Source organism: Neobacillus soli NBRC 102451 (assembly GCF_001591665.1).
Lineage (GTDB): Bacteria > Bacillota > Bacilli > Bacillales > Cytobacillaceae > Neobacillus > Neobacillus soli.
Map to the genome: position 1 here is coordinate 1 of NZ_BCVI01000013.1, position 57,671 is coordinate 57,671.

59 protein-coding genes, 1 other RNA gene and 1 other annotated feature (1 of these 61 running past the window's edge) are annotated in these 57,671 nt (G+C 39.6%); of the genes, 44 read left to right on the forward strand and 16 right to left on the reverse strand.

Going from position 1 to position 57,671, the window contains the following annotated elements:
- Window positions 1–50 precede the first annotated feature (50 nt).
- Window positions 51–374, reverse strand: coding sequence for a PepSY domain-containing protein (locus BSO02S_RS04940; RefSeq protein WP_066063394.1), 324 nt, complete (start codon window positions 372–374; stop codon window positions 51–53).
- Between the two features lie 171 nt (window positions 375–545).
- Between BSO02S_RS04940 and BSO02S_RS04945 the strand changes: the two genes are divergently transcribed.
- The 6 genes from BSO02S_RS04945 to murC all read left to right on the forward strand — a co-directional run bounded on the left by BSO02S_RS04945 (window position 546) and on the right by murC (window position 7,910).
- Complete coding sequence (locus tag BSO02S_RS04945; RefSeq protein WP_066063397.1) at window positions 546–1,619, forward strand: M42 family metallopeptidase; 1,074 nt, start codon at window positions 546–548, stop codon at window positions 1,617–1,619.
- Between the two features lie 55 nt (window positions 1,620–1,674).
- Window positions 1,675–2,190 (forward strand): DUF84 family protein, encoded by a 516-nt coding sequence (locus BSO02S_RS04950; protein WP_066063400.1) that lies wholly within the window; start codon window positions 1,675–1,677, stop codon window positions 2,188–2,190.
- A gap of 154 nt (window positions 2,191–2,344) precedes the next feature.
- Window positions 2,345–2,659, forward strand: a complete 315-nt coding sequence (locus tag BSO02S_RS04955) for a thioredoxin family protein (RefSeq protein WP_066063403.1) — start codon at window positions 2,345–2,347, stop codon at window positions 2,657–2,659.
- 94 nt (window positions 2,660–2,753) lie between these two features.
- Window positions 2,754–3,542, forward strand: a complete 789-nt coding sequence (locus BSO02S_RS04960) for a DUF1444 domain-containing protein (RefSeq protein ID WP_066063564.1) — start codon at window positions 2,754–2,756, stop codon at window positions 3,540–3,542.
- Between the two features lie 531 nt (window positions 3,543–4,073).
- The gene (locus BSO02S_RS04965; RefSeq protein ID WP_425320392.1) at window positions 4,074–6,257 is read left to right on the forward strand and encodes a DNA translocase FtsK; all 2,184 of its coding nucleotides are present in this window, start codon (window positions 4,074–4,076) and stop codon (window positions 6,255–6,257) included.
- A 351-nt stretch (window positions 6,258–6,608) separates the two neighbouring features.
- On the forward strand, window positions 6,609–7,910 hold the full coding sequence (gene murC / locus BSO02S_RS04970; RefSeq protein ID WP_066063409.1) for a UDP-N-acetylmuramate--L-alanine ligase: 1,302 nt from the start codon (window positions 6,609–6,611) through the stop codon (window positions 7,908–7,910).
- A gap of 38 nt (window positions 7,911–7,948) precedes the next feature.
- Here murC and BSO02S_RS04975 read toward each other — a convergent pair whose 3' ends face one another.
- The gene (locus BSO02S_RS04975; protein WP_066063413.1) at window positions 7,949–9,064 is read right to left on the reverse strand and encodes an aminopeptidase; all 1,116 of its coding nucleotides are present in this window, start codon (window positions 9,062–9,064) and stop codon (window positions 7,949–7,951) included.
- A gap of 207 nt (window positions 9,065–9,271) precedes the next feature.
- Between BSO02S_RS04975 and BSO02S_RS04980 the strand changes: the two genes are divergently transcribed.
- From BSO02S_RS04980 to ccpA, 5 genes are all read left to right on the forward strand, one after another.
- Window positions 9,272–9,733 carry a DUF948 domain-containing protein gene (locus BSO02S_RS04980; RefSeq protein WP_066063416.1) on the forward strand — a complete coding sequence of 154 codons (462 nt, stop codon included), beginning with the start codon at window positions 9,272–9,274 and terminating at the stop codon, window positions 9,731–9,733.
- A gap of 21 nt (window positions 9,734–9,754) precedes the next feature.
- A complete protein-coding gene (locus BSO02S_RS04985; RefSeq protein WP_066063419.1) occupies window positions 9,755–10,249 on the forward strand; it encodes a YtxH domain-containing protein in 495 nt (164 codons plus the stop codon).
- An 84-nt stretch (window positions 10,250–10,333) separates the two neighbouring features.
- Window positions 10,334–10,663 (forward strand): bacillithiol system redox-active protein YtxJ, encoded by a 330-nt coding sequence (ytxJ, locus tag BSO02S_RS04990; RefSeq protein ID WP_066063421.1) that lies wholly within the window; start codon window positions 10,334–10,336, stop codon window positions 10,661–10,663.
- A 287-nt stretch (window positions 10,664–10,950) separates the two neighbouring features.
- Complete coding sequence (locus tag BSO02S_RS04995) at window positions 10,951–12,027, forward strand: bifunctional 3-deoxy-7-phosphoheptulonate synthase/chorismate mutase (RefSeq protein WP_066063424.1); 1,077 nt, start codon at window positions 10,951–10,953, stop codon at window positions 12,025–12,027.
- A gap of 235 nt (window positions 12,028–12,262) precedes the next feature.
- Window positions 12,263–13,261, forward strand: coding sequence for a catabolite control protein A (gene ccpA / locus BSO02S_RS05000; RefSeq protein WP_066063426.1), 999 nt, complete (start codon window positions 12,263–12,265; stop codon window positions 13,259–13,261).
- A 68-nt stretch (window positions 13,262–13,329) separates the two neighbouring features.
- Here the strand turns inward: ccpA and BSO02S_RS05005 are convergent, their stop codons facing one another.
- The 3 genes from BSO02S_RS05005 to BSO02S_RS05015 are packed head-to-tail and all read right to left on the reverse strand — an operon-like array spanning window position 13,330 to window position 15,821.
- Window positions 13,330–14,502, reverse strand: a complete 1,173-nt coding sequence (locus tag BSO02S_RS05005; RefSeq protein WP_066063427.1) for an acetoin utilization protein AcuC — start codon at window positions 14,500–14,502, stop codon at window positions 13,330–13,332.
- Window positions 14,499–15,146, reverse strand: coding sequence for an acetoin utilization AcuB family protein (locus tag BSO02S_RS05010; RefSeq protein WP_066063430.1), 648 nt, complete (start codon window positions 15,144–15,146; stop codon window positions 14,499–14,501). The genes BSO02S_RS05005 and BSO02S_RS05010 overlap by 4 nt, the downstream gene beginning before the upstream one ends.
- A 42-nt stretch (window positions 15,147–15,188) precedes the next feature.
- Window positions 15,189–15,821, reverse strand: a complete 633-nt coding sequence (locus tag BSO02S_RS05015; RefSeq protein WP_066063433.1) for a GNAT family N-acetyltransferase — start codon at window positions 15,819–15,821, stop codon at window positions 15,189–15,191.
- A gap of 309 nt (window positions 15,822–16,130) precedes the next feature.
- Here BSO02S_RS05015 and acsA point away from each other — a divergent pair, with 309 nt between their 5' ends.
- From acsA to BSO02S_RS05040, 6 genes are all read left to right on the forward strand, one after another.
- A complete protein-coding gene (acsA, locus tag BSO02S_RS05020; RefSeq protein WP_066063436.1) occupies window positions 16,131–17,849 on the forward strand; it encodes an acetate--CoA ligase in 1,719 nt (572 codons plus the stop codon).
- Window positions 17,850–17,952: 103 nt separating this feature from the next.
- Window positions 17,953–18,141, forward strand: coding sequence for a hypothetical protein (locus tag BSO02S_RS27725; RefSeq protein ID WP_066063438.1), 189 nt, complete (start codon window positions 17,953–17,955; stop codon window positions 18,139–18,141).
- Window positions 18,138–18,305 (forward strand): hypothetical protein, encoded by a 168-nt coding sequence (locus tag BSO02S_RS27730; RefSeq protein WP_218010596.1) that lies wholly within the window; start codon window positions 18,138–18,140, stop codon window positions 18,303–18,305. The genes BSO02S_RS27725 and BSO02S_RS27730 overlap by 4 nt, the downstream gene beginning before the upstream one ends.
- A gap of 64 nt (window positions 18,306–18,369) precedes the next feature.
- A complete protein-coding gene (locus tag BSO02S_RS05030; protein WP_066063440.1) occupies window positions 18,370–18,789 on the forward strand; it encodes a hypothetical protein in 420 nt (139 codons plus the stop codon).
- Window positions 18,790–18,848: 59 nt separating this feature from the next.
- Window positions 18,849–19,265 (forward strand): hypothetical protein, encoded by a 417-nt coding sequence (locus tag BSO02S_RS05035; protein WP_066063442.1) that lies wholly within the window; start codon window positions 18,849–18,851, stop codon window positions 19,263–19,265.
- A 122-nt stretch (window positions 19,266–19,387) separates the two neighbouring features.
- Complete coding sequence (locus BSO02S_RS05040) at window positions 19,388–19,765, forward strand: hypothetical protein (protein ID WP_066063446.1); 378 nt, start codon at window positions 19,388–19,390, stop codon at window positions 19,763–19,765.
- Between the two features lie 226 nt (window positions 19,766–19,991).
- Here the strand turns inward: BSO02S_RS05040 and BSO02S_RS05045 are convergent, their stop codons facing one another.
- Window positions 19,992–22,847 (reverse strand): transglycosylase domain-containing protein, encoded by a 2,856-nt coding sequence (locus BSO02S_RS05045; RefSeq protein ID WP_066063449.1) that lies wholly within the window; start codon window positions 22,845–22,847, stop codon window positions 19,992–19,994.
- A 146-nt stretch (window positions 22,848–22,993) separates the two neighbouring features.
- Window positions 22,994–23,211 (forward strand) — a binding site (T-box leader).
- A 41-nt stretch (window positions 23,212–23,252) separates the two neighbouring features.
- On the opposite strand from BSO02S_RS05045, the gene tyrS reads away from it, so the two are divergent.
- Window positions 23,253–24,509: a tyrosine--tRNA ligase gene (tyrS, locus tag BSO02S_RS05050; protein WP_066063453.1), complete on the forward strand. Its 1,257-nt coding sequence runs from the start codon at window positions 23,253–23,255 to the stop codon at window positions 24,507–24,509.
- Window positions 24,510–24,603: 94 nt separating this feature from the next.
- On the opposite strand, the gene rpsD is transcribed toward tyrS, so the two are convergent.
- On the reverse strand, window positions 24,604–25,206 hold the full coding sequence (rpsD, locus tag BSO02S_RS05055) for a 30S ribosomal protein S4 (RefSeq protein WP_066063455.1): 603 nt from the start codon (window positions 25,204–25,206) through the stop codon (window positions 24,604–24,606).
- Between the two features lie 379 nt (window positions 25,207–25,585).
- On the opposite strand from rpsD, the gene BSO02S_RS05060 reads away from it, so the two are divergent.
- A complete protein-coding gene (locus tag BSO02S_RS05060) occupies window positions 25,586–27,016 on the forward strand; it encodes a sensor domain-containing diguanylate cyclase (protein ID WP_066063457.1) in 1,431 nt (476 codons plus the stop codon).
- Between the two features lie 90 nt (window positions 27,017–27,106).
- On the forward strand, window positions 27,107–28,291 hold the full coding sequence (megL, locus tag BSO02S_RS05065) for a methionine gamma-lyase (RefSeq protein ID WP_066063459.1): 1,185 nt from the start codon (window positions 27,107–27,109) through the stop codon (window positions 28,289–28,291).
- A 28-nt stretch (window positions 28,292–28,319) separates the two neighbouring features.
- Here megL and msrC read toward each other — a convergent pair whose 3' ends face one another.
- Window positions 28,320–28,802 (reverse strand): free L-methionine (R)-S-oxide reductase MsrC, encoded by a 483-nt coding sequence (gene msrC / locus BSO02S_RS05070; RefSeq protein ID WP_066063461.1) that lies wholly within the window; start codon window positions 28,800–28,802, stop codon window positions 28,320–28,322.
- A gap of 156 nt (window positions 28,803–28,958) precedes the next feature.
- Here msrC and refZ point away from each other — a divergent pair, with 156 nt between their 5' ends.
- The 8 genes from refZ to rarD all read left to right on the forward strand — a co-directional run bounded on the left by refZ (window position 28,959) and on the right by rarD (window position 39,093).
- Complete coding sequence (refZ, locus tag BSO02S_RS05075; RefSeq protein ID WP_066063463.1) at window positions 28,959–29,591, forward strand: forespore capture DNA-binding protein RefZ; 633 nt, start codon at window positions 28,959–28,961, stop codon at window positions 29,589–29,591.
- 270 nt (window positions 29,592–29,861) lie between these two features.
- Complete coding sequence (gene ezrA, locus BSO02S_RS05080) at window positions 29,862–31,550, forward strand: septation ring formation regulator EzrA (protein ID WP_066063465.1); 1,689 nt, start codon at window positions 29,862–29,864, stop codon at window positions 31,548–31,550.
- Between the two features lie 121 nt (window positions 31,551–31,671).
- Window positions 31,672–32,814 (forward strand): cysteine desulfurase family protein, encoded by a 1,143-nt coding sequence (locus BSO02S_RS05085; protein WP_066063466.1) that lies wholly within the window; start codon window positions 31,672–31,674, stop codon window positions 32,812–32,814.
- Window positions 32,815–34,020, forward strand: coding sequence for a tRNA uracil 4-sulfurtransferase ThiI (gene thiI, locus BSO02S_RS05090; RefSeq protein WP_066063467.1), 1,206 nt, complete (start codon window positions 32,815–32,817; stop codon window positions 34,018–34,020).
- A gap of 100 nt (window positions 34,021–34,120) precedes the next feature.
- Window positions 34,121–34,324, forward strand: coding sequence for an alpha/beta-type small acid-soluble spore protein (locus BSO02S_RS05095; RefSeq protein ID WP_066063470.1), 204 nt, complete (start codon window positions 34,121–34,123; stop codon window positions 34,322–34,324).
- A gap of 303 nt (window positions 34,325–34,627) precedes the next feature.
- The gene (locus BSO02S_RS05100) at window positions 34,628–36,199 is read left to right on the forward strand and encodes an SSO2105 N-terminal domain-containing protein (protein WP_066063472.1); all 1,572 of its coding nucleotides are present in this window, start codon (window positions 34,628–34,630) and stop codon (window positions 36,197–36,199) included.
- A gap of 245 nt (window positions 36,200–36,444) precedes the next feature.
- Window positions 36,445–38,025 carry an acyl-CoA synthetase MbcS gene (mbcS, locus tag BSO02S_RS05105; protein ID WP_066063474.1) on the forward strand — a complete coding sequence of 527 codons (1,581 nt, stop codon included), beginning with the start codon at window positions 36,445–36,447 and terminating at the stop codon, window positions 38,023–38,025.
- Between the two features lie 144 nt (window positions 38,026–38,169).
- Complete coding sequence (gene rarD / locus BSO02S_RS05110) at window positions 38,170–39,093, forward strand: EamA family transporter RarD (RefSeq protein WP_066063476.1); 924 nt, start codon at window positions 38,170–38,172, stop codon at window positions 39,091–39,093.
- A 131-nt stretch (window positions 39,094–39,224) separates the two neighbouring features.
- Here rarD and BSO02S_RS05115 read toward each other — a convergent pair whose 3' ends face one another.
- A complete protein-coding gene (locus BSO02S_RS05115) occupies window positions 39,225–40,028 on the reverse strand; it encodes an NAD kinase (protein ID WP_066063477.1) in 804 nt (267 codons plus the stop codon).
- Window positions 40,029–40,197: 169 nt separating this feature from the next.
- Between BSO02S_RS05115 and sppA the strand changes: the two genes are divergently transcribed.
- The 9 genes from sppA (at window position 40,198) to BSO02S_RS05160 (ending at window position 47,864) form a co-directional block, all read left to right on the forward strand.
- Window positions 40,198–41,208, forward strand: a complete 1,011-nt coding sequence (gene sppA / locus BSO02S_RS05120; protein ID WP_066063479.1) for a signal peptide peptidase SppA — start codon at window positions 40,198–40,200, stop codon at window positions 41,206–41,208.
- A gap of 123 nt (window positions 41,209–41,331) precedes the next feature.
- Window positions 41,332–41,760 (forward strand): RDD family protein, encoded by a 429-nt coding sequence (locus BSO02S_RS05125; RefSeq protein ID WP_235846870.1) that lies wholly within the window; start codon window positions 41,332–41,334, stop codon window positions 41,758–41,760.
- 83 nt (window positions 41,761–41,843) lie between these two features.
- On the forward strand, window positions 41,844–42,545 hold the full coding sequence (locus BSO02S_RS05130) for a DUF2953 domain-containing protein (protein ID WP_369691303.1): 702 nt from the start codon (window positions 41,844–41,846) through the stop codon (window positions 42,543–42,545).
- 17 nt (window positions 42,546–42,562) lie between these two features.
- Window positions 42,563–43,024, forward strand: a complete 462-nt coding sequence (gene ytfJ, locus BSO02S_RS05135) for a GerW family sporulation protein (protein WP_066063485.1) — start codon at window positions 42,563–42,565, stop codon at window positions 43,022–43,024.
- Between the two features lie 187 nt (window positions 43,025–43,211).
- Window positions 43,212–43,712, forward strand: a complete 501-nt coding sequence (gene tpx / locus BSO02S_RS05140; protein ID WP_066063489.1) for a thiol peroxidase — start codon at window positions 43,212–43,214, stop codon at window positions 43,710–43,712.
- A gap of 115 nt (window positions 43,713–43,827) precedes the next feature.
- Window positions 43,828–44,811, forward strand: a complete 984-nt coding sequence (locus BSO02S_RS05145) for a class I SAM-dependent methyltransferase (RefSeq protein WP_066063492.1) — start codon at window positions 43,828–43,830, stop codon at window positions 44,809–44,811.
- 413 nt (window positions 44,812–45,224) lie between these two features.
- Window positions 45,225–46,418: an acetate kinase gene (locus tag BSO02S_RS05150; RefSeq protein ID WP_066063496.1), complete on the forward strand. Its 1,194-nt coding sequence runs from the start codon at window positions 45,225–45,227 to the stop codon at window positions 46,416–46,418.
- A gap of 94 nt (window positions 46,419–46,512) precedes the next feature.
- Window positions 46,513–47,355, forward strand: a complete 843-nt coding sequence (locus tag BSO02S_RS05155; protein ID WP_066063498.1) for an EcsC family protein — start codon at window positions 46,513–46,515, stop codon at window positions 47,353–47,355.
- Entirely contained in the window at window positions 47,352–47,864 is a 513-nt protein-coding gene (locus tag BSO02S_RS05160; RefSeq protein WP_066063500.1) for a MogA/MoaB family molybdenum cofactor biosynthesis protein, read from the forward strand. The genes BSO02S_RS05155 and BSO02S_RS05160 overlap by 4 nt, the downstream gene beginning before the upstream one ends.
- A 41-nt stretch (window positions 47,865–47,905) precedes the next feature.
- On the opposite strand, the gene BSO02S_RS05165 is transcribed toward BSO02S_RS05160, so the two are convergent.
- Window positions 47,906–48,220 carry a hypothetical protein gene (locus tag BSO02S_RS05165; protein ID WP_066063502.1) on the reverse strand — a complete coding sequence of 105 codons (315 nt, stop codon included), beginning with the start codon at window positions 48,218–48,220 and terminating at the stop codon, window positions 47,906–47,908.
- A gap of 124 nt (window positions 48,221–48,344) precedes the next feature.
- Window positions 48,345–48,794 (reverse strand): universal stress protein, encoded by a 450-nt coding sequence (locus BSO02S_RS05170; RefSeq protein WP_066063504.1) that lies wholly within the window; start codon window positions 48,792–48,794, stop codon window positions 48,345–48,347.
- A 106-nt stretch (window positions 48,795–48,900) separates the two neighbouring features.
- Here BSO02S_RS05170 and BSO02S_RS27460 point away from each other — a divergent pair, with 106 nt between their 5' ends.
- Both BSO02S_RS27460 and ald read left to right on the forward strand, forming a co-directional pair.
- A complete protein-coding gene (locus BSO02S_RS27460) occupies window positions 48,901–49,059 on the forward strand; it encodes a hypothetical protein (protein ID WP_169802719.1) in 159 nt (52 codons plus the stop codon).
- Between the two features lie 338 nt (window positions 49,060–49,397).
- The gene (gene ald / locus BSO02S_RS05175) at window positions 49,398–50,516 is read left to right on the forward strand and encodes an alanine dehydrogenase (protein ID WP_066063507.1); all 1,119 of its coding nucleotides are present in this window, start codon (window positions 49,398–49,400) and stop codon (window positions 50,514–50,516) included.
- Window positions 50,517–50,569: 53 nt separating this feature from the next.
- Here the strand turns inward: ald and ssrS are convergent.
- Window positions 50,570–50,765: non-coding RNA, 6S RNA (gene ssrS / locus BSO02S_RS05180), on the reverse strand.
- Between the two features lie 56 nt (window positions 50,766–50,821).
- Window positions 50,822–51,919 carry a M24 family metallopeptidase gene (locus tag BSO02S_RS05185; RefSeq protein ID WP_066063509.1) on the reverse strand — a complete coding sequence of 366 codons (1,098 nt, stop codon included), beginning with the start codon at window positions 51,917–51,919 and terminating at the stop codon, window positions 50,822–50,824.
- Between the two features lie 182 nt (window positions 51,920–52,101).
- Here BSO02S_RS05185 and BSO02S_RS05190 point away from each other — a divergent pair, with 182 nt between their 5' ends.
- From BSO02S_RS05190 to BSO02S_RS05200, 3 genes are all read left to right on the forward strand, one after another.
- On the forward strand, window positions 52,102–52,782 hold the full coding sequence (locus BSO02S_RS05190) for a metal-dependent hydrolase (RefSeq protein ID WP_066063512.1): 681 nt from the start codon (window positions 52,102–52,104) through the stop codon (window positions 52,780–52,782).
- 85 nt (window positions 52,783–52,867) lie between these two features.
- Window positions 52,868–53,107, forward strand: a complete 240-nt coding sequence (locus BSO02S_RS05195; RefSeq protein WP_066063515.1) for a hypothetical protein — start codon at window positions 52,868–52,870, stop codon at window positions 53,105–53,107.
- Between the two features lie 124 nt (window positions 53,108–53,231).
- Window positions 53,232–54,551: a CBS domain-containing protein gene (locus BSO02S_RS05200; protein ID WP_066063519.1), complete on the forward strand. Its 1,320-nt coding sequence runs from the start codon at window positions 53,232–53,234 to the stop codon at window positions 54,549–54,551.
- Window positions 54,552–54,615: 64 nt separating this feature from the next.
- Here BSO02S_RS05200 and BSO02S_RS05205 read toward each other — a convergent pair whose 3' ends face one another.
- On the reverse strand, window positions 54,616–54,927 hold the full coding sequence (locus BSO02S_RS05205; protein ID WP_066063522.1) for a YtpI family protein: 312 nt from the start codon (window positions 54,925–54,927) through the stop codon (window positions 54,616–54,618).
- A gap of 104 nt (window positions 54,928–55,031) precedes the next feature.
- Between BSO02S_RS05205 and BSO02S_RS05210 the strand changes: the two genes are divergently transcribed.
- Complete coding sequence (locus BSO02S_RS05210) at window positions 55,032–55,976, forward strand: DHH family phosphoesterase (protein WP_066063524.1); 945 nt, start codon at window positions 55,032–55,034, stop codon at window positions 55,974–55,976.
- 52 nt (window positions 55,977–56,028) lie between these two features.
- On the opposite strand, the gene ytrI is transcribed toward BSO02S_RS05210, so the two are convergent.
- Together ytrI and ytrH are read right to left on the reverse strand one after the other, a co-directional pair.
- Window positions 56,029–56,529 carry a sporulation membrane protein YtrI gene (gene ytrI / locus BSO02S_RS05215; RefSeq protein WP_066063526.1) on the reverse strand — a complete coding sequence of 167 codons (501 nt, stop codon included), beginning with the start codon at window positions 56,527–56,529 and terminating at the stop codon, window positions 56,029–56,031.
- Window positions 56,526–56,864 carry a sporulation membrane protein YtrH gene (ytrH, locus tag BSO02S_RS05220; RefSeq protein ID WP_066063531.1) on the reverse strand — a complete coding sequence of 113 codons (339 nt, stop codon included), beginning with the start codon at window positions 56,862–56,864 and terminating at the stop codon, window positions 56,526–56,528. The genes ytrI and ytrH overlap by 4 nt, the downstream gene beginning before the upstream one ends.
- Before the next feature lie 156 nt (window positions 56,865–57,020).
- Here ytrH and dnaE point away from each other — a divergent pair, with 156 nt between their 5' ends.
- On the forward strand, window positions 57,021–57,671 hold the start of the coding sequence (gene dnaE, locus BSO02S_RS05225; RefSeq protein ID WP_066063534.1) for a DNA polymerase III subunit alpha. The gene runs 2,712 nt beyond the window's last position; only the first 651 of its 3,363 coding nucleotides appear in the window; its start codon is at window positions 57,021–57,023; the stop codon falls past the right edge of the window.

Consider the following 57,671-nt stretch of genomic DNA (forward strand, 5'->3'; position numbering starts at 1 on the left):
TGCAAAGAAAAATCCCAAAATGGTCTTAAAGGGCAGCTCATTATGGTATTTCAAGAAACGTCTGCTAATCTTCGTAAATCCAAAATAGTTCCGGTTGAAGCATCCGCAATGAATTCAAATTGTTCAGTTACACCGTCATTATTTTTAGAGATGCCGCCCTTATAAACCCGATAATTTATTTGTTGTTTTTCATACGGCTCCACCACCATATGTATCCATGAGCCATTAATTGACCCATTCTCTTTAAATTGCTTTTTTACATGCTCCAAAACTTTTTCAGGTGACACATTTGTTTTTTGGGTAATGATCTCTTTTGTGACATAGCCACCAATTAACCCGACCGCTGCTCCAAGGAAAAATGATTTCCAGTTCACTGAATTGCACCTCCAAAATTGGAAAAGATTACTTTAATCTTCCATCAGTATATCGTATTTGATAATAGGAACATAATATTACAGATATTGAATTAAATTATTGGTATCATCTTCGAAGTTTCTGTAAAATGAAAATATACATAAAACTACAGGGAAAAAAGGAGTCTCAAAATGAACGAACAAACCTTAAATCTTTTTCAAACGCTAACAGAGCTTCCCGGTGCACCAGGAAATGAGCATTTAGTAAGAAATTTCATGAGAGAGCAACTTTCTCCATATTCGGATGAAATCATTCAAGATAAATTAGGCAGTATTTTTGGTGTGAAAAAAGGAAATGGAGCCGGCCCGACCGTTATGGTTGCTGGACATATGGATGAAGTGGGTTTCATGGTGACGGCAATTACCGATAATGGCATGCTTCGTTTTCAAACGCTGGGCGGATGGTGGAGCCAAGTTCTTCTTGCACAGCGTGTTCAAGTGATGACCAAAAATGGACCGGTTATTGGTGTCGTTGGATCGATTCCACCACATCTATTAGATGAATCGAAGAAAAACAAACCAATGGAAATGAAAAATATGCTTATTGATATTGGAGCTGATGACCGCGAGGACGCAGAAAGAATCGGAATCAAGCCTGGTCAGGCAATCCTGCCGATATGTCCCTTTACGCCAATGGCAAACCCGAAGAAGATTTTAGCGAAGGCTTGGGATAATCGCTATGGCTGCGGACTTGCGATTGAACTGCTTCAAGAGCTTAAAAATGAAACATTGCCTAACATCCTTTATTCAGGTGCAACCGTTCAAGAGGAGGTAGGATTGCGAGGGGCACAAACTGCGGCCAATATGATTAATCCTGATATCTTTTTTGCGCTTGATGCAAGCCCGGCAAATGATATGAGCGGGGATAAAAATGAATTTGGTCAATTAGGCAAAGGAACCTTGCTTCGCATTCTTGACCGGTCAATGGTGACCCATCGCGGGATGAGAGAATTTGTCCTTGATACGGCGGAAACACACAATATTCCATACCAATATTTTGTCTCCCAGGGTGGAACAGATGCCGGCCGCGTCCATTTATCCAATGAGGGTGTTCCAAGTGCCGTCATCGGGATTTGTTCACGCTATATTCATACACATGCATCGATCGTCCATATTGATGATTACGCTGCCGCAAAAGAACTGGTAGTGAAACTAGTCAAAGCTTGTGACCAAACGACGGTAGATACCATCAAATCAAATAGCTAAATTTATATCGAAGGGGGCGAACTTTTGCCTTCTTTATTTTTTAGGAGATGTTTTCATGAGAATCATCATCGGTTCAAAGAACCCAGCTAAGATTACTGCAGTAAAAAACAGCTTTTACCAGGATGAGGCAGAGTTTATTTCATTAGATATTCCTTCCGGTGTAAGCAACCAGCCATTTTCTGATGAGGAAACCATCCGGGGAGCAATCAATCGGGCGGCAGGTGCATTAAAACATGGGAATGGCGATATTGGAATAGGTCTTGAAGGCGGTGTTCATGAAACGAGCCATGGTTTGCTGCTATGTAACTGGGGAGCACTTGCTACAAATGAGGCAGAGCCAATTATTGCCGGCGGTGCAAGATTTCTTCTTCCGGTGGAAGTAGCAGCCAGACTACGAGACGGCGAAGAACTAGGCTCCGTCATGGATGATTATGCCAAAATGAAGAATGTAAGGAAACACGAAGGGGCTGTTGGGATTTTTACAAATGGAGTGATTAATCGCATGGAAATGTTTACCCACCTTATGAACCTTCTAGTCGGACAATATTCCTATTGGACAAAAAAAGAATAAAGTTAATAATCTTTCCGGATTTTAGGCACGATAGGTATAGAATGGGCCCCAGTTTTTCCATAAGGTGCATATCATTGGACTGAAAAGCAGCAGGACTGTTATGATTTGAGAAGAACGTTACAAAATGGATAAATTCAAACGGAGGCGTTGAGTTTTGAAAAACTTAGAATCAATGGAGCAATTTGAACAGCTTCGAGACAATGGAAAAACAATCCTTATGTTTTCAGCAAACTGGTGCGGAGATTGCCGCTTTATCGAACCAGTGCTGCCAGAAATAGAAGCCAAATTTAATGAATTTACTTTTATTCATGTTGACCGTGATCAATTTATTGATTTATGCCAACAAGTTGACGTATATGGAATTCCAAGTTTTATCGCTTATGAAGACGGCAAAGAACTTGGCCGCTTTGTAAGTAAAGACCGTAAAACACAGGAAGAAATCGAAGCATTTATAACAGGTTTAAAGTAAGCTTACATGTACCCTCTCTCTCCTTTTGAGATGGGGGTTTTTTATTGTACAATGAACAAAAAAGCTACTTCGAAATGGTGGGTTTAATATGAAAATGGATAGCATAAAAATGAAGCGAGAATTAGAGACGCGTTTGGCTGGAAAAGACAGAGCGATTGCTTATGATCGCGAAAAGGATCAGCTTCGGATTGAGAGTAAATTGGTCAATAAAGGAATTACCATTTCATTAGCAGGAATTGTCGCCAAATGGCATGCTGATAAGGAAAAAGCGATTGATGAGGTTGTTTATTATGTCGAAGAAGGGCTTCGTGCCATGGAAGACACAGTAAAACTAACCGATCATGAGAAAAAAATCTTTCCGGTAATTCGCTCCACATCTTTCCCAAAGGAGGCGGAAGAGGGCGTGCCGTTCTTGATTGATGAACACACGGCGGAAACAAATATTTATTATGCGTATGATATGGGCAATACATATCGGTTAATTGATTCACGTATAATGGAAAAAGAGGGATGGCAACCGAACAGAATTAAGGAAATTGCCTTATTTAATGTTAGGTCGCTTTCAACGCCATTAAAAGAAGATCAGGTTGCCGGCAATAGCTTCTACTTTCTAAATACCAATGATGGTTATGATGCAAGCCGGATCCTAAATAAGGGATTTTTACATGACGTCGAGATGAAAATTGCTGGGACAATGGTTGTAGCTGTCCCGCATCAGGACGTGTTAATTATTGCTGATATCCGTAATGACAGGGGGTATGACATCCTAGCACAAATGGCGATGAGCTTTTTTGCTAACGGGCATGTGCCGATAACCGCCTTATCATTTTTGTATGAAAATGGTGAATTTGAACCAATTTTTATCCTAGGGAAAAATAAATAACCCGAATAAGGATCACCTCAAAAAGTGATCTTTTTTCATTAATGTTTAATGGAAAAGGGGGGAGCGCTCCAAAGGCGAATCAGTATATCCAATTTAGGAGGAATATTAGGTTTTACACCTTGAATTTAGTTAGGTCTAGCTCTGCTCACTCCGCCTTTATTAGATGACAGGGTTAGTTCTCTGAATTTATTTCCATGATAGATGGTTGCTTGGAGGGCTATATTAGTTTTGGAGGTATTATCCAATCCGAATGTAATTTGACTCATTCTGAAGAATTATCTCGAAAAAATATTAAATACTGCTAAAATAGAATGATAGATGAAAGTAGAAGTAGAAAGAGTGATAGTTTTGAGTTGGTTCCATAACCTTTTTCAAAAGTTTAAAAAAGATGATGAAGAATTTGATGATTATCTTATACATAAACATGAAGGTCTTCCCTTTCAAGGTAAATATGAAGGTATAAAGGATTTAGATACGAAAGTTTCCTACCAGTATCCTAAAGGTATTGATCGTCTTTTTCAAACACGAGAGATGCCAAAAAAGACAGCTGAAGAAACATTACGCAAGAAAAGGACCGAAAGGCCTCCTGAAAAAAGAAGAGAGACGGAACCAACGGAAGTTCCGACAATCAAACAGGAATTGCCCAAGATTAAAAAAGAACCTTCCCCACGAAGGAACGGTCCCTTTCAGCCAACAGAAACTCCATCTCCTGTTTTTGGGTTTAATCGACCGCAACAAAATACAAATTTGAGTACAGTAGTGGAGCATGAATTAAGCCATTTTTTAAACGAAGCGGTTGAAATTGAGACTGACGCTTTTGCAGCACAGGAAGAAACGATAACTGAAATTGTACTGACAGCACCAACTGTTAAAAACGATGAAGTCCTCAATAATGAAACAACGAGCGTGGAAATTGATTCGCCAGAAGTGGAGGAAGTAATTGTTGAAAATGCTACCACTGAAACGGTGGCAAGTGTTCAGACAATAGATGATTACATACCACTTGAAAAAATCGATCCTGCTCAAAAGGAAGAAGTGGAAGTCCAGGCTCAAGCTGAGCCGCCGGCACCCAAGCAATCCCATTTGCCCTTTAATGTGATGATGCTCAAGCAAGACAAACAAAAATGGGAAGAAAGGAAGCGAAGAAGAGAAATTGTGCCGCAACAAGTTCTTGAAACTGAGAACAACCCTCCAGAAAAGGTGAATCAAATAATTGAACTCTTTCCTGTCAAGGAAGTGGAAGCCGAAGTCGAAGTCGAAGTCGAAGTCGAAAAAAATACCGATGATGGTTACTATATACTCCCAACATCAAGCTTATTAAATCCTCCTATTACAGAAACAGTGGATACAGAATGGTTACAACAACAAGAGGAGCTTTTAAACCAGACCCTGCAAAACTTTAATGTGGGGGCAGGTGTTGTTAATGTGGCACAAGGTCCTGCCGTTACGCGGTTTGAGGTGCAGCCGGAGCCCGGTGTTAAGGTTAACAAAATAACCAACTTAAGCGATGATATTAAATTAAGTCTTGCAGCGCGAGATATTCGGATTGAAGCCCCGATCCCGGGAAAACATACCATCGGAATAGAAGTTCCGAATCAAAAATCAAGGCCAGTGTTCATTAATGAAATTATTGAGAGTAGTGTTTTTAAAGATTCCACTTCACCATTAACGGCGGTGCTTGGCCTTGATATCGCCGGAAATCCAATTGTTACTGACCTAAAAAAGATGCCGCACGGATTAATTGCCGGCGCGACCGGGTCGGGGAAGAGTGTATGTATTAACACGATTTTAGTAAGCTTATTATATAAAGCAAGTCCGGAAGATTTAAAGCTTTTGCTGATTGATCCCAAAATGGTGGAACTCGCTCCATACAACCGGATTCCACACCTCGTCAGCCCTGTAATTACGGATGTGAAGGCGGCAACGGCAGCATTAAAATGGGCTGTCGATGAAATGGAAAGGCGTTACGAACTATTCGCCCACACTGGCGTTCGCGACATTAACCGTTTTAATGAACTGGCAATGAAGCATAAGCAGTATTCAGATAAGCTGCCGTTTATTGTCATTGTCATTGATGAGTTAGCCGATTTAATGATGATGTCACCAGCGGATGTGGAAGAGGCAATCTGCAGGATTGCTCAAAAAGCAAGGGCATGTGGCATTCATTTAATTGTTGCAACACAAAGACCATCAGTTGATGTCATCACAGGATTAATTAAAGCAAATATTCCTACACGGATTGCCTTTTCGGTTTCCTCACAGGTTGATTCGCGCACGATTATTGATATTAGCGGCGCTGAGAAATTACTTGGCCGCGGTGATATGTTATTTTTGGAAAATGGCTCTTCCAAACCAGTTCGCTTGCAGGGAACATTTGTATCTGATGAAGAAATAGATGTTGTTGTAGCCCATGTGAGAGAGCAGCGGGAGCCTGAATATTTGTTTGAGCAGGAAGAGCTATTAAAAAAGGCTCAGGTAACTGAAGACGAGGATGAACTTTTTTATGAGGCCTGCGAATTTATCATTGACCATGGAGGGGCATCAACCTCCAGCCTGCAGCGTCGCTTTAAAATTGGTTATAACCGCGCGGCTAGATTGATGGATATGCTTGAGACGAACGGATATATTACCAGCGCAAATGGCAGCAAGGCCCGTGAAGTGTTGATTACAGAGGCGGATTTAGAGTCTCTTCAAGATGCGAATGCAAATAATTAATCGAAAGTATTCTTTAAAGCCACGGACGAATAATAAATAGTAAAAGGCCGAGACGGATTCAAATCGCGATGGTCACAAATAGTTTTTATAAATAAATAAATAATGTTATAATAATTAAATGGTTTTTATTATGTTAAAAAATATTCTTTAGAATTATGTTAGTGTCTAGCTCCAGCGCCTAGGGGCTCGAGGTCATAAGCCAATCCGTCGAGAAGGTTAAAGAACAACCTTCCCGCCGGCTCGTCTTATGCTTGTCGCCCCTGACCAAGGCGCTGCCGCTTTTCTTGTTAGCAAATACAGACAAATGTCATATACTGTTTTACAGATAGACGTTGGTTGGAGGTTCTTTCAATGACTATTTACCATTTTGTAGGTATAAAAGGGTCAGGAATGAGTGCACTTGCACAAGTTCTTCACGATATGAAATTTCAGGTGCAAGGTTCAGATTATGAGAAGCACTTTTTTACTCAGATAGCCCTTGAACAATCAGGGATAACGATCCTTCCCTTTCAAAAGGAAAATATCAAGCCAGGAATGACGATTATTGCAGGAAATGCTTTTCCAGATACCCATGAGGAAATTCAAGAAGCGATGAAGCTTGGGCTTCCTATTATCCGTTACCATCGGTTTTTGGGCGATTTTATGCAAAACTTTACTAGTGTCGCGATAACAGGTGCACACGGGAAGACGTCAACAACTGGCCTCCTTGCACATGTGATTGCTGGAGCAAAACCTACTTCCTTTTTAATTGGTGACGGTACAGGTAAAGGGGAAGAAGGTGCTGAGTATTTTGTCTTCGAAGCATGTGAATATAGAAGGCACTTTTTATCCTACTTTCCTGACTACGCGATCATGACCAATATCGATTTTGATCATCCTGATTATTTTGCCAATATTGAAGATGTCTTTTCAGCTTTTCAAGAGATGGCCATCCAGGTGAAAAAAGGGATATTTGCACATGGCGATGACGACCAGCTTCAAAAAATTCAGGCCAAGGTTCCGGTCTTGTTTTACGGATTTGGCGAGGAAAATGATTATCAAGCAAAAAATCTAGTGAAAACAACGGTGGGAACAAGCTTCGATGTATTTATTCGTAATACATTCTATGATACATTTTCGATTCCGAGCTTTGGAGATCATAGTGTCTTAAATGCCCTTGCGGTGATTGGTTTGTGCCATTATGAAGAAATTAATGTGGAAACAGTCAAGGAACAATTAACGTCGTTCCAAGGCGTGAAAAGAAGATTCTCAGAGAAAAGAATCGGGACGCAAATATTAATTGATGATTATGCCCATCATCCAACCGAAATTAAAGCAACCATTGATGCAGCTAAACAAAAATATCCTGATCGAAAGATTGTTACTGTGTTCCAGCCGCATACCTTTACACGTACACAAGCATTTTTAGAAGAGTTTGCCGAAAGTTTACGTGAAGCGGATAAAGCCTATTTGTGTGAAATTTTTGGGTCTGCTCGTGAAAATCATGGAAAGCTGTCGATTAAGGACTTACAGGATAAAATTGCTGGGTCTGAAATAATCACAGAAGAAAAAACTTCTGTCTTAAATGAATATGCCAACAGCGTCATCATTTTTATGGGCGCCGGGGATATTCAAAAATTCCAAGAGTCATACGAAAAACAATTCATTCAATAAATGGAAAGGATGCCAACAAGAGTTGGCATCCTTTCCATTTATTTTAAATGATCGGGATTTAATCCTTCTAATTCTGGAATGACGAACAGTCCATCTTTGCGGATTAACACATCATCGAAGTAAATTTCCCCGCCGCCGTACTCTGGACGTTGGATATTGACCATATCCCAATGAATATTGGAATGATTTCCATTAAAAGCATCATCATAGCATTGTCCGGGAGTGAAATGGAAGCTGCCAGCAATTTTTTCATCAAACAAGATGTCCTGCATAGGATTAAGGATATATGGATTGACGCCAATCGCAAATTCTCCGACGTAACGCGCTCCTTCATCGGTATCAAAGACTTTATTAATACGGCTTGTGTCATTGGACTCGGCCTCAACAATTTTTCCATCCCTAAAGGTCAGTTTCACATTTTCGAACGTAAAGCCTTGGTATGGGGATGGCGTGTTATAGGTAATCACCCCATTAACAGAATCACGAACAGGGGCAGTATAAACCTCACCATCAGGAATATTTAAATGGCCTGCACACTTTATGGCTGGAATATCTTTAATAGAGAAGTTTAGGTCTGTTCCTGGACCTGTAATCCGAACCTTGTTGGTACGATCCATCAATGCCTTAAGACTATCCATGGCTTTGTCCATTTTTCCGTAATCCAAGTTACAAACATTAAAATAGAAGTCTTCAAATGCTTCTGTACTCATTTTTGCTAATTGTGCCATCGAGGTTGTCGGGTATCTAAGAACAACCCATTTGGTTTTCGGAACACGGATGTCGCGATGAACCTTTTTGCCAATCGTGCTGCCATGGATTTTCATTTTATCATCAGGGACATCCGCGTGTTCATTAATGTTATCCCCGGAACGCAATCCTATGTATGCATCCATTTTGCTCATCACATTTGCTTCGAAATCGGCTATCATGTTAAATTGCTCCTCCTGGGCGCCTAGTAACAGGGAGCGGTCGACTTGATGGTCCTTTAATAGCACAAATGGATAACCACCGGCTATGTAAGCTTCTTTAACAAGTGCAGTAACTAGTTCACGCTGCAGGCCGAAGTTTTCTATTAACACTTTTTCTCCCTTTTGGAGCTGAACGGAATAGTTAATTAAATTTTTCGCCAGTTTCTCAATTCGTGGATCTTTCATTTTAACGCCTCCGACTATTTAAGTATGTACGCTTATATTGTACCCGATTGAAGCATGAAAGTTGAAAGATAAAGCCCTGGATGAAATTTTTATAAACAAATGGCAGGAAAACAAGACAAAAATAGGGAAGTAGTATAAGATATTAGCGAGGTTTATATCCATAATGAATGGGTAATACATAATGATAGTTTAAGGTGGGGGTGCATAATGGAAATTATTTTATACTTAAGCGTAGCCTTGATAGCCATTGCGTTTTTAGTGCTTGTTATTTTCTTAGCAACAACACTGAAATCTCTTCAAGGTACACTTACAAGCGTTTCAAAAACATTAACCGGATTAGAAAAACAACTCGATGGAGTGACAACAGAAACCACGATTCTTTTACAAAAGACAAATGCTCTAGCTGATGATATTCAGCAGAAATCTGAAAGCTTAAATAGTGTGGTTGAAGCAGTTAAAGATGTAGGGAGTTCAGTTGCAAAATTTAATGGCACCTTACAGAACATTACAAACTCAGTGGACAGGGAAGTAGAGGAAAGCAAAGAGAAAATCTCACAAATTGTTCAGTGGAGTAATATTATCCTTGAATTAAAGGATAAGTGGCAGACCAGGAAACAAACAAAAAATGAAATAAGTTCAAACGAGGGTAAGAGGGTTCGATCACATTAGAAAACAAAGGTGGTAATGATGATGACCAATCGCGAATACGAATCGCGGGATACCAATCAAACGCGAACTGAGAAATCTTCCAGTAATTTTTTTCTTGGAGCACTAATCGGTGGGGTAGCTGGTGCCGTGGCCGCACTTCTTTTGGCTCCCAAGTCGGGAAAAGAGCTTCGGGATACGGTTAGCAATCAAGCGGGTTCCATTATGGGAAAAAGTACTGAAATGCGGGAAAATGTTATCAATAAAAGCAATGAATTAGTGTCAAAAACCTCCTCCCTATCCCAAGGAATAGTCCTAAAGTCGTCAGAGCTATTGAATAAGGTAAAGGGAAACGCAACAAATCGGGATGAAAGTGAAGAGAAATCGGATTCAACCTATATTTCACTTCATCAACCAAAGGAAACGACAAATTCGAAGAAATCAATCGAAACTGGAAATTTAGATAGCTCTGAAATTAGAAAAAAGCTAGAGGAAGCAGAAAAGGCCTTTGAAGAGGAAGAGAGTAAAGTCAAACTTTAATTAATCATAATCACAATTATTTGTTATAAAAACGGTGGAGTGGTAAAATGGCTTCACCGTTTATTTATTTCAGGAGGTTATAATATGTTAGAAAAAATTGATACAATTGAACAATTTGATGAATTAATCAAAACAGAAAATAAATTTTATTTCTTAAAGCATAGCTTAACCTGTCCAATTAGCCATGCAGCATATAAGGAATACGAAAAATATGCGAATGAAAATAGGGACATACCTACATATTACTTAGCTGTACAGGATTCACGGCCCTTGTCAAACGAAATCGCAGAGAAATTCCAAATTAAACACGAATCGCCGCAAGCATTTCTTTTTTCAAACGGAGAAGTGGTTTGGAATGTTTCTCACTGGAAAATAACCAATCGTTCGTTGGCAAGTGCATCAGCTGAAAATTAATTAACATTTCCTGCTTTTATTGCAGAAAAAATAGCACCTTTCTTGGAATAAATGCATACAATGCTTTAATATATATTTGAATGCTTTAGTGCTTAAAAGCGTTTAATTATTAAAGAAAAAATAGGTGACAAAAGAAAATATTTCCGCTATAATAAATCCTAATTATTAAAAGGTGTTAAAATATTTCAAATTCTATGATTGTTTGCATTACCTTGTGATTTTGAACACATGCACTCAGAATTTATGGTAATAAATACTGAATAGCAAAGAGAGGGCGGGGACGAAGCATGGGCAAAAATGAATTAGATCATTTAAGAACACGCGTTGATGAATTAAACTTGGAATTGTTGAGACTTATTAATGAAAGAGCCGGGCTCGTCCAAGAGATTGGAAAGGTAAAAGGAAATCAAGGGGTTTACCGTTACGATCCTGTCCGTGAAAGAACAATGCTTGACATTATTAAAGAGCATAATGATGGTCCATTTGAGAATTCAACCATTGACCATCTCTTTAAAGAGATTTTTAAAGCAGGATTAGATTTACAAAAAGATGACCATGAAAAAGCATTACTAGTTTCAAGAAAGAAAAAGCCTGAGAACACAATTGTGACATTGAAGGGTGAAAATATTGGTGATGGTAAGTCACACTTTGTCTTTGGGCCGTGTGCAGTTGAATCATATGAACAGGTGGCTACCGTTGCCAAGGCGATGAAAGAAAAAGGCTTGAAGCTATTGCGCGGCGGTGCGTATAAGCCAAGAACGTCGCCCTATGATTTCCAAGGTCTAGGGGTAGAAGGATTAAAAATATTAAAACGTGTGGCCGATGAATTTGATATGGCTGTCATCAGTGAGATTGTAAACCCAGCCGACATTGAAATGGCCATCGATTATATTGATGTCATTCAAATTGGTGCGCGTAATATGCAGAACTTCGAGCTGTTAAAAGCTGCCGGTGCTGTTAATAAACCTGTTTTGCTAAAAAGAGGGATTGCAGCTACGATAGAGGAATTCATCAATGCAGCAGAATATATTATGGCTCAAGGAAATGGTCAAATTATTCTTTGTGAGCGCGGAATTAGAACCTATGAACGAGCTACAAGAAATACACTTGATATTTCAGCAGTGCCAATTTTAAAACAAGAAACACATTTGCCAGTAATGGTAGATGTTACTCACTCGACAGGTAGAAGAGATTTACTCCTCCCTTGTGCGAAGGCTGCCATTGCCATTGGTGCGGACGGAGTCATGGCTGAAGTGCATCCAGATCCTGCTGTGGCCCTTTCAGATCAAAAGCAGCAAATGGATCTTGGCCAGTTTGATACCTTCTTTAATGAGTTGCTTGCATCAAACTTTGTTCGGATTTAATTAAAACTAGCCACTTAAAAAACCTTCTGCACCTTTCATGCAGAAGGTTTTCATTTTAAAAAGGCTGAAACTTTACGAAAAATGTTGACAAATGTAATTGCGGCTTTATTATTCTTGTCGTATCATTGAATACATACTTAAGATTGTTTATTTCATCACAAACAAATATGACTAGGTTTAATCAAAATGCAGTAAAATAAGAAAAACAATGTTCGTTTTAGGAGAGTGTATTAGAGTGAATATCACTATTTATGATGTTGCAAGGGAAGCCAATGTGTCAATGGCTACCGTTTCCCGTGTTGTTAATGGAAATCCGAACGTAAAACCGGTGACCCGAAAAAAGGTTTTAGAAGTCATTGAAAGATTAGGCTACCGTCCGAATGCTGTGGCAAGAGGATTAGCAAGCAAAAAGACCACCACGGTCGGAGTAATCATCCCAGATATCTCAAATATCTTTTTTGCTGAATTAGCTCGTGGGATCGAAGACATTGCCACGATGTATAAGTACAATATCATTTTAAGTAATTCCGATCAAAATAAAGACAAAGAGTTACATTTACTGAATAACATGCTTGGTAAACAAGTAGATGGATTAGTTTTCATGGGAGGAAATATTACGGCTGAACATGTACAGGAATTTGAAAAGTCACCTGTACCGATTGTTCTTGCAGGTTCGATTGAAGATTCCAACAAGATTCCATCCGTAAATATTGATTATGAAGAAGCTGTTTATGATTCTGTGAAGGAATTTATTGAAAAAGGTCATAAGAACATTGCCTTTGTTGTTGGACCGCTGCACGAACCGAAAAATACGCAGATGAAGCTAAAAGGGTACCAAAGAGCCCTTCAAGAAGCAGAAATCCCTTACAATGTAGAACTTGTTGTCGAGGGTGACTATACGTATGATTCAGGGATTGAGGCTTTTGAAAAATTACTTGAAGCCTCAGAAAGACCAACCGCTATATTTGTGGGGGCCGATGAAATGGCACTCGGAGTTGTCCATGGTGCAGAGGACAGGGGCTATAAAATTCCTGAAGACTTTGAGGTAATTACATCAGACAACACAAGGCTGTCCCTGATGGTGCGTCCGCAGCTTACAACCGTGATTCAACCGTTATACGATATTGGCGCTGTTGCCATGCGTTTGCTGACTAAATTAATGAACAAAGAACAAGTGGAGCAACAAATTGTCGTTCTACCGCATCGAATTGAACACCGTCAATCAACAAAATGATTGGAAAAGCTCCAGCGCCTTAGGCGCAGGAGCTGGATAGGAAAGGGCTGCCATTACGGCAGCCCTTTTTACATAGATTCCTTTTTTTGCTGATTCCGAATCGGATAGAGTGCTTTTTCCAGCGTGAGTAAATTCTTTTCTGTAATCTCCGCTTTTCTAGGGATTGGAGTATATAAGTTATCTGGATCGTCCCATTCCCGAGGCAATTTAACAGGAGATTCCTCTTGCCAGCTATCAACCCAATCAGCTGGTAATTCACCGTAACAATTAGAGTTTTCAGTCATCTCAAGCCAAATAAGCGCCCATGCCCTTGGTACAACCCGCCAAATATCATAGCCGCCGCCGCCGACTGCAATCCACTTCCCATTACAGTATTGATGAGCAATTTCATGGGCAATCCGTGGTATTTCGCGATAAATCTTCATGGTTGCTGACAGGTGTGTTAATGGATCATAATAATGCGAATCAGCACCATTTTGGGTAAGAATCACATCGGGTTTAAAAAAAGCTGCTACCTCTCTAATCGACTGTGTGTAAGCCTCAAGAAATGATTCATCTTCGGTGAAGGCATCGACTGGGATATTAAAAGAATACCCATAGCCTGCCCCTTGACCCCGCTCATTGATGTTTCCCGTACCAGGGAATAAATATCTGCCCGTTTCATGGATCGAGAGGGTGCATACATTAGGATCATCATAGAAGGACCATTGGACACCATCCCCATGGTGGGCATCTGTATCAATATATAATACACGTGCCTTGTATTTTTCCTGTAGGTATTTGATAGCGACCGAGCTATCATTGTAAATGCAAAATCCAGAGGCTTTTCCGCGAAAACCGTGGTGCAATCCGCCGCCAAGATTTAAGGCATGCAGGACCTGCCCTGACATGACTTGGTCGACTGCCGTTAATGTCCCGCCAACCAAGAGGGAACTGGCTTCATGCATGTTTGGGAAAACAGGCGTGTCCTCTGTACCCAATCCATAATTTTCAGCTATTTCCTTCGGAAGCATCCCTTGCCCTGCCTTTTTAACTGCCTCTATGTAGTTTCGGTCATGGATAAGGGCTAATTCATCTTCGGATGCCATTCTTGGTGGGAATACTTGTTCAGGATTTAAGGCGTTAATCTTATTTAGCAGGTCCACTGTTAGTTTAAGCCGGAATTGATTGAAAGGGTGATGATTGCTGAATTTATATTTCAGCAGTTCTTCTGAAAATACAAAGGCGCACCGATCACTCATAGAGAAATCCCCGGAATATTCGGCCATAATACATGATGCCCGGCAAGTCTTAGATCTTGAATAAGAGCAGTCGGATTCATTGTCTGCAACCTAATCACAAGTATTTTATACAGTGGATCCGATTTGTCTGGATAAACGAGTACGCTTAAAATATTAGCATTCCGGTTTTTAATAACAGTGGTGATATCGCTGAGTTTACCGGCAAGATTGGGAACCTTTATTTCAATCTGAGAACCAGGCTGATGAGCACCCGTTAACTCCACCATCGTTCGCAGTAAATCCGTCTCTGTTACAATGCCTACTAATTTTCGATCATTGATGATTGGCATGCAGCTGATTCTGTGTTCATAGAAAAGGCCGGCTGCCTCTTCCACAAAATCGAGAGGATGGCCTGTGATGACGTTCCTCTCCATAATCGTCTCAAGCGGCTTTTTTATAATTTCGGGATGTTCATTTGCATGAAAAATAGAAGGCGTTGCCTCCCTTATTTTCGCCACAGTGACCAAGCCAACTAGCTTCCCCTCTTTATCAATAATCGGAATATGGCGGATTTTTCTTGATTCCATAACATCCATGGCATCCGCAATCGTATTTGAAGGGAAAAGCACTGCGACGTCTGTTTTCATAATTTCTTCTACTATCATTAGGAAATCCCCCTAATCCTTAGCAAATATCAGGAAAAATAATTAATACATAAATCTGTTCATAAACCTGAGGCGGTCAAACCTTTGGATGGACTCAAGATCGACTCGCTTTCCCATCTTCGCCATCAGACAATTGGCCGGGTGCGAGCAAATTTCAGGGTCATCCGTTGCGTACCACTCAAGTCCGCCGGCACTCATCATTTTTTCCATGACCTTCCGATAATCCCAAACATTTAATTTGGTTCCTTTTAAATCCCAATGCCAATAGTACTCTGTCGTAATCGTAATATAATCCTCCATCGCATCATCCATCATCGATACAATTAGAAGGTTTTTACCGACTGCACAGCCTCTGAATTGTGGAATGACCTCAATCGCCCCTAATTCGATTAAATTATCCATTTTACCTTCTGACCATCGTTCAAGCGGATCCGGATAAAGAAAAGTAACATAACCAACGATTGTGTTCTGATTTCTAGCAATAATAATTCTGCCTTCCGGAAGCTTTGCAATCCCGATTAAGGCATGATGCTGCTGTGCAGGCGGGCGAAAAGCAATCAGGTCTTCATGAAATTCATAGCCTGCTAATTTATCTGAAGAAATAGGGCCCTCAACAATAACGTTTCCATGAGGAGTTTTCACTTGTTTTGCATTGTATGTCTTTTTATGTTCCATTTGGCCACCACCTGGAAAAATCATTCGTGTATCAATTCTATTATACATAAAATCTATCATGAGAAAGAGATTTCACAAAATTTTCAGTTTTACGGAAAAGGGGCGGAGCGCGCAAAAGCGAATTAGAATGTCCAATTGGTGCGAAAATGAATATTTTTCGAGATGAAACGAGTTAAGCATAGCTCTGCTCACACCGCCTTTATTAAGAAATCCTTTTATAAAATTTTGTAAAAAATGATTTTTTAAAATTGTGAATAGTTATTATTTGTACTATAATAATCTAAAATAAGACAAGAGGGGGAGATTGAAATGAAAGTGGAAGCGCTGCCTGTTGTACAAGGGGATCACAATCTAAATAATTATGAAGAAACGTACAGACAGTTTGACTGGAAAGAGGCCGAGAAGGAATTCTCTTGGAGTGAAACAGGCCTTGTCAATATGGCCTATGAGGCCATTGACCGTCACGCGAAAACCTTCCGAAAGAATAAGGTGGCTTTATACTATCGTGATGGTTCAAGAGACGAAAAGTATACCTTTAAGGAAATGAAGGAGCTTTCAAACAAAGCAGGAAACGTGTTAAAGAATTATGGTGATGTAGAAAAAGGCGACCGTGTATTTATTTTTATGCCGCGCTCACCAGAGCTCTACTTTACTGTTCTGGGCGCTATTAAGCTTGGAGCAATTGTAGGTCCTTTGTTTGAAGCATTTATGGAAGGGGCCGTCAGGGATCGCCTCCAAGACAGTGAGGCTAAGGTATTAGTTACGACACCTGAATTGCTAAGTCGTGTCCCTGTTGAAGAGCTGCCTGCCTTAAAACATATTTTCCTAATTGGGAAAAATGTTGACGAGAAGGGGTCTCAAATTGACTTTCTAGCTAAATTTGCTGAAGCAAGCAAGGAACTTAAGATCGAATGGGTGGATAGAACGGATGGACTTATCCTCCATTATACGTCAGGTTCTACAGGTAAACCTAAAGGCGTCTTGCATGTACATAATGCGATGCTTCAGCAATATCAAACAGCACGGTGGATTCTTGATTTAAAAGAGGATGATGTTTACTGGTGTACAGCTGACCCGGGCTGGGTGACAGGGACCTCCTACGGTATTTTCGGCCCATGGCTAACGGGAACATCCAACGTGATTATCGGCGGCCGTTTCAGCCCAGAATCCTGGTATCAAATGATTGAAGATTTTGGTGTAACGGTTTGGTATAGCGCCCCGACAGCTTTCCGGATGTTAATGGGAGCCGGAGATGAACTTGTTAAAAAATTCGATTTGAGCAGCCTCCGCCATGTGTTAAGTGTCGGCGAGCCATTGAATCCGGAAGTTGTGAAATGGGGAGCCAAGGTATTCAATAAACGAATTCATGATAACTGGTGGATGACGGAAACAGGAGCACAGCTGATCAGTAACTATCCTTGTATGACCATTAAGCCTGGCTCGATGGGTAAACCAATTCCAGGTGTCGAAGCAGCGATTGTCGATAATCAAGGGAATGAACTTCCGCCATACCGCATGGGCAACCTGGCGATTAAAAAAGGCTGGCCTTCGATGATGCAGATGATTTGGAATAATCCTGAGAAATTTGAATCGTACTTTATGCCGAATGGCTGGTACGTTTCAGGGGATTCAGCTTACATGGATGAAGATGGCTATTTCTGGTTCCAAGGCCGCGTAGATGATGTCATTATGACAGCAGGCGAGCGCGTTGGACCGTTTGAAGTGGAAAGCAAGCTTGTTGAGCATCCGGCTGTAGCTGAAGCTGGTGTAATTGGAAAACCTGACCCTGTCCGCGGTGAAATCATTAAAGCCTTCATCGCGCTCCGTGACGGCTATGAGGCCACTGATGAGTTAAAAGAGGAAATCAGGCAATTTGTAAAAAGGGGTCTAGCAGCCCACGCGGCACCAAGAGAAATTGATTTCCGCGACAAACTGCCAAAAACAAGAAGCGGTAAAATTATGCGCCGTGTCTTAAAGGCCTGGGAACTTAACCTGCCAACCGGTGATCTTTCAACTATGGAAGATTAATATAAGGTATTTTTAAAAAACTTAGACTGCACTTAATCATAATCATGTGAGGGTGCTGTCTAGGTTTTTTTGTTTTTAAACTATGGAAGTAAGGAGTGAAAGTGTGAGAATTATAACTATCGAATTTCCAACCCCATTATCACAAATTCCAGATAGTAAAGATGATAATGTAGATGTGTTTGTTGAATTAGATGATGGCTTTACATATACGCTTGTTGTCTCGACACCGAAAAACCTTGAAACGCTAATGGAAGGGAAAATCTTGAGTATCTTCCCGCAGCACCACCAATGATAATCGTGAAGGAGATTACAGAAGAAAATATTAGAAAAGCACTTGCTACCTACATAGAAAATAGTGGCTATTGGCTAAAACTATATTTCCTTGCAGGAGAATTTGAATTTAACACACTTGAAAATATGGTAAAGAAAATTAATGTTGCTAATGAAGAAGTCTAAATTTTTTTGACTAAAGGAGAGGATAAGGCTGAATTTCCAATGGTACTTATTTGAACATAGTTATTTGACGGGTATTAATTATAATCCAATTGGTTGTTTATTAACGCTAAACATAGATGCGAAAATAACATACGAGCATCCAAAAGCAAAAAGGAAAAGTAGTTTAGAAGAAAGTTTTGAAAATATTACTATTCTTTTTGAAGGAGTACAGTATTTAAGAATGATTAACAGCTTACACTTACTCGAAAATCCAAACGATGATTTGGGTAGTATTGAGCATCTCCAATTAAAGAGTTCAGATTCAATAAGTCAGGGATTTTCTATTATTGAGAATGAAAATAGAAAGATACTATCTCTTGATTTATCAGAAGGTAATGTTATTAATATGTTGTCAACTTCTAAAAATTTATCTTTTCTCAACTTTGTTTCAGAAATGATTACATTTGAAATTGGGTTCGAGAATTATTCTGTTGTTGTAGGTTGAACAAATAGAATATTATTGAAGGCTAATTGCTTAATTTCCTGAAAGTGGGGTTATTATTTATGGAGTTATTTCCAGATGAAATGATTAAAGAGTTCATTGAATATAAAAATGCTAACCCAAACAATTTTAATTGGTGGAATTATGTAAATGTAAAGGCGGATTTACAAACAGCATTAGCCTTTGCGAAATTTTTTTACCCTGAAATTGTCGAGATAGAAGGTTACTTTTTATTAAAAGATAAATACAATGAAGAACTATTTGAAAGTTGGAAACTGGAATTCAAAAATGAAAAGGTTTGTGTTGAAAAAATGATGAACCTATATGAATTAAAAGACTTCTTCCACATTAATATTAATGTGGAAGAAGAGGAGAACGAACAGACAAAGATTCTTGGTAACATCTTAAAACTGTTTTGGTCTATGAGCTTTAAAAAAAGATTTCCAGATAGAAATATTTTAGTTGAAGTCTATGAATAATGGGATTCATTATTTATTACAGTGTTTGAGATCCAATAATGCTTTTTTTGCTAACAGTATTCTCCATGATAAGTCAGGTTCTAAGGTAAACTGAAAGCCTTTTTCTCTAAGGAGGGTAATCATTGAATAAAAACATAAATAAACATATTTGGATAGAAGCTGAAGAATGGGCAGAGGGCGAATGGAATATCGAAGATGGCAACCTTGAGGTTATTGTAATTTTTTCTGACCGTTCTAAATGGATTGCAAGTTTCTTCACATATAAAAACATTCAAAGTTTGAGAGAAAAGAATGCAAAAACAGGTGAATGTATGAATGGAGCTTATTACTGGTCCAGCGATATGGTTCTAATAGATATTGTCAGCAAAAAGCGAATTTATGAAGTTATTGAATACTTAATCGAAAATGAAGAGTTTGAGTCAGTTTTTACTCAGTACCCCGATGTAGAAGTCGAAGATGACCATCTATACCCAGAAGGTTTCTTTACAAGTTGTAATTAGAAACATATTCTAATTACAACTTGTAAAACTAACACACTGTCAGGAAACCGAGTAATATTGCTTTTAATTGTTCCTGCTTTGGCATCTTTTTATTCAGTTCAAAGAGTAGTACAATTCTTAGTGGTTCAATATTTGTTGAGCACCAGCACAACTCGCAACTTATGCTAGCTGTGCAGCCAACTAGTCAAAGAAAAAACCGCACTGGAAAAGGTGCGGTTTTTAGTATTTACGGTATAGCTGGAACATTAGGGTCTTTCGGGACTTTTGGACCTTTTGGACCTTTTGGACCTTTTGGATCTTTAGGGTCTTTTGGGTCCTTTGGATCTTTAGTATCAGGTGGGGTGATTTTAGCACCGACGTCCACAAGATTTGATGGTGCGGATTCCTTACCGGCAATATCAACTGCCGTTACATAGAAGGTACCATTGCCAACAGTAAAGGATCGTTTAGAACCATTGACAATACTGCCTACTTTAGATGAGAATAACCCGCCCTGATAGATTCGATAACCGACTACATCATTATCTGGTGAGGTCGACCATGTTAGTGTATTCCCAGTAACTTTTAATTTGACGCCATCAGGAATCTTTCCGTTATCCATCATTTTTGCGTTAGGGACAAGAATTTTCCCCCAACGCTCCTTTTCTGGAATAAGCTGACTCGTATTATGAAAGTTCCTTCCCACCATTCGAGTGATAAAGTCAGGATTTAATATAAGTCCGAACTGGGCAAACTCTTTTGGTGTGGAATCTAAGGCTAAATATTTTTTGCCGCCAACCGTGACAAATTTACCTTCAATTAAACTATCATCTACCTTTGTTGGTACATTGTTCACATTAAAATAATCACTCTCAATTAATCCCGCTTTTGAACAGGCAGCGGAAGGAAGCATTCCCGAAACGGCACAATAGGATCGTCTAACGATTCCTGTTGGCATTTTAAATGACTTCTTTGGAGCAATTAGATCAGGTTTAATTTTATAGGCAGCATTCAATAACTGAGCCCAAAGGGTATTAGTCCGTTGACTATAAGACATTCCGCCGGTATTCAGAGATTTTGGTGTATCATAACCTCTCCAAAGACCAAAAGTGATGTTAGGGTTAGTAGCAACAAACCAGGAGTCAACATATTGATTCCCTGTCCCTGTTTTCCCTGCCCAGTCGGCACTGAAGTTCAGTTTGCTCCTAATTCCTGACGCAGTCCCCATTTTTATAACATCACGCATCATATCCAGCGTTAAATAGGCTGTTTGCGGCTTGAAGACGTGCACTGGCTTCACCTTATGCTGATAGACGACCTTTCCGTCTTTATCGACAATTTTATCAATCATATAAGCATCAATAAATTTTCCGCCGTTGGAAAAGGTAGTAAAAGCATTGGTGTTTTCTTCTATGGTTACCCCGTTTGTCATCGAACCGATGGCAGTAGAAGGGTTTGTATAGTCTTCTTTTGTTAAAGAGGTAAAGCCCATTTTTTCAAGATACTTAGCTGGGTTTTGGTTAAGGATCTCTGTGTAAATTTTAACAGCCGGAACGTTGTAGGATTTTGCCATAGCATACCTTGCTGAAACCAATCCGCTGTACCGATAGTCATAGTTTTGCGGCCAGGGGTCACTTCTGCCAGGTGCAAGACTTAATGCAACATTCGGCAGCGGTGTTCCCGGAGAGGCTTTCCCTAACTCAATCGCCGGCCCGTAGTCGAGAAGCGGTTTCATGGTTGAACCGTTCGGCCTGAGGGCACTTGTTGCGTGATTTAGCTGTTGCTTTTTGTAATCTCTTCCAGCGACAAAACTGATGATTTTCCCGGTCTTGTTTTCAATTAGTTCGGCCCCAACCTCGGCAGGCTCCATTACCGTTTTCATTTCTCCGGTTTCAGGATCCTTCTTTTGCTGAGCTTTATCCGGTCCATAATATGGGTAATTATTCTTTACCTTTTGCATCGCGTCATATATTTTTTTGTTAATGGTCGTATGGATCTGATATCCATTTTGACGCAAAGCATTTTTAGCGAAGATTTGGTATTTATAGTAAAGATTATCATCGTTTTTTAGCTCTTTCTCAGATATACCATCCTTTTTTGCTAAGACAGTGATAAGGGCCTCAATGGAGCGCTTTTCTATTTCAACTGTGAGCCAAGGATATTTCTCAAGTGGATTGGTAGTTGGTGGAATAAAATCCTTTGTAATGTCATAGGCAGATGCCTTGGCATACTGACTCTCATTGATATATCCACCATTATACATTCGTTTTAATACTGTTTTCATCCGTAAAAGACCTGGTTCAAGATTATTCTTTACCGTACCTTCTCTTGTAAATGGGGTATACCCAAACGGACTTTGAGGCAAGCCGGCAATGAAGGCTGCCTGTGGTAGTGTGACATCACTTGCATTTTTACCAAAGATTCCTTTAGCCGCTGCTTGAACGCCGGCAATGTTTCGTCCTGATGAATTTCTTCCGAATGTTGAAACATTCAAATATGCTTCAAGAATTTCCTTTTTATCGAAAAATTTCTCTAATCTTAGTGCAAGTAAGATTTCATTGGCTTTCCTTTGAAAAGAAACTTCATTTGTTAAGATTTGATTTTTTATTAATTGCTGTGTTAATGTACTGCCGCCTGATTGGACAGCAGAGTTTGTAACTTCCTGAAAGACAGCCCGGAAGACGGCTTTCGGAACAACACCTTTATGCTGGTAAAAATATTCGTCTTCGGTCGCGACAACAGCATTGACCAAATTTTCCGATACATGATCGAGCTTTACTTCGTCTCGTTCCAATTCGGAACGAAGTTTGCCAAGATAAACATTCTCATCAAAATATAAATCTGATGGCTCTGTGTAATTATAAATATCCTTTTTCATACTGTCGTATGAGCGGACGGGTTCATCTTTAACCAGTGAGGCAAAGTAGCCGGCACCTACACCTGTTGCAAATGATCCACCAAGAATAACTACTGTAAGAGTAAGGAGAAACAGGTTCCAAACTACTTGATATGTGATTCGTGCACTTTTTACCGTTTTTCTTTGGGTAAACAAGTTAAGTATGGATTTTGACTTTTCTATCCATGCTTGCAATTTTTCATTCATTGACCGCATCACCTCATCTAAAATCACATATATTATAGCATATCGAAGCTACAAAAAATGACAACTATCTACATTTTTCTGAAATTTCCAGTTCTGTTTGACATGTGGATTGAAATATGGTAAAAAAAGCTATACATTCATTTTAATAAAAGGCTTTGAAGGGAATCAACTGTAGTTCTTCTATCCCTGTTTTTAGAGAGTCAGCGGTGGTGTAAGCTGATACATATAGGAGAATGAATTACATCCTCGAGCTTTCTCTGTGAAAATATTATTAGTAGCGGAGAACGGTCTTAACCGTTAAATTTTTTGAGTTGGAGGAATTTTCCTCAAGCTGGGTGGTACCGCGTAATTTTACGTCCCTGCATTAGTGCAGGGGCGTTTTTATTTTTTGAAGGAGGAATTGGCATGGATTTATTACAGGATTTAGCATGGAGAGGGATTATTTACCAACAATCAGATGAAGAAGGATTAAAAGAACTGTTAAGTAACCAGAAAATTTCATTATACTGTGGGGCTGACCCAACCGCTGACAGCTTGCATATCGGTCACTTAGTCCCATTTTTAACACTAAGGAGATTTCAGCAGCATGGCCACCGACCGATCGTATTAGTTGGTGGAGCAACAGGTTTAATTGGTGACCCTAGTGGAAAAAGCGAAGAGCGAAACCTTCAAACTTTAGAGAAGGTACAGGAAAATGTTGCCGGCATCCAAAAACAATTAGCAGCTATTTTTGAATTTGATGGTGAAAATGGCGCTGAAATGGTGAATAACTATGATTGGGCCGGCTCGATGGATATTGTTACTTTTTTACGTGACATCGGCAAACATATCGGGGTTAATTATATGCTTGCAAAGGACACCATTGCATCAAGGCTTGAAACAGGTATCTCTTTTACTGAATTCACGTACACCATTTTACAGGCAATGGATTTTAATCATTTGTATGAACATCATGGTTGTAAATTGCAAATTGGAGGCAGTGATCAATGGGGGAACATTACCTCAGGGTTGGAATTAATCCGGAAAATGCAGCCTGAGGGCGCAAAAGCGTTTGGATTAACCATTCCACTTGTTACGAAAGCAGATGGAACGAAATTTGGAAAGACAGAAGGCGGCGCGGTTTGGCTTAATCCGGAGAAGACCACACCATACGAGTTCTACCAGTTCTGGATTAACACCGCGGATGCTGATGTTGTCAAATACTTAAAGTTTTTCACATTCTTATCACATGAGGAAATTGACCAATTAGCAATGTCTGTACAGGAAGAGCCGCATCTTCGCAAAGCTCAAAAGGTGTTAGCAGAAGAAATGACCCGATTGATTCATGGTGAGGGGTCATTGGAGCAGGCGATTAAAATTTCTCAAGCTTTGTTCAGCGGAGATGTTAAGAGTCTGACGGCTGCAGAGATCGAGCAGGGCTTTAAGGATGTTCCATCTTTTGATGTTAAAGATGCAGAAGGGAATTTGGTTGATTTACTTGTTGCAGCAAAGATTTCTCCATCCAAACGGCAGGCCCGTGAAGATATTGCCAATGGAGCTGTCACCATCAACGGCGAGAAAATCACAGATACGACCTATTCCTTACAAGAGAGTGACCGAATTGAAGGACAGTTTACCATCATTAGAAGAGGGAAAAAGAAGTACACATTAATTAAATACTAAAATAAAAAGGACTTTGATAAGCTTTTCAGAGTCCTTTTCTTGGTAAAAAATAAAGAAAACCCCCATACCGAATGGTATGGGGGTTTCACTCTGATTAACGTGAGTAGAACTCGACGATAAGTGTTTCGTTAATTTCAGCTGGTAATTCAGAACGCTCTGGTAAGCGAGTGAAAGTACCTTCTAATTTGTCAGCATCGAAAGTTAAGAAATCAGGAACGAAGTTATTTACTTCGATTGATTCCTTCACAACATCAAGGTTGCGAGACTTTTCACGAAGGCTGATTGTTTGGCCAGCAGCTAAACGGTATGATGGGATATCTACGCGAGAACCATCAACTAAAATGTGACCATGGTTTACTAATTGACGAGCAGCACGACGTGTACGAGCAAGACCTAAACGGTAAACAACATTGTCAAGACGTGATTCAAGTAGAATCATGAAGTTTTCGCCGTGGACTCCGCCCATTTTGCCAGCTTTGTCAAAAAGGTTGCGGAATTGACGCTCAGTAACACCATAAATGTTACGAAGTTTTTGTTTCTCTTGTAATTGCAAACCATATTCAGAAAGCTTTTTGCGTTGGTTTGGACCATGTTGTCCAGGAGCGTAAGGACGCTTTTCTAATTCTTTACCTGTGCCGCTTAGAGAGATTCCAAGACGACGGGAAATTTTCCAGCTAGAGCCAGTATAACGAGCCATGAATGACTCCTCCTTCGTGTTTTTATTTTGGTAAAATAAAAACCGTTATGAAACTCTTTGACAGCCATTTTGTTTTCATGCACCTTCGCCCTAGCAGCAGAGGGTTACAAGATGCACCATCACATGTAGGTGAGGAACAAAATGAGACGATTAAAGTGTTCACATAGGCTGCAATATTTTACACAAAGAGTATTATATAATTTTTATTCCCCTTAAGTCAAGTATATTTTTGAAGTTCTGTAAATCCTAATCCATCATTAATAAAACTATTTCAAAAAAATTTAATAAATTATTCAAAAAGTTATTCCAAAAGCATACCAATATTAACTATAATTAGGTTACGATGTATATTTTTGGGATTAGACAAGGTGAAGACTAAATGGATAATCATGATAGAAATTTACAAATGCAAGTAAATAGGTATAAGTACTTATTACAAATAACAAAAACGCTTCATTCATCCCTGGACGTGGAAGCCCTTTTGGGTGAATTATTCGTCATACTGAAAGAAGTGTATCCTGGCTTTTCATATTACATACTTCTTTCACAGGATACCCATAGTCACAGCGATCTTCCGATTATTGATCTTGAATATGATAGTGAAAATATCGCTGCAATAAATGCCTATGTATCAGGGGATGTTCAATTTGAAAATTCTTTGATTGACAATCATGCCATCATCTATGCACCACTGAAAGGTCATCAGGGCGTTTATGGTGTATTGCAGGTAATTGCAGCGAATACCCCGGAATTTCCAGGTAATGAAGTGGAGTTTATTACTTTATTAGCGGGGAGTGCAGGAAGTGCATTGGAGAATGCACAACTTTATCAACAGTCAAGACGGGAAATTTCCGATTTGCAATTAATAAACGAAACCGCCCACCGGTTAAATTCTAACCTAAGATTGACTGAAACAATGACGTTTATGTCTGAACAAATCACGGCTTCCTTCGAGGCGCAAGAAATTGGCTTTTTTCTCTTTTCACATGATCAAGCAAAAGCGAAAGCACTCCCTGGGTCAACATCCTACTTCTTCACAAAACATGCACGAATCTATGTTGAATATATAAAGGAAAAGATTCAAAAGGAAATAGAACCGCTGTTTATTGGCGATATCAACCTGCCAAACATAAACAGTATAACAAGCTATCATTCCATTATTGCCATTCCGATCATTCAAAGCGACCTTTTAATAGGTTTCACCATCGTCATGCATGAAAAACCCTATTTCTTTTCATTTGATACATTTAAGCTGCTTCAGTCGCTATTACATCATTCTTCGCTGGCGCTCACCAATTCAATGCTAAGGGAAGAATTAGAGAATATGATCATTACTGACCATCTGACAAAGCTTCATTCGCGCAAATTTTTGGATGAAAAAATCCAGTGGTCAATGAAAGAGGATGAGGAAGGTACCTTTATTCTTCTTGATATTGATAATTTTAAGGGAATAAATGATACATATGGCCATCAGGTTGGAGATGGTGTTCTTATTCAAGTAGCAAATCTAATTAAGGCAAACATTCGCGGAAATGATGTAGGGGCACGGTGGGGTGGAGAAGAACTAGCTATTTACCTTCCGAGGGTACCTTTAGACACAGGAGCGGCTATTGCTAAAAGATTAGTTGAAAAGGTATCGGAATGCTCTGTACCGCATATTACGGTTTCCTGCGGTGTTTCTTATTGGCATAAAAATCGCCTAGATTCCTATAAATACCTATTTAAACGAGCAGATGAGGCACTTTATTATGCCAAAGAGACTGGAAAGGACAAGGTGGTTACCCAGGGAGACAATATAAGGGTCAGCTAGGCAATCATTATTTTATGGGTGGTATTTAATCCATCATCATATGCTATTATCACAATTGAGAGCGTTTTCAAATAGAGAGGGGTCGCCGCAATGAAAAATAAGAATTCGCGTTTTGAAACGGAAGTTATTCATTCAGGTTATCATTCGGATGAACATCAAGGGAGTTTAGTTCCTCCACTATATCAAACATCCACCTTTACCTTTGCAAGCGCGGAACAAGGAGAAAATAGGTTTGCTGGGAAGGAAGAGGGGTTTATTTATTCTCGCTTGGGAAATCCAACGGTAAAAATACTAGAAGACAGGATGGCTGTCCTTGAGAAAGGAGAGGCAGGCTTAGCCTTTTCCTCCGGGATGGCTGCCGTTAGTGCCGTGTTGGTAGCCTTAACAAAAACGGGCGATCATATCCTTTGTTCGCAAGGAGTCTATGGCTGTACATTTGGCCTGTTGGGGTTATTAAAAGAGAAATATGGAATTGGCCACAACTTTTCGCTTATGGATTCGAAGGAAACATTAGAAAATGAAATTCTTCCAAATACCACCTGTATCTACATCGAAACACCGATAAACCCAACGATGAAGCTTGTCGATTTGGCAATGGTGGCAAGGATAGCTAATGAAAAAGGAATTCCCGTTGTTGTCGATAATACCTTTTGTTCGCCGTATTTACAAACTCCGCTCTCGCTTGGATGTGATGTCGTCATCCATAGTGCCACAAAATATATTTGCGGGCATGGAGATGTTGTCGCCGGTCTAGTAGTTGGGAAAAAGGAGTTTATGCAAGAGGTTTCCCGCACCACCCAAAAAGACATTGGCGGGATTATTTCTCCCTTTGATGCGTGGCTGTTGTTAAGAGGGTTAAAAACACTGCCAGTCCGCTTAGACCGCCACTGTGAAAACGCCGGTCAGCTGTTTGAATTTTTGAAAGCTCATCCAAAAATTGAATCTGTGTATTATCCTGGAGACCCTAAACATTCGGATTTTTCCATTATGGAGAAACAAATGAAAAAACCTGGCGGGTTAATTTCTTTTACTATTAAGGGAACAAAGGAAACAGCGGGGCGGTTTATGAATCAATTACAATTGATAAAGATCGCTGTTAGTCTTGGTGATGCTGAAACATTAATACAGCACCCAGCAACAATGACCCATGCGGTGGTTCCGGAGGAGGAACGCAGGAAAATGGGGATTGAAAATACTTTGTTGCGCCTCTCTATTGGCCTAGAAGCGTGGGAGGATATTATGCAAGATTTGGAACAGGCACTTGAAAAAATCTAAAAAACTCGCCAAAGGCGAGTTTTTTTTTTTAGATAAATTGCATTAGCACAGCGACAAATTCTTCTAGCTTTTCTTGATCTAGTTCATCAAAGCGGTTTGTTTCTGGGGAATCAATATCTAATACACCAATTAATTGCTCTCCTTTTAACAGCGGAATGACAATTTCTGATTGTGATGCAGAATCACATGCGATATGACCTGGGAATTGATTAACGTCTTCGACACGGACGGATTCCTTTTTCAAGGCGGCCGTACCGCATACACCCTTGCCCAGAGGAATGCGAATACATGCAGGAAGACCTTGGAATGGTCCTAAAACTAATTCCCCGTTCGTATCCATTAAATAAAAACCTACCCAGTTCACGCGGTCGAGAAATTGGTTCAGCAGTGCCGAAGCATTGCTAAGATTGGCTATTTGATTTTTCTCACCATGCAAAAGGGCATGTAATTGTTTTTTGACTAGCTCATAATTTTTTTCACGGTCTTTACCGTACATTTCGACGTTAAACATGTTATTTCTCCCTTTTTCATCTAGTTTTATATTCTATTTTATCAAATTTACAAGAAAATGGGCAAACTTTGTCGATATCTTCTTAAAGGAATCCTTGCTATAACAAAGAATCATTATGTAAGGGGAGAACGAAGTATAGCTGAAGGGGGAGAACAAGTGAAAATAAATGCTAAGGAAGCAATTGTTAAGGCCGCAATAGTGTTATTTAATTCCAATGGGTATTCAGGGACGTCGATTAGGGATATTGCCAGTCTAGCCAAAGTGAATACAGCAACGATTGCCTACCATTTCGGTAATAAACCAGGTCTGTTAGAATATTGCTTTACGTATTTTTTTGAGCAGTACATGTCTAAGGTGGAAGAAGCCTATGCACTAATTGACAAAGGTGCAAAAGATTGCCTCAAGCGTGTTGTCGCCGATTTACTCCATTTTCAAAGTGAAAATGATCAGCTTGCCAGTTTTGTGTATCGGGAAATGTCGATGGATTCGCAAGTGGTAAGAGAAATCATGTCGACTTATTCACTTAAAGAAAAATACTATTTTCAGAAGATATTTGAACGGGGCTTTGAATGGAATGAATTCCGTCCACATTCTATTCCCTATTTAATCATTCAACTAAAAGGGCTGCTAATGATGCCATTTATGAATACACATTATATGAGAGAAGTTTTGTACATCTTTCCAAGTGAACCATTCTTTGAGCAAAAGTATTTAAAAGATATCTATTTATGGATAGAAAAAACCCTATGTACGGATGTGCCATCTAAAAAAGAGGCAGCATTAAAATAGCGGCATTCGCTATTTTTTTTTGTTAATAAGTTTTGCCGAATTTCTGCTTTCCGATGTCGAATAAATTCAACTACGCCCCATGAACCATCCTATCAGACTCTCCAATCGACGAGTTTTCATTTATTTTACAAAAAAATTGAAAAAGATAGTCAAAAAATGTCGTTTACATGGTATCATAAGAGCATTGAATAGAACGCTAAGGGATTTTTAATATAGATATCATAAATACTTAATTGAGAATCAATGTTGTTTGAAATAGGGGGCTTACATGTGAAACTTTTCATTGGATTTTTCATCCTATTACTAGCCTTATTTGTATTGGGATATTTAATAAAGAAAAAGTATTTTAAAGAAATGGACCGATTGGAAGCGTGGAAAATCGATTTAATGAATCGGCCAATACTGGATGAAATGTCTAAGGTGAAACAGCTCAATATGACAGGCCAAACGGAAGAATTGTTCGAACGCTGGCGGAGTCAATGGGACGATGTTGTTACGGTACAGCTTCCTAATCTTGAGGAAATGCTTTTTGATGCAGAAGAGTACATAGATAAGTACAGATTCAATAAAGCCAAAGGGGTCCAGCAGGCGATCCATATAAAGTTACAGGAAACAGAGGTTCAAATAAAAAGTATTTTAGAAGAGTTGCATGAACTGGTAGGCAGCGAGGAAAAAAACAGAGTGGAAATCGAGGAACTAAAAGAGCTTTATCGAGAATCAAAAAAGATGCTTCTTGCCCACCGTCACAGCTTTGGCAGTGCGGAAAAACAACTAGAATTGCTGCTTAATGATACAGCGCAAAAGTTCCAGGAATTTGATGAAAAAACAGAACTAGGTAATTATCTTGAAGCGCGCGAAATTGTTTTATTGATGCAAAGTCAGCTTGGAACAATAAAAAAACATATGGATTTAATTCCACAGTTTTTAATTGAATGTCAATCCCTCCTGCCAAACCAACTTTCTGAGTGTTTAGCTGGTTACCAGGAAATGTCTGCACAGGCTTATTATTTGGATCATCTTAATGTAGTCAAAGAAATTAAACGGCTAGAAGAAAAGCTTGCGGAGAATTTAGTCCTTATCGAGGCAATCGAAATTGATAAAGCCGAAGAAGGAATAAAGGAAGTGAAGGAAAGGCTTGACATCCTTTTTGATCTTTTTGAAAAAGAAGTTCACGCTAAGCATTATGTGATGAAAAATGAACAGACAGCCAGTGAACTCCTTGATGCTGCCCAAGAGGAAAATATCCTTCTTTCTAGTGAAGTCGTTCACGTTCAGGAAAGCTATCAGTTGTCCGAAAGTGACTTTGAAACACAAAGGAATCTGGAAAGAGAACTTACCGCTATCTATAAACAATATGATATTCTGATTGAAAAGGTAAAAATGAACGAAACAGCCCAATCAGTGATTGGGGAGGAATTGAGTACTATTAAAGAGGCTCTCGAAATCATCCGCGAAGGGCAGCAAGATTTTGCATTAAAACTTCAAGCACTACGGAAAGATGAGCTTGAAGCACGAGAACGAGTGAATGAGCTTAAGAAAAAAGTTCGGGAGACCGTTCGTCTTGTTTATAAAAGCAATGTCCCTGGTTTGCCGGAAGACTATAAGTATTTATTAGAGGATACAAATGAGAGTATTCAAAATGTTAAATATCAGCTTGATGAAAAACCACTTAACATTTCTGCCTTAAATCAGTACTTAGAAATTGCGGTATTAACGGTTGACAAACTTGTTAATACAACGATTGAACTGTTGGAAAATGTTAAGCTGGCTGAGAAAGCGATTCAATATGGGAACCGTTATAAAAGCCAGTATCCAACTGTTGCCAAAGGATTGTCCGATGCTGAATTGGCCTTCAGACAGTATGATTACCAAGAGGCATTAGAGCAAGTGGCAGCAACACTTGAGGGGATTGACCCGGAAGCCTTGAAGAAAATTAAAGCCAGTGCTGAAGCTGAATAACAAAAGAACCGATTCACCGCCCTAAATGGCATGAATCGGTTTTTTGTTTTTCTTTTTAAAAAAACCCGTTTATGATAAGATTTATTTTTGTAAGTGTGTTGGTGGTTCGGAGGAGAGAAAGATGATTTATTTTGATAATAGTGCAACGACTAAACCATATAAAGAAGTATTGGATTCTTTTGTCACCGTTTCAAGTGAATTTTTTGGCAACCCATCTTCACTGCACAGTATGGGAGGGCAGGCTGAGAAGCTTTTATCTCAAGCAAGAGAACAGATAGCTCAGCTTATAAAAGTGAAACCAGCCGAGCTTTATTTTACATCTGGCGGTACAGAAAGTAACAATCTGGCGATAAAAGGCGCGGCTTTACTGAATAGAAATAAGGGACGCCACTTGATTACTTCCAGTGTGGAGCATGCTTCTGTTCAGGCCGCAATGGAACAGCTAGAGCGCGATGGCTTTGAAATAACCTATCTGCCAGTTGACGAAAAGGGAAGAGTTAGTGCCGGTGCGGTCGAAAAGGCGATAAAGAAGGAAACGAGCCTAATCTCGATTATGCAGGTCAACAATGAAGTAGGTACGGTTCAGCCGATTAAAGAAATAGGACAAATGTTAAAAAAATATCCAACCATTTTATTTCATGTTGATACGGTTCAAGCGATTGGAAAGGTTCCCCTTTCCTTATCCGAAAATAGAGTGGATTTTTGCTCCCTTTCCGCCCATAAATTTCATGGTTTAAAAGGTACGGGTGCCCTTTTTATTCGCGGGGGTACAAGAATTCAGCCATTATTTTCTGGCGGCAATCAAGAACGGATGGTTCGAAGTGGTACGGAAAATGTGGCCGGCGCCGTAGCAATGGCAAAAGCCTTACGAATGACATTGGCAAAAAGTGAAAGAGAAATGGAAAGAATGAAGAAAATTCAGAGCATCTTAAGAACGGGGTTAAATGGTATAGAAGGTGTTCAAATCCATACACCGATTGACAACGCTGCACCACATATCATTAATTTTTCAATAAAAGGAATTAAATCAGAGGTATTTATCCATGCGCTTGAGCAGAAAGGCATCTTTGTTTCGACAACAAGCGCTTGTTCTTCAAAGAAGAAATCACCAAGTAGGACGCTGCTTGCTATGGGTGTTCCTGAAGCGCTGGCCGAAAGTGCAATCAGGATCAGCCTATCTTTTGATAATACGGAAGATGAAGCAATGACCGCTATTAAAGCCTTTGAAGATACTGCAAACCAATTAGGAAGGGTTATGAAATAAATGGACTATGATCGTATACTAATTCGCTACGGTGAAATATCAACAAAAGGCAGGAATCGCAATCAATTTGTTGAGAAATTAAGAAAGAGTGTCAGAATCGCGCTAGCTCCCTTTCCGAAAATTAAAGTGGAAGCCAGTCGTGATCGAATGTATGTGCTCTTAAATGGTGAAAATGGGCAGGAGATTATCGAGAAATTACAGACTATCTTTGGAATCCAGTCCTTTAGCCCGGCCATTAAAGTGGAAAGGGAGATTGAAGCACTAAAACAAGCGGCACTTAAATTAGTGACCTCTCGATACAGTCAAGGTCAAACCTTCAAAGTAACCACAAAAAGATCCGATAAAACCTTTGAACTGGATACGGATGAAAGCAATCATACGTTTGGGGCACATTTATTAAAAAACATTCCAGGAATAACAGTAAATGTGAAAAATCCTGATATTGAGTTACGAATTGAGGTTAGAAAAGAAGCGGTTTATTTATCCTGTGAAACCATTCACGGTGCGGGCGGCCTGCCTGTCGGCTCGAGCGGTAAAGCCATGCTCATGCTTTCAGGCGGAATTGACAGCCCTGTTGCAGGGTATATGGCAATGAAGCGGGGATTAGAAATTGAGGCTGTCCATTTTTTTAGTCCCCCCTTTACAAGTGAAAGATCAAAAGAAAAGGTCATTGACCTTTCTAAAAAGCTTGCTGAAATATATGGCAAAATGACCTTGCACATCGTGCCATTTACAAATATCCAGCAAGCAATCCGAGAACAAATACCGGAAAATTACTCAATGACCTCAACAAGGAGAATGATGCTCCGAATCACGGATAAAATCAGGGAAAAACATGAAGGTCTTGCCATTATTACCGGGGAAAGCCTCGGGCAAGTGGCCAGTCAGACCCTCGAAAGTATGTATGCAATCAATGAAGTGACAAATACACCGCTTATTCGTCCTTTGATTACAATGGACAAAATAGATATCATGAAAATCGCCAACGAAATTGATACACTTGAAATCTCCAACAGACCTTTTGAGGATTGCTGTACCATTTTTGTTCCCTCCTCACCGAAAACGAAACCGAAAAGAGAGAAAGTGGAGCACTATGAAAGCTTCTTTGATTTTGAACCGATGATTGATGAAGCTGTCCAAAAGACAGAAACGCTTGTTATTAAACCTGTCAGTAAAAACCTCACAGAATTGAATGAATTATTCTAAAAAGGTAATATTCTAATTTTTTGTGAACAATTACCAGTTGTGAAATAGAATGAAGCACGGGGGTTCTACACATTCTATACTCACAAGGAGGTGATATCACATGGCAAGCAACAATTCAAATCAATTATTAGTTCCTGGTGTTGAACAAGCTCTTGACCAAATGAAATATGAAATTGCAAACGAATTTGGTGTTAATCTTGGAGCAGACACTACTTCACGCGCTAACGGTTCTGTTGGTGGTGAAATCACAAAACGTTTAGTTCAAATGGCTGAGCAACAATTAGGCGGCGGATTTTCTCGATAATCAAAAATAAATACGATGGCTACAGAGAGCGTGGAGGTAACTCCCGCTCTTTTTTGTTTTTGTTTTTTTAAAAGAGGTATATAATTAGCATCAGGTTCTAGGAGCAAATAAAGATTTAATCATATTTTAAATTTTTATTAAATTCTGTATAATGGAACTAAAAGATTATTGAGGAGGTTACAACTGCTTCAAAAAGGTTATTAAGTTGTATTAAAGCATTCAAAAAACTCCGATAGCTTTTAATGTACTTGCGAACGTATATTCGGTATAATAAGATAAAACCAGTATACGAGGAGTGTAACGATGAAAATCACACGAATCTGTTTGTTAGAAGTGAATAAAAACGAAGAAATAGACCATCTCAATGATTTGATGAGAACCTGGTGTTCGGCAATAAGATATTCTTTCAATCGTTTAGTAGAAGGAGAAAAATCTGGCGATGTCATTAAAATCGTTCAACAAAAGTTTGGTTTGAATAAACGATACTCAGAAGATGCGGTTTTGCATGCTCAAGCTGTCATCTTGAGCCAGATAGAATTGCTGCCTACTCGCATTGAAGGAGTGCAGGGAAAGATTCAAAAAACAATTCAAAAAATAGAAGATTATCAAACGGGTAAAAAATGGCCAAAGAAAGTTCCGGTAGAAATTTGTTTAGCTGGTTTAAAAGCTCGTCTAGATAAACTTCTGGAGAAGGAATCTGTCCTTTTGACTCACAGAGAACAAGGAACCATTCCAACGGTTATTTTCGGAGGCAAGAAAAACTTTTATGATCGGTTGGACAATAAGATTTCACTAAAAGAATGGAAAGAACTTCGTGCGAATACTCTTTACTCCCGTGGTGATAAATCAAAAAAAGGAAATCTAAACACAAGAATGGTGTTGGATGAAACAGAAAACCAATTTTATATAGAAGTGGCTAATCCACTTCTGAAAAATGAAGGAAAGAAAAATAGTCCGAGGCTTCGTTTTAGAGTCCATATTCCCGATAAATATTTTGTAGAAATCATCAATATCGTCATGCCAAACGTTGTCGGAAAAACTCCGACGGGAAAACCAATGGAGGAATACCAAGTTTACTCCATTGAAATCAAACGAAGAGGTAAAAAATATTATGTTCACATGACGTATGACCTTGAAACCTTTGGTTCTGAACTGAAATGGAGTGAAAAAATCACTTCCGATATTGTGGCGGGTATCGATGTAAACATTGACAAAATTACCGTTACCATTTTAACAAAGCAAGGTTGCTTCTTGGAATCGAGAACGTTCTATTGCCATGAAATGGAGTATGTGAAAAGCAACAGAAGGACCAACGTTGCTGGAGAAACGGCAAAAGAAATAATTGACTATTTATTGCAATGGAATGTTGGAGCCTTTGTTTTAGAAGATCTCAAATTTAAACAAGACCATGATACAGTTAAAAGGTTTAATCGTCTTGTCCATTCCTTCGCAAAAAATAAGCTGCAAAATGCTCTTATTTCAAAAGGGACGAAATTTGGTTTCAAAATAAAAAAGGTTAACCCTGCTTATACGTCGGTTATTGGCCGATTTAAGTATACCAAAATGTATGGTCTCTCGGTCCACGAGGCTGCTTCTTTCGTTATTGGAAGAAGAGGTCTGGATTTTGAGGAAAAAATTCCGAAAGAATTAATAAATCATCTTCGCTCTTTAGTGAAACCAATGTTGATTCATATTCTCGGGTCGATGGAAGAATCTAGGGAAAAATCAATTAATGGGAAGCAAAGAAGGAAATTTATAGCGATGATGTTAAAAAATATTGATGACTTTAAAGAAAACCATAGTTGGAAACTATGGAATGTCATACACAAAACATTACTTATAAAGAACCAGGTATTACAATTAAAGGAGGTGTAATCCTCGGTTACAAAATCCTTGCGGAAGTCTGACCAACAGAAGGAATGGTCTTTCGCAATTGCCAGCTCTAACAGAGCACCGCAGGCAGTCTTGGACAATAGGTTCAGGGCAAGGGTTAGATTCCTTTCCTGACGGAGTGACGTGAGAATCGTCATGGCAGGTCCCTTTTTCTTGGTTCGGGGGCGAATAGTTACTATTTGAAAACTTTTAGTAGTTTTTAATAGATTTTTGTAACCAGGAGAGTCATGAAACGGGAAGATTTAATTGCGCCAGAAAAGTATAACTTGGTTTCAGAAGTGGAGCATTTTGCTAAGGATCCAAACAAAGTAGCATTAAAATGGGAAAGTGAATCGGGTGAAACAAAGCAAATTACATATGAGAAATTATTGAAGCAAGTAAATCAAGCAGCTAATGTCTTCGCCCAGAATGGTTTAAAAAGAGGCGATGTCGTTTTAATTATCGTGCCGCGCCTCATCGAAGCATACGTCGTTTATTTGGCGGCATTAAAAGCCGGAATGATTGTCATCCCAAGCTCAGAAATGTTAAAGGAAAAAGACCTGCAGTACCGTATTACACACGGTGATGTGAAAGCAGTCATCAGCTATTATCCATATGTAGACCAATTTAAACATATTACAGAGACACAGCCGCTAGTTAAGTTGACGCTTGGGGAACACAAAGAGGGCTGGATTCATTTAGATGCGGAAATGAAGACTGCGGGGGAAGAGTTCGCTCTTGCAGATACACATAGAGATGATATGGCGTTTTTATCCTATACCTCCGGAACTACTGGAAATCCAAAAGGCGTGGTCCACACACATGGCTGGGCCTTCGCGCATCTAAAAACGGCAGCGCCCAAATGGCTTTGTATTAATGAGGGCGATACGGTTTGGGCAACAGCAGGCCCTGGCTGGCAAAAATGGATCTGGAGTCCGTTTCTGTCCGTGCTAGGCTCAGGCGGTACGGGACTCGTATACAGCGGAAAGTTTGATCCGAAAAAGTTTTTGAGCCTGCTTCAAAAATATGATGTCAATGTGCTTTGCTGTACACCAACCGAATATCGTCTAATGGCTAAGGTCGATAACTTAGCCCAATATCAATTACCAGAGCTTCATAGCGCTGTTTCAGCAGGGGAACCGCTTAATCGGGAGGTTATTGATACCTTTAGAAAATACTTTAACATCGATGTCCGTGACGGCTATGGGCAGACAGAGAATACCCTGCTCGTTGGTGTAACGAAGGGGATGGAGTTGAAACCTGGTTCCATGGGTAAACCGACACCGGGAAACAGGGTAGAAATTATTAACGACGAGGGCCAAGTTTGTGCGGTTGGAGAAGTTGGTGATATCGCCGTCCATGTAGAAACCCCGGCCTTATTTAAAAACTATTATAAAGACCCGGAAAGAACGGCGATGCAATTTCGCGGTGATTATTATGTAACAGGTGATAAAGCAAAAATGGACGAGGAAGGCTATTTCTGGTTTGAAGGCCGCGGCGATGATATTATTATTAGCTCGGGCTATACGATTGGACCTTTTGAAGTAGAGGATGCACTTGTAAAACATCCGTTTGTAAAAGAATGCGCGGTGGTCGCCAGTCCGGATGAAATCCGCGGCTTTATTGTCAAGGCATTTGTTGTCTTAAAAGAAGATATTGACCCGGCTGATCCGGACTTAACAAAGAACCTGCAGGAACATGTAAAATCACTTACTGCCCCTTATAAGTATCCAAGAAAGATTGAGTATTTAACAGAGCTTCCAAAAACAACGTCAGGGAAAATTCGTCGGATTGAACTGCGTCAAAAGGAATCTGAGTCTGCTAAATAAGGTTAATTTTATGAAGCAAAAGGCAGACGGTGCTTACCGTTTGCTTTTTGTTTTTGGAAATCAAAAAACTCCCCTCTTTACAATATTTTAAGTTATAATAAGGATTATTTCGATACTAGAAAGAATAGGGGACCGGAAAAACATATGAAAAAGACAGAAACGCAGGTAGGTGCCATTCATGCCGGCTTTTCCTATATAATGTGGGGATTATTGCCGATTTATTGGAAGTTTTTAGACAGTGTTGACGCAAAGGAAATTCTCGCCAACCGCATTTTTTGGTCGTTTGTTTTTATGATTTTTGTGCTTTTATTTTCGAAAAAATGGGATTTATTTGTCCGAACGTTGAAAGGTTTCGCGCAAAATAAAAAACAGATGTACGCCTTGGCGATTGCCTCGATATTAATAAGTGTCAATTGGTTTGTTTATATTTGGGCAGTGAATAGCGGCCATATGATTGATGCAAGTCTCGGCTATTATATCAATCCACTTGTTAGTATTTTATTAGGTATGCTTGTCCTTAAGGAAAAGTTAAACATTTACCAATATGTATCCTTCGTGCTGGCGGCGATTGGAGTATTGATTATCTCGATTTCCCATGGGCAGTTCCCCTGGATTGCGATTATCCTTGCCCTTTCCTTTGGTTTGTATGGGTTGGCGAAAAAGCTAATTAATGTGGAGTCGGCGGTTGGGTTAACGTTAGAGACACTCGTTGTTGCCCCAATAGCGGCAATTTATATGTGCTTCCTATTAATTAAAGGATCTACTTCCTTTTTAACCGCAAGTTTAGGAACAGATTGGCTTTTGGTGGGGGCAGGGGCTGCGACGGCCATACCACTTCTTTATTTTGCAAAAGGAGCGCAGAAAATACCGCTCTCATTACTTGGCTTCCTGCAATATATTGCCCCAACCTTAACATTGATACTTGGGGTATTTGTCTATGATGAACATTTTTCAAAAATCCAACTGCTATCCTTTACGTTAATTTGGTCGGCATTAACGATTTATTCACTTTCAAAAACAAAGCTAGTATCCGATATTAAGTGGCGGAAAGAAAAAAGAGCAGTGTAAATAAAAGGGGATGTCCCAAAAGGGTCTGACCTCACGCTTAACCCACAATCTATAGCCGATTTTAAGCGAAGTTCAGCTATAGATTGAGGTTGTGGGGTCTGACACTTTGTTATGGGACATCCTCTTTTATTTTACAAAAAAGTTCTCTTAACTTTCTCCCAGAAGGAGTTGTCCTTTAGTTTAAGTGTTTTTAATTTTCTCTCACTTATTTTTATGTTAATTTTATCCACATGGCGAATGCTTAATGCTTCATTATCCATGCCCATTGTTGGATGATCATTGCCTTCTGATATGACCTTCAGTGTCAGTGTGCGTTCACTGCCTAAAATAATCGAGGCACCAAGCGTCCGGTATTGATTCGTATTGACAGAGGCTACCTCGCTTACCTGCATGCAGGAGAGGAGAGGGTCAACAATCGAACCATTAACCGATTTATTATAGGCGGTACTTCCAGTTGGTGTGGCCACAATTAATCCATCCCCCCGGAACGTTTCTAAATGGAGCTGGTCAACAAATACATCAATGACAAGTGTTTTAATAATGGCGGAGCGGATACTGAATTCATTCAAGCATGTAAATGTACCCTGACCATCAACCGAAACTTCAATCGTTGGATAACGTCGGACTTCTATATGTTCATTCGTGGATATGGCCTCAATCATTTTGGAAAGATCATCAATCTGAAAGTCACAATACATACTTAAACTATTATTTATTGAAATGCCCACGTATAAGCAATCATTACGAAAGCCCGTTTGTCTAACTGCTTGGAGGAATGTCCCATCGTCGCCAATACTGGCAATAATATTCGCTTTTCGGTAATCTTTGACAATCGTAAAACCATAACGTTCAGCTACGTCAAATAGGGGAGCTGCTTTCGCAAGCATATCTGCATCCCGCTTATGATAAAAATAAATATTACGTCTAGTTTCCATAAAATGTACCCCCCTGTAAATTGATGAAAAGAATTGTAACACTTTTATCCATATAGAAATAAATCTTTGGTAAAATGATGTTAGTCTGAAATTAGTTTAGCATTTTATTGAAATAATATGAAATCAGGACGTAAATTTTAGAACGAAGAAACGGGGGACCTAAATACATATGAATGGAAAAAGATGGGCTGCACTTGGAATTGCAGCAGCGTTATTTTTTGTATCTGTCTTAATTAATTTCTTATCTGCCTTTGCCTTTAAAGGAATCCAAACTGATTTTACCGATTTTATGGCCGCTGCTGACCAGCCATTTACTGAAGAAGTGGTTAAGGAAGGGAGCGAATTAAAGAAAATTGTTATCCTCGATGTTGATGGAGTTATTCAAGACACGGGTGATTCAGGATCCTTTCTGCAAAGCGCAGGCTACAATCATCAGGATTTTATGAAAAAATTAAACTATATTAAAGAGGATGATTCCGTCAAGGGAATTATTATCAAGGTCAATTCTCCAGGCGGCGGTGTGGTCGAGAGTGCAGAAATTCACGATAAGCTTGCAGAAATTCAAAAGAAAAGTAAAAAGCCAGTCTATATCTCTATGGGATCGATGGCCGCATCAGGAGGATATTATATTTCAACGGCGGCGAAAAAGATTTATGCCAGTCCGGAAACAATGACAGGCAGCCTTGGAGTGATCATGGAAGGAATCAATTATAAGGGGCTTGCGGATAAATATGGTGTTGATTTTGTTACCATTAAAAGTGGCAAGTATAAAGATATTATGAGTCCGACAAGAAAAATGACCGAAGAAGAACGTCAAATTTTACAGACGATGATCAATAATTCGTATGAAGGATTTGTCAAAGTTATTTCTGAGGGACGGGGCATGACGGTTGAACAGGTCAAGAAGATTGCTGATGGCCGCGTTTATGATGGACGGCAAGCGAAGGAATTACAATTAATTGATGGTTTTGGCTATTTAGATGACGTCATTGGTCAAATGAAAAAGCAGGAGAAGCTAAAGGGAGCGAAGGTTGTCCGTTATTCAGACTCTCTTGGTTTTGGTTCATTATTTACAATGCAAGCCAAAAAATTAATGGGTGATAACAATGAAATGGCTGGACTTATGAAAGTCCTTTCTAAGCCCAATTCGCCGCGCCTTATGTATTTATATGCTGAGTAAGGGGGACCATTGATGGAAATGAATGAATATCAGGAAAACTTAAACGAAGCAAAGGAAAATAGTTCCCCTCTCATAGACAACTATGGCGGCACTATAAATGAGGCTGCCTCTTCTACAAGTGGAATGGCGAATTGTCCCGTTCGCTATGCCGGTTTTTGGATGCGCTTTTGGGCCTATCTTCTTGATTTAATTGTCGTGGGTAGTATCGAAAGACTGTTAATAAACCCGTTATTTCGAATGCTGGATATTTCTTTAACAGAATTTAATATATTTGCCCCGATATCCATTGCATCGGCGGTTATTTTTTATTTATACTTCGTGCTGATGACCAAATATTTTAGGCAAACGCTTGGAAAAATGGTCTTTGGCTTAAAAGTAATCGATATAAAAAATGATCAATTAACCTGGGGGACCATTCTCTTTCGTGAATGGATTGGCCGGTTCATATCGGCAACAATAATCGTCGGATATCTCATTGTTGCTTTTTTACCTAAAAAACAAGGCTTACATGATCTTTTTACTGATACCACTGTGATACATGTGGAGCGATGAAATACGTTTGAAATAAACCTATCAACCATATGTTGATAGGTTTATTTTTTGTAGTAAAAGCAAATACTAGCCGCTGAAAGGTTGTGGGAGAATTGTTTTGGCTGCTGCTTGTCTTATGTATTCTTTTGTTCTTATTTCTATTAATTCTTTTTACTAAAGTAACGATTAGAGTAAATTATTATCATCATAATGACAACGATGACTTAAAGGTGGAATTTAGAGTTTGGTTCGGATTGATTAGATATAAATTAAATGTTCCGTTAATAAAAATTGATGATAATTCCCCCAGCGTGATTGTAAATAGTCATACACAAATGGGCAGTTCATCAGGGGATTCACCTGAAAAAAAGGTCAACAAAATCACGCCGGCTAATATACTGACTAACTTACAAAATACGAAAGAATTGATCCAACATGTTTTTGGAATGCATGTAATTGTGAGAAAGTTTTTTCGAAAAGTCACCATGAAAAGGTTTAAGTGGGAGACGATGATTGGGGTTGGCGATGCGGCGCATACTGGAATGGCAACGGGCGCATTATGGTCAATTAAAGGCGGAATCATTGGGCTTCTCAGTCATTACTTAAAAGTAAAAGATATGCCAGAATTATCTGTTACTCCCCATTTTCAAGCAGCGGTCATTCAAACAAGGTTTACATGTATTATTCAGTTTCGGATCGGGCATGCTATGCTAGCAGGATTAAAACTGATTAAATTCTGGAAGGGCGGACGGCCGCGCTTCAAAAGCAAAACAAATTTTGCAAATGGAAAACCCAAATCCGTTTGAAATAGGAGGAAACAGCCATGTCTGACCACCCAATTCAAGGTTTGATGACGACTGCAATGGAAAGCTTGAAAGAAATGATTGATGTTAATACCATTATTGGGGATCCTGTTGAAACCCCGGACGGAAGTGTCATTTTGACCGTTTCAAAGGTAGGCTTTGGATTTGCCGCCGGAGGCAGCGAGTTTAAACTTGATGGTTCTCAAACTCAGGGCCAGGCACAAGGGCAAACCCAATCAACAAATCCATTTGGGGGAGGAAGCGGGGGCGGTGTTTCGATTACGCCAATCGCCTTCTTAATAGTAAACTCCCACGGTGTCAAAATGCTTCATTTAGATGAGAGTACCCATTTGTATGAGAAAATCCTAGAGCTCGCGCCACAGGCAATTGATAAAATTCAGCAAATGTTCTCGAAAAAAGATGGGAGCAACCAGCAGCCGAACCAGCAGCAACAGCAGCCAAAAGTTGATCTTGAGCTATAAAGTAAAAGGTTAATCTTCCGCCGATGGGGAGATTAACTTTTTTTCTTGATTTTTTAATGGTTAAAATCAAGGTTCAAATAATTGCAAAAAGATGGACGAAAAGATATATTTACACTGTACATATTAAAAAACAAATGCCGATCGAAAAATTCGGATGGCTTTAAAACGACAAAGGAGGATGTTTTTTATGGCAAACGTAACATTTAAGGGAAAACCAGTAACATTGTTAGGAAATGAAGTGAAAGTAGGGGATAAAGCTCCAAATTTCTCTGCACTCGCTAATGACTTATCAGCCGTTACACTAAATGACACGAAGGGGCAAGTACGCCTGCTTACTTCAGTACCTTCATTGGATACTGGTGTATGTGATGCGGAAATTCGCCGTTTTAATGAATCGGCAAATTCATTGGGTAACGTGAAAATCTTGACAGTGAGCTGTGATCTTCCATTTGCACAAAAGCGCTGGTGTGCTGCGGGTGGAATCGAAAACGTTCAAACGTTATCCGACCATCGTGATCTATCTTTTGGAGAAGCATATGGGGTTGCCATCCAAGAATTAAGACTATTGACTCGTGCTGTGTTTGTTGTTGATTCAAGTGACACTGTTGTCTATGTTGAGTATGTTAGCGAAGCAACAGATCACCCTAATTATGAAGCAGCACTTGAAGCAGCAAAAGCTGCTAAATAAAACCACAATTGCGGGACCTCGTCACTGGCGGGGTCTTTTTATATGCTTAAACTTGTTTAAAACATGTCTTTTCGTATAAAATGATTAAGGAATTTAATGATGGGGAGGAGAGACAATGAAAATTTCTCCAGTTGAACAACTTTTTACGTTATTTAATGAAACGGCCGTACTTTTACAAGAGGAATTGAACTGTACCTATCTTGAGGCATTGGCGGAAACGGGAGAGAATTTATTTCATGGCTCCGTCCTTCAGGATGAGCTAAGTGAATTAACGGTAAAAAGGCTTGAGAAACAATACGAACAGCACCATTTGGAAAAGTTTTCGAATGAGGAAATCCGCAAGGCATACCAGCTGGTCATTTTAAAGGGGATGAAAGAAAGTGTTCAGCCAAATCATCAAATGACACCCGATTCCGTTGGGATGCTCGTTGGTTATTTAGTTGAAAGATTTATGAAACAGCCTTCCTTCCGCCTGCTCGACCCTGCGGTTGGAACAGGGAATTTGTTAACAACTGTTTTAAACCACTTACATAAAAAGGTCGCTTCCGTCGGAGTAGAGATTGATGACCTATTAATTAAACTTGCCTATGTTAACGCAAATTTGCAAGAGCACTCCATTGAGCTTTTTAATCAAGACAGCCTTGAACCGCTGTTTATTGACCCTGTTGATGCGGTGATCGGCGATTTGCCTGTTGGCTTTTACCCGAATGATGTAAGGGCCTTAGATTATCAATTAAAGGCAAATGAGGGACACTCCTATGCGCATCACTTGTTCATCGAGCAAAGTGTCCGCCATACAGCGCCAGGTGGCTATTTATTCCTCATTATGCCTAATGGCCTTTTTGAAAGTAAGCAAGCAGGAAAGCTGCATGAATTTTTCAAGGAAAATGTCATTGTTCAAGGACTGCTGCAATTACCAACAAGCATGTTTAAAAATAAAAATGCTGCCAAAAGTATCTTAATCCTGCAAAAAATGGGTGAAGGTGTGCTGCCGCCAAAACAGGCATTGCTTGTCGATTTACCGAGCCTCTCAAACATGACAGAGATGGATAAAATTTTAATTCAAATGGAAAAGTGGTTTCAAGAAAACAAAGGGTGAAACTGGATAGAAATCCGGTTCATCCTTTTTTTAATAAGCAAGTATATAATTTTCGACTTTGAGAATTGTCTAGCTCCAGCGCCCTAGCGGCTAGTGTCCTTCGCTCTCCGCCCTACGATAAGTCAAGCACGAATGCGCCTCCGGCTCTCCGTGTTTCCTTTATCTCAGTTGGAGCGCTCCAGGCCATACGCCGCTGACCAGGGCGCTTGCGCTTTTCTTATAAAATAAGAAATATCCGAATATAATTACATTTACCCTGTAACCGCTGCCATGCGAAATATCGCTTGAATTGTCGTATCTACAATGATTAAATGAGAGGGAAATAATCAAGAGCGGTTTGAGCAAAATAATGGTGTACTATACAAAATCCGTCTTAAACCGATTTTGTTATATAAAAGGAGCGTTAAACAAAAATGGCAAAAATTATTGCAATTAATGCAGGAAGTTCTTCCTTGAAGTTTCAGTTGTTCGAAATGCCAAGTGAAGAGGTCATTACAAAAGGGTTAATAGAAAGAATTGGCTTGAATGATTCGATTTTTTCTATTTCCGTACACGGGGAAAAAGTCCAAGAAACCATTGATATTCCTGATCATGAAGTCGCTGTTAAAATGCTTTTAGATAAACTAACAACTTTGGGGATTATTAAATCACTTGATGAGATTGTTGGAATGGGACACCGTGTTGTCCACGGGGGAGAAACGTTTACAGACTCTGTGCTCATCACCGAAAAAGTGTTAAACAAAATTGATGAATTATCAGAGCTGGCCCCATTGCATAACCCAGCAAATCTTACGGGTATTAAGGCGTTCATGCGCGTACTTCCTAATGTTCCAGCAATCGCGGTTTTTGATACGGCTTTCCATCAAACCATGCCGCAGAGTTCGTACCTTTATAGCCTTCCATTTGAGTATTACGAAAAATATGGCATTCGGAAGTATGGTTTTCATGGCACATCCCATAAATATGTTTCACAGCGTGCTGCCGAGTTGTTAGGGCGTCCAGTTGAACAGCTTCGTCTTATCTCCTGCCACTTAGGAAACGGTGCAAGTATTACTGCTATTGAAGGCGGTATGTCCATTGATACTTCTATGGGCTTTACCCCGCTTGCAGGAGTAACAATGGGAACTCGTTCAGGAAATATTGACCCTGCATTGATCCCATATATTATGGAAAAAACCAATAAAACAGCGGATGAAGTCCTTGATGTATTAAATAAAAAAAGCGGCATGCTGGCAATGTCCGGCTTCTCAAGCGACTTAAGGGATATTGAAATCGAAGCGAAAAAGGGAAATGAGCGGGCACAGCTTGCCTTGGATGTCTTCGCTAACCGTATTCATAAATACATCGGTTCCTATGCTTCACGTATGAATGGTGTTGATGCGATTATTTTCACAGCCGGTATCGGTGAAAATAGTGATACGATAAGGGAAAATGTCTTAAGAGGCCTTGAATTTATGGGTGTTTATTGGGACCCTGCCCTTAACAAAGTAAGAGGCGAGGAAGCATTCATTAACTATCCTCACTCACCAGTTAAAGTAATCATCATCCCGACAAATGAAGAAGTCATGATAGCCCGCGACGTTGTTCGTCTCGCTGCTACTCATTAATATTGAGAAAGGCAAAAGCTACTATTAAATGGCTTTTGCCTTTTTTTCTTTGTGATATACTGGAAATAGATGCATGATGTAGGAGGGGATTTGTATGCCTTTGACGGATCGTGAAACGAAGGTCTTGAATGAAATACAGGAATGGGAAAGGAATTTATTAAATTACGAGGCAAATGATTTTCAAATAACCTATGAAAAATATTTGGACCGTTCCTTCTCCTTATTGCCTGAAAAGGTGCAACGGCAGTTTTTCGCTGTTATTGACAGCTGGCTGTTTCATTTACATAGTATGATTCAAGGCTCGCAGCTCCAAATGGACGCTAAGGATAGAATTCTTTCGTCAGGACGAATTTTTCAAAAAGGGTTAGAAAAAATAGAAGACTTAAAGCAATTAGATATAGAGCAATTGCACTATTTAGCAGAGCAGCAAATTTCCAGGCATCGCCTTTATTCTTTTGCCCAGGGGGGACTGGCGGGGACAGGCGGTGCGCTGCTATTAGGGACTGATATTCCAGCAATGGCGGTCATTAATTTAAGGGCCGTCCAATTGATTGCCATGACCTATGGAGTTGAGGTGAATACTCCCTATGAAATGATGACATCTCTAAAGGTTTTCCATACGGCGACATTGCCGCCAAGAATCCAAAAAGCGGGCTGGAGCTCATTAATGGATGAATTAGCGGGGAATCGTGAGCATTATTTTTATGAAGGAAAAGAGGAAATTATCGACATCACCTGGCTAGAGCAGCCAGTCCAGCAATTAGTAAAAGCGCTGGTCATTACATTGTTTCGGAAAAAAGTGATTCAAGGTATTCCGCTAATCAGCATGGCGATTGGTGCCGGTGCTAATTATCAGTTAACAAGAAAAGTAACAGATATCGCACATAAGTATTATCAAATTCGCTACCTTAAAGAAAAAGAGGAGTTTTTTGTATGAGTACCCATGAACATAAAATGGAAGCCCCAAAATCGGTAAATTGTAAAATCATTACCGTCAGCGACACAAGAGGTATCGAAACAGACAAAAGCGGCAAGCTGATAATCGAGCTGCTTGAACAAGCAGGACATAGAATTGTTGACTACTGTATTGTAAAGGATGAATCTACCCCGATTCAAACGGAAATTTTAAAGGGATGCGCCCGCGAGGATATTGATGTGATCTTAACAAATGGGGGCACAGGGATTGCCAAGCGTGATGTAACGATAGAAACCGTTAAAGGCCTGCTTGAAAAAGAAATCGTTGGCTTTGGAGAATTGTTCAGGATGCTCAGCTATCAAGAGGATATTGGGTCTGCGGCCATCCTTTCCAGGGCCATAGCCGGTGTTGCCAAAAATAAAGCAGTGTTTTCCGTTCCAGGTTCTTCCGGTGCGGTGAAGCTGGCAATGAATAAACTAATCTTACCCGAGATTGGCCATGTGGTCAGAGAAATAAAAAAAGACTTGTAAAATAGAGAAAACTCCCGTTTTATGGGGAGTTTTCTCTTTTCTTACAAATGTGCTTTTTCAGATAGTGTTTGATTCGCACGGTACCATAACCATAAATCATTGATGATGGAGGCAAGGTCCGCTATTTCCGTGTTCAGTTGACAGGAGCGGGGGAAATCACTTTCATTGGAAAGCCGTGCTTGTTTATGATTAATCTGATCTTCAAGCTCAAAAATTCGATCAGGGATTGAACCGCGGATTTGTTCCCAATACAAGAGAATGCTCTGCTGTGTTTCTTTACTGTAATGGTCCCATTCCACCGTTAAATCCGGCAGGGGAATACCTAGTCGCTGATCAAAAGAAAAATGGTCTCTCATTCTATTTGCCTCCATGCTGTATGCTTTTTTTTATTTTACTATAAATCGTTAATAAGGTCAGGATAATCAACCGATAAAAGTAAATAAAAAACACGCAGCTATCTTGCTGCGTGCCAAATCGTATTTAAGAGTCTTTTTCCGTACGAACAACGAGAACGTCACATGCTGCATAACGAGTAATATGTTCAGAAACACTGCCGATAAAAAACCTTTCGACAACATTCATTCCTGTCGCACCGCAGATGATTAAATCAATCTTGTGTTTTTTAGCCAAATCTCGAGGAATTTTTATTTTCGGTGAGCCAAAATCAATTTCAAAGTGTACTGTTGTTAGTCCTTCATCCACTGCTTGTTTTTGGTAATTTTCCAGCATGTCTTTTGCCAGCTTTTCTGCTCGGTCTCCAATGACGGTGTCGTAGGCTTCAATTAGTGCAAAGGTTCTTGTATCAATCACATGGACTAATAATAGTGTGGCATTATTTCTTTTTGCAATTTCAATCCCTTTTTTAAAAGCGCGGTCTGCCTCTGTTGATCCATCAATAGCGACCAAAATATTTTGATATTTAAGTCCCATGAATATCATCTCCTTACCTTAATTATACAGTATTTAACAACGTATAATTGTTTCAATTTTTCGAACAATAATTAGGGTAACTTACAATGGAAGGGAGATTTGTCAGATGGTAAAGCGTGACTTAAATAAACAATCCTCGTTTGAGTTTGATGAACAAGGAGCAAATGAAGTAAGCGAGCAAATTATGAATTCGTATAATAGTGGTTTTATAGGTGAGGGAACGGCACTAGCAGGCAATGATCAAGATGTTGGAACTGAGGGGTAGGCACTAAATTTCATAAAACGGAAGGACTGTCTAACCATCGGACAGTCCTTCCGTTTTATGAAGGTAGATGTTTAGACATTTGTCTTGGAAATTTTGTTCATGCAGGGCGTTTACCCAAGAATTTGCTAGCAATTATGCATATTCTTTAATGTGTAAAGTAGTTTCGTGATACCATTTAGTTACGGATTTGGGTTAAAAAGTTGTAAAGAAGCCTTCCTTATCATTGGCAGGTTCTTTTGTCAAATCTTAGAAAATGCTTGCATTAGATTTTGGAATCGAGCTTGGTTTTGATAAAATGAAAGTGTTTACTTTGAAAATAAATATGTGGAGGTAAGCGAATGCGGATCGGAGTACCTAAAGAGATTAAGAATAATGAAAACCGTGTAGCGATGACACCGGCTGGAGTGGTCACCATTACGAAATTTGGCCATAAGGTTTTTATTGAAAAGGGAGCAGGACTTGGCTCAGGTTTTTCAGATGAAGATTATCAAACTGCTGGTGCGAAGCTAGCGGCAACGGCTGAAGAGGCATGGTCCATGGAAATGGTTATGAAGGTTAAAGAACCACTTCCAAGCGAATACTCTTTTTTTCGTGATGGATTAATATTATTTACATATTTACATTTAGCACCTGAACCAGAATTAACAAAAGCATTAATCGATAATAAAGTAGTTGGGATTGCCTATGAAACGGTCCAATTAGCGAATAGAAGCTTACCGTTATTGACGCCGATGAGCGAAGTTGCCGGAAGGATGGCAGCTCAAATTGGCGCACAATTCCTTGAGAAGGTTCATGGCGGAAAAGGAATCCTTCTTTCTGGTGTACCAGGGGTACAAAGAGGAACTGTAACGATTATTGGCGGCGGGGTAGCCGGAACCAATGCGGCAAAGATGGCCATTGGGTTAGGTGCAAAAGTTTCCATCATTGATTTAAATCCGGATCGTCTTCGTCAATTAGATGATATATTTGGGTCTGATGTAACGACGTTGATGTCCAATCCTTATAATATTGCTGAAGCTGTGAAGGAATCAGATTTAGTCATCGGCGCTGTTCTTATTCCAGGGGCAAAAGCACCAAAGCTTGTAACGGAAGATATGATAAAATCGATGAGGCCTGGAAGTGTTGTTGTCGATATTGCTATCGACCAAGGCGGTATTTTTGAAACAACGGACCGGATCACCACCCATGATAATCCAACCTATGTGAAAGACGGTGTTGTCCATTATGCTGTGGCGAATATGCCTGGTGCGGTACCGAGAACTTCAACCTTTGCCTTAACAAACGTGACTGTTCCATATGCCCTGCAAATAGCAAACAAGGGCTATAAACAAGCCTGCCTTGCCAACGAAGCCTTGTTGAAGGGAATTAATACACTTGGCGGTTATGTAACGTACGAAGCCGTTGCAGAAGCACATGGCCTGGAATTCAAGGATACAAAATCGTTGTTGGAAAAATAATACCTTAAAAATAGAAAAACCAGCTCTGTAAAGAGCTGGTTTAAAATACATACTATAAAGCCGCATTTGCCGTATAAATATAAGAAAGTTTTAAACCACCACTCCTCAAAGTGGGTGTTCTCAGAAACTTTTCTGCATGTCCTCCAGGTCTTATAGACAGAGGCTTGTCATTCCAGCTCCAATGGTTAAACTCCCTATTACAGCTTAAAGGTTAAAACTTTATTATGACTACGAACAACGCAGCTTGTATTTATATAGTACATCAATCAACCTTGTAATTCAATGTAAAAAAAATCCAAATGGATCTATTTTATAATCTGTAATTCTTTCGGGAATTTTGTTAATACTTTTGCGCCATCCGCAGTAATAAATAGATCATCCTCGATGCGAACTCCGGCTATATCCGGCACATAAATTCCCGGCTCAATCGTATAAACCATTCCTTCTTCAATAATCAACGGATTTGTCTCAGTCATTGAAGGATACTCATGAACGCCTATCCCAAGCCCGTGACCTAAGCGGTGTGGAAAATATTCGCCGTATCCAGCATCAGCAATAATTCGGCGAGCAGTAAGGTCAACCTCAGCAGCAGTAACACCAGGCTTACTTGCTTCAACAGCAGCGAGTTGCGCTTTTAAAACGGTATCATAAATTTCCTTTTGCTTATCGTTAATATCTCCATAGGCAACTGTTCTAGTAATATCAGAACAATAGCGGTCGACAACAACACCCAAATCAAACAAAACAAGGTCACCTTTTTGGATTTTCGTTCCGCCGGGATTGCCATGAGGGGAAGCCGCGTTTGCTCCGGTTAGAACCATTGTGGCGAATGACATTTCGGTGACACCTTTTTGTTTTAGGGCGTATTCAACAGCATTTAAGACTTCTAATTCTGTTTTACCTTCTTTGATTTCACTTACGCCCACTTCAACGGCATAATCGGCAAGTGCGCAAGCCTCTTCGATAATTTTTAATTCCCTCGCATCCTTGATCATGCGGAGTTTTCGTAACTTTTCTTCAGCTGAAACATAGGCGGCTTTAGGGAATAACCGTGAGAGCTGCTCGTAGCGTTCGACATTCATATGCTCTTTTTCGATGGCCGCCTTAGTGACACCGTTAATTCTTTTATTAATGGAGCTTAAAATTAATTCCCATGGATTGTCGATATCACTGTAGCCGAGTAGTTCATACTCCCAGCCAGAACGTCTGGCATCATGTATTTCCATTCCGGGGCAGACAAGGAATGGCTCTTCTGATTGAAAGACAACTAGTGCAAGTAACCGCTCATGCGGGTCGGTATAATAACCGCTTAAATAAAAGACGTTTTCGGAAGAAGTAAGGAAGCTAACCTCAATCTCATTTTCTTTCATCCACGTTTGAAGCTTTTCTAAACGCTGTTTCATTTGTAGGGGTCCCCCTTTAATAAATAAAATCCAATTTGAGAGTATCAAGATTAAAAGTAAAAGTAAACTATCTGACATTATAATAAGCTTAAACTAGTGGAATATGGGAATAAAGTATAGAAGGGATTTTACCGTTTCTATAGAAAAGTATTTAATATAACAATTTAAGAGGAGTTGGGATGATGAGAATATCTTATCACGGACATTCAGTTGTACAAATTCATACGAATGGCAAAACGATTATTATTGACCCTTTTATAACCGGAAATCAATTAACTGATTTAAAGGTCGAGGATGTAAAACCGGATGTGATTATTTTATCCCATGGTCATAACGATCATGTCGGTGATACAGTCGATTTAGCCAAAAAGCATGATGCCCTGGTTGTTGCCAACCATGAAATTGCTGAGTATTTAAGCTGGCAGGGTGTGAATACCCATGGCATGCATATTGGCGGTGCCCATCAATTTGAGTTTGGTAAAGTCAAACTGACACAAGCTTTTCACGGATCAAGCTATACAACAGATAATAATGAAATCATCTACTGTGGCATGCCAGCAGGGATCCTATTTATGAACGAAGGGAAAACAATCTATCACGCAGGTGATACAGGCTTATTCTCAGATATGAAGCTAATTGGTGAGCGTCATCCGCTTGATATTGCCTTCCTGCCGATTGGTGATAATTTTACCATGGGACCTGAAGATGCAGCCTATGCGGCCCAACTTTTAAAAGCGAAAACGGTTGTCCCGATGCACTATAATACCTTCCCGCCAATTAAACAGGATCCGTATCAATTTATCGAGATGCTAGCAGATAAAAATGGTCAAGTGCTGCGCCCTGGAGAAGCAATAGAAATTTAAATGAACCTAGGTTTTCACATACTTTTTTTCCTCTCACTTGCATAAAGATGGAACAAGCAGTCTTTTTTTAAGGGGGGAATTGAGGTTGAAAAAGAACAGATATTTACTTTGCCTGCTGCTCTGCGGCTTCATGCTTTATTTCGCTGTACCAAAACTATCCATAAATGCTGATGGGAACCTCCAGGGGATATTTTCAATCGCTTGGCTTTCATTTGCTTTGATTGTTATCGCTGGAAATCTTACCGGACTTCTTTATAGTCCGAAAAGGCAAGTACAAAGACTTCAATCAGAGCGATTAAAGAAGAAATCCCGCTATTTTCATTGAGAATTAAAGAACAATTGGGGAACCGCATTGAATCAAGGCTTTTAACACTCTATAATAAAATTAAACGTAATCCGAATTATTTCTAAACGGAATGATTGGAATTCAACTATAGAGGGTGAAGGTCTTGGCCACAAAGCACGAACAAATTTTACACTATATTGATGCACTCCCGATTGGGGAAAAAATATCAGTCAGACAAATCGCCAAGGCGATGACCGTAAGTGAAGGTACTGCTTACCGGGCGATTAAGGAAGCGGAAAATAAAGGCTATGTAAGTACGATTGAACGGGTTGGCACAATCAGGATTGAACGAAAAAAGAAAGAAAATATTGAAAAGCTTACGTTTGCAGAAGTCGTAAACATTGTTGATGGTCAAGTTTTAGGCGGAAGAACTGGCTTGCATAAAACGCTAAATAAATTTGTAATTGGGGCAATGAAATTAGAGGCGATGATGCGCTACACAGAGGCAGGGAATCTGTTAATTGTCGGGAACCGGACACAGGCCCATGAGCTTGCCTTAAAGGCAGGAGCTGCTGTGCTGATAACTGGTGGATTTGATTCAGAAGACCATGTGAAAAAACTAGCCGACAAACTAGAAATGCCTGTCATATCAACAAGCTATGATACGTTTACCGTCGCTACGATGATTAACCGGGCGATATATGACCAATTAATAAAAAAGGAAATTATTTTAGTAGAAGATATCTTAACGCCTTTAGCCAATACCTATTATTTGAAAACGTCCGATAAGGTGTCAAAATGGCATGAATTTAATCAACAAACGACACACAGCCGTTACCCGGTAGTCGATCAGAACATGAAGATTCAAGGAATGGTCACTAGTAAGGACATTTTAGGACAGGATTTAGAGACTTCCATAGACAAGATCATGACGAAACAGCCGATGACGGTGAATGAGAAGACAAGTGTCGCTTCCACCGCACATACGATGGTCTGGGAAGGAATAGAAGTACTTCCTGTTGCCAATAATTCCAACCGTTTAGAGGGGATTATAAGCAGGCAGGATGTTTTAAAGGCGCTGCAAATGAACCAACGGCAGCCGCAGGTGGGTGAAACCCTTGATGACGTCATTACCAATCAAATGGTCTTAATGCAGGGAAACGTAAAAGGAGAAGAAGTTTATTCGTGCGAAGTGACCCCGCAAATGACCAACCATCTAGGAACCATTTCTTATGGTGTATTTACAACCATTGTCTCAGACGCGGCGAACCGCGTATTGCGAAGCTACAAAAAAGGCGACTTGGTTGTGGAAAATATGACAATCTACTTTATGAAACCAGTTCAAATGGAGAGTAAATTAGAAATTTTTCCAAAAGTACTTGAAGTAGGCCGGAAGTTTGGAAAGGTAGATGTGGAAGTGTTCAATGAAGGGGTAATGGTTGGGAAAGCGATGATGATGTGTCAGCTGCTTGACAGGAGTTAATTGAGAAAACAGGAAGTCGTCATACACAATAAGGAGCCGCTTCCATAAAGGAAGCGGCTCAAGTTTATTCCTGTGCATTGAAGAGTTTTGCTTCCTCGATGGCAAAGGGAAGATAGTGTTTATACTTTTTAAAACCAATCCAAGTAAATACAGCACCATAAATAATAAATAAAGCGGCAACAATATAAGAGACTGTAGATTCTGAAATGAATATAAGGTGATTAATGCCAAATAAGCTGACAAAAAGGCCTAAAGCAATATTTGATTTAGCAGAAAGCCATTTCTTTTCTACTAAACGGTTGCTTCTGAAGTATTTTGTTTTATAAAATAAATAGAAAGCAAATAGCAGAGCAATTAAAACAACAAGTACTAACATAATATGTTCCTCCAGGTTTTGAAAATCTTCTTTATTTTAACGTGTTATTAAAAAAAAAGCCATAATTCGTTCTTTAATGATTTGATGGTAAAGGAGCAGTGTCCATGTTTGAACAAATTTTAGCAGCAATTGAACAATATGAAACCATCATTATCCATCGCCATGTCCGTCCTGACCCGGATGCCTATGGTTCGCAGGGGGGATTGGCAGCGATATTACAAGAGTCCTATCCGAACAAAAAGGTTTATGCAGTTGGTTTAGAGGAACCGACCCTTCATTACATGCGCAGACTTGATGTGATTGATGATGAAGTATATCAAGGGGCCTTGGTAATTGTATGTGATACGGCTAATGCGGAAAGAATTTGTGACAGCCGTTACTCACTGGGTGATCAATTGATAAAAATTGATCATCATCCAAACGAAGACCCGTATGGTGATTTATTGTGGGTCGACACCAATGCGAGCTCATGCAGCGAAATGATTTATGAATTTTATTTAAACGGAAAAGAAAGAGGATTGAAAATAAATGACGAAGCTGCAAGACTGTTATACGCCGGAATTGTCGGCGATACAGGAAGATTCCTTTTCCCAAGTACAACGGAAAAAACGTTTGCCTATGCAGGGGAATTAATCCACTATAATTTCTCACGTACAGAACTGTTTGATCGGATGTATGAATTGGATTCCCATATCATCAAATTAAACGGTTATATTCTCCAAAATTTCAAGCTTCAGCCAAATGGTGTTGCTTCTGTCCTGCTCACAAAGGAATTATTAACGGAATATGGGGCTAAACCATCAGAGGCATCGCTCCTTGTCGGCATATTGGGAAATGTAAAAGGAATTAAAGCATGGGTCTTTTTCATTGAGGAAGGCGATCAAATCCGGGTGCGGCTACGTTCGAAGGGTCCAGTCATCAATGGAGTTGCCAGAAAGTTCAATGGCGGAGGACATCCGCTTGCATCGGGTGCTTCAATCTATTCGTGGGACGAAGTGGACCATGTCTTAAAGGAACTTGATGAAGTCTGCGAAAATTATTCCAAATAGATTCTTTCTACAAAAAAAGGAACGGCTCGTTTTATCGCGCCGTTCCTTTTTATTATTCAAATTCTATATCTAACTGAATCGATAGGTTTGTATAAATAACCATTTCCTTCACCTTAAGCTTGTAGCGTTTTTCATTTAATTTTACTGGTTTGTTTTCAATGATCTTTTTAAGCAAATCCTTACTTTTATAAACAGTCTCTAGATCCTTGGCCAACATCATACTAATGTCATCTCGAACGGAGTCTTCTGTTTCAAGCACACTTAATGAATCCAGTTTATATTTTTCAGAGTTGATAATTTTTATATTAATTTTCTGGACAGTGAGCTGCTCAATGTTGCGCTTATTTATCTGCTTATATTCATCCTGCCAAATCTTTTTTTCTTCATTTAAGTCAATAATATCCTGCCTCTGTTTGCGAATCAATTCTGTATTTTCTTCCTGCCAGTCGCCGTAAATAAATAAAAACACACACCAGCTTAGGACCCCGCCAATCACCATTCCAGCAAAAAAACGCTGCCACGAGGGTCTCCGATAATAAGGGGGAATTCTCATGGTGAAATATGCTCCTGTGTCAACCAATTAATAATAAGTGCTCCTGTCTGGGCGCCTCCTAAAGCAGAAAGGATCAATAAAAATTGTTTGAAAATGTCCTTTGTTTCCGCGTTAAATAACCCTCTTTCAAATGTATACACCGCATCAAATGTCCCGCCAATTGCTGCTACGATGGCCCATATTCTTAAGGCAGATGACAAACGATAGACGGTGGTAAGCGGAGGTTGTCCCGTTAAGAATGATGCAATTCCCCCGATCAGTGAACCGCCAAGGACAACGCCTAAGGCAATAAAGTAACTTTCAATAAAAGCAGGAAAAAAACCAATTTCTTTCATTCCCTCAACCGCCCTCGCACATGATCAAATACCTCTATACTGATTTATATGGACAAAGCCTTTCGAATATGTTTTTTAAAATGAGAACATATTTTCTTTTTTCGTAAAAAGGTTCTATAATAGAGAAAGAGATTAAGTAATTAAGGGGGTGACAAAATGTCTTTTATTCACCTGCATGTATATAGTGCGTATAGCTTGTTGACGAGTACGGCGTCTGTCCAGGGATTAATAGAAAATGCAACTAAAAAGGGCTTTTCTGCTATCGCTTTAACGGACAGAAACGTGATGTACGGTACGATTGAGTTTTATAAATTGTGTAAGAAAAATAATCTGAAACCAATCATCGGGTTAACTGTGGATATTGAGAGTGATATCGCAGCAAACACGTCCTATCCACTTGTCTTACTCGCTGAAAACGATCTAGGATATAAAAATCTATTAAAGATCTCCAGTGCGGTTCAAACAAAAGTTGATAATGGTCTGCCGCTAAAATGGCTGAAACATTACGCTGAGGGTCTTATTGCAATCACTCCCGGGATTGAAGGGGAAATTGAGCAATCCCTCTTGAATGACAAAGAGGAATATGCCGGGGATTTAATCAGAAAACTAGATGATATTTTCGGGAGCGGTAATTTTTTTCTTTCGATTCAAAATCATCACCTTGAACAAGAATTACAACTAAATAAGCTGATGCACGCGATTTCACAAGAAATGACGATCCCTTTAATAGCCACAAACCGAGTGCATTATTTAGAAAAAGAAGATATGTTTGCTCAGGAATGTCTGCTAGCTATTAAAAATGGCGAT

What these genes read in the sequence shown, in the direction of transcription:
- BSO02S_RS05035 (WP_066063442.1), top strand. Translation starts at nt 18,849, where the DNA reads ATGGAGTTATTTCCAGATGAAATGATTAAAGAGTTCATTGAATATAAA.
- ytxJ (WP_066063421.1), top strand. Translation starts at nt 10,334, where the DNA reads ATGTTAGAAAAAATTGATACAATTGAACAATTTGATGAATTAATCAAA.
- BSO02S_RS04950 (WP_066063400.1), top strand. Translation starts at nt 1,675, where the DNA reads ATGAGAATCATCATCGGTTCAAAGAACCCAGCTAAGATTACTGCAGTA.
- rpsD (WP_066063455.1), bottom strand. Translation starts at nt 25,206, where the DNA reads ATGGCTCGTTATACTGGCTCTAGCTGGAAAATTTCCCGTCGTCTTGGA.
- acsA (WP_066063436.1), top strand. Translation starts at nt 16,131, where the DNA reads ATGAAAGTGGAAGCGCTGCCTGTTGTACAAGGGGATCACAATCTAAAT.
- BSO02S_RS05125 (WP_235846870.1), top strand. Translation starts at nt 41,332, where the DNA reads ATGGCGAATTGTCCCGTTCGCTATGCCGGTTTTTGGATGCGCTTTTGG.
- BSO02S_RS04975 (WP_066063413.1), bottom strand. Translation starts at nt 9,064, where the DNA reads ATGAAAGATCCACGAATTGAGAAACTGGCGAAAAATTTAATTAACTAT.
- BSO02S_RS05170 (WP_066063504.1), bottom strand. Translation starts at nt 48,794, where the DNA reads ATGGGACTTAAATATCAAAATATTTTGGTCGCTATTGATGGATCAACA.
- msrC (WP_066063461.1), bottom strand. Translation starts at nt 28,802, where the DNA reads ATGTTTAACGTCGAAATGTACGGTAAAGACCGTGAAAAAAATTATGAG.
- rarD (WP_066063476.1), top strand. Translation starts at nt 38,170, where the DNA reads ATGAAAAAGACAGAAACGCAGGTAGGTGCCATTCATGCCGGCTTTTCC.
- BSO02S_RS05145 (WP_066063492.1), top strand. Translation starts at nt 43,828, where the DNA reads ATGAAAATTTCTCCAGTTGAACAACTTTTTACGTTATTTAATGAAACG.
- megL (WP_066063459.1), top strand. Translation starts at nt 27,107, where the DNA reads ATGAAAAATAAGAATTCGCGTTTTGAAACGGAAGTTATTCATTCAGGT.
- BSO02S_RS05100 (WP_066063472.1), top strand. Translation starts at nt 34,628, where the DNA reads ATGAAAATCACACGAATCTGTTTGTTAGAAGTGAATAAAAACGAAGAA.
- BSO02S_RS05150 (WP_066063496.1), top strand. Translation starts at nt 45,225, where the DNA reads ATGGCAAAAATTATTGCAATTAATGCAGGAAGTTCTTCCTTGAAGTTT.
- BSO02S_RS05005 (WP_066063427.1), bottom strand. Translation starts at nt 14,502, where the DNA reads ATGAGTGATCGGTGCGCCTTTGTATTTTCAGAAGAACTGCTGAAATAT.
- BSO02S_RS05015 (WP_066063433.1), bottom strand. Translation starts at nt 15,821, where the DNA reads ATGGAACATAAAAAGACATACAATGCAAAACAAGTGAAAACTCCTCAT.
- BSO02S_RS04980 (WP_066063416.1), top strand. Translation starts at nt 9,272, where the DNA reads ATGGAAATTATTTTATACTTAAGCGTAGCCTTGATAGCCATTGCGTTT.
- mbcS (WP_066063474.1), top strand. Translation starts at nt 36,445, where the DNA reads ATGAAACGGGAAGATTTAATTGCGCCAGAAAAGTATAACTTGGTTTCA.
- BSO02S_RS05085 (WP_066063466.1), top strand. Translation starts at nt 31,672, where the DNA reads ATGATTTATTTTGATAATAGTGCAACGACTAAACCATATAAAGAAGTA.
- BSO02S_RS05185 (WP_066063509.1), bottom strand. Translation starts at nt 51,919, where the DNA reads ATGAAACAGCGTTTAGAAAAGCTTCAAACGTGGATGAAAGAAAATGAG.
- BSO02S_RS05060 (WP_066063457.1), top strand. Translation starts at nt 25,586, where the DNA reads ATGGATAATCATGATAGAAATTTACAAATGCAAGTAAATAGGTATAAG.
- sppA (WP_066063479.1), top strand. Translation starts at nt 40,198, where the DNA reads ATGAATGGAAAAAGATGGGCTGCACTTGGAATTGCAGCAGCGTTATTT.
- BSO02S_RS05160 (WP_066063500.1), top strand. Translation starts at nt 47,352, where the DNA reads ATGAGTACCCATGAACATAAAATGGAAGCCCCAAAATCGGTAAATTGT.
- BSO02S_RS27730 (WP_218010596.1), top strand. Translation starts at nt 18,138, where the DNA reads ATGATAATCGTGAAGGAGATTACAGAAGAAAATATTAGAAAAGCACTT.
- tpx (WP_066063489.1), top strand. Translation starts at nt 43,212, where the DNA reads ATGGCAAACGTAACATTTAAGGGAAAACCAGTAACATTGTTAGGAAAT.
- BSO02S_RS04960 (WP_066063564.1), top strand. Translation starts at nt 2,754, where the DNA reads ATGGATAGCATAAAAATGAAGCGAGAATTAGAGACGCGTTTGGCTGGA.
- ytrI (WP_066063526.1), bottom strand. Translation starts at nt 56,529, where the DNA reads ATGAGAATTCCCCCTTATTATCGGAGACCCTCGTGGCAGCGTTTTTTT.
- BSO02S_RS04995 (WP_066063424.1), top strand. Translation starts at nt 10,951, where the DNA reads ATGGGCAAAAATGAATTAGATCATTTAAGAACACGCGTTGATGAATTA.
- BSO02S_RS04965 (WP_425320392.1), top strand. Translation starts at nt 4,074, where the DNA reads ATGCCAAAAAAGACAGCTGAAGAAACATTACGCAAGAAAAGGACCGAA.
- BSO02S_RS05205 (WP_066063522.1), bottom strand. Translation starts at nt 54,927, where the DNA reads ATGTTAGTACTTGTTGTTTTAATTGCTCTGCTATTTGCTTTCTATTTA.
- murC (WP_066063409.1), top strand. Translation starts at nt 6,609, where the DNA reads ATGACTATTTACCATTTTGTAGGTATAAAAGGGTCAGGAATGAGTGCA.
- BSO02S_RS05155 (WP_066063498.1), top strand. Translation starts at nt 46,513, where the DNA reads ATGCCTTTGACGGATCGTGAAACGAAGGTCTTGAATGAAATACAGGAA.
- BSO02S_RS04985 (WP_066063419.1), top strand. Translation starts at nt 9,755, where the DNA reads ATGACCAATCGCGAATACGAATCGCGGGATACCAATCAAACGCGAACT.
- BSO02S_RS05190 (WP_066063512.1), top strand. Translation starts at nt 52,102, where the DNA reads ATGAGAATATCTTATCACGGACATTCAGTTGTACAAATTCATACGAAT.
- tyrS (WP_066063453.1), top strand. Translation starts at nt 23,253, where the DNA reads ATGGATTTATTACAGGATTTAGCATGGAGAGGGATTATTTACCAACAA.
- BSO02S_RS05210 (WP_066063524.1), top strand. Translation starts at nt 55,032, where the DNA reads ATGTTTGAACAAATTTTAGCAGCAATTGAACAATATGAAACCATCATT.
- thiI (WP_066063467.1), top strand. Translation starts at nt 32,815, where the DNA reads ATGGACTATGATCGTATACTAATTCGCTACGGTGAAATATCAACAAAA.
- BSO02S_RS05095 (WP_066063470.1), top strand. Translation starts at nt 34,121, where the DNA reads ATGGCAAGCAACAATTCAAATCAATTATTAGTTCCTGGTGTTGAACAA.
- BSO02S_RS04945 (WP_066063397.1), top strand. Translation starts at nt 546, where the DNA reads ATGAACGAACAAACCTTAAATCTTTTTCAAACGCTAACAGAGCTTCCC.
- ald (WP_066063507.1), top strand. Translation starts at nt 49,398, where the DNA reads ATGCGGATCGGAGTACCTAAAGAGATTAAGAATAATGAAAACCGTGTA.
- BSO02S_RS05010 (WP_066063430.1), bottom strand. Translation starts at nt 15,146, where the DNA reads ATGATAGTAGAAGAAATTATGAAAACAGACGTCGCAGTGCTTTTCCCT.
- ytrH (WP_066063531.1), bottom strand. Translation starts at nt 56,864, where the DNA reads ATGAAAGAAATTGGTTTTTTTCCTGCTTTTATTGAAAGTTACTTTATT.
- ytfJ (WP_066063485.1), top strand. Translation starts at nt 42,563, where the DNA reads ATGTCTGACCACCCAATTCAAGGTTTGATGACGACTGCAATGGAAAGC.
- BSO02S_RS05045 (WP_066063449.1), bottom strand. Translation starts at nt 22,847, where the DNA reads ATGAATGAAAAATTGCAAGCATGGATAGAAAAGTCAAAATCCATACTT.
- BSO02S_RS05165 (WP_066063502.1), bottom strand. Translation starts at nt 48,220, where the DNA reads ATGAGAGACCATTTTTCTTTTGATCAGCGACTAGGTATTCCCCTGCCG.
- BSO02S_RS27460 (WP_169802719.1), top strand. Translation starts at nt 48,901, where the DNA reads ATGGTAAAGCGTGACTTAAATAAACAATCCTCGTTTGAGTTTGATGAA.
- BSO02S_RS05115 (WP_066063477.1), bottom strand. Translation starts at nt 40,028, where the DNA reads ATGGAAACTAGACGTAATATTTATTTTTATCATAAGCGGGATGCAGAT.